The sequence below is a fragment of the Bacteroides mediterraneensis genome, assembly GCF_016900355.1.
Lineage (GTDB): Bacteria > Bacteroidota > Bacteroidia > Bacteroidales > Bacteroidaceae > Phocaeicola.
In genome coordinates, this window is the sequence record NZ_JACJKA010000019.1 from 1 (window position 1) to 55,543 (window position 55,543).

A 55,543-nucleotide genomic window follows, 5' to 3' on the forward strand; every position below is an offset into this window, starting at 1 on the left:
CAAAACCCACTTGCGTGACCTGTTCGACAAGACTAATTTCAATGATGTCAAAGATCTAAATGATCCCCTGATTCCGGGGCTTTTTGATTAATTGTTTAACTCGTCCCATTTTAACGGGACACTAATGATCTATTTTATATGCTGACATTTGAGGAACTAAATCGTATATTTCTGTTTTGAAATCAGCAGTATAGAGCGGACAATGTTTTTTGTAAAATTCTTGTGGAATCATGTGATGTATGATTAGAAAGTGAATATATTTGTTGCATACTGCAAAGATAAAGGACTTTTTAGATTCATTCCATATAAAACTGAATATCTTCAAAAAAGGTACTCTATGTTTCACGTCTAATTTTCAATTACCCTACAACTCTTTTACCAAAGTTTTAGTCCTTCCATTTCTTTTATAGCTTGAAGAATATCCTCTTTAGTCATATCAGTAGTTTCTTCCTCTATGCTGATAGAGCGAAATTCATAGCTTTCTACAATCTCTTTCTTTTCATCTACGTTACTATATATCCAACTGCTGAATACTCTATCAGGCATATCAAGGAATGTGATTCTAATAAGCGCACCACCTAACAAGTATGGGTTAATATCATAAACAACAAACTGACCTTTTATCTGTTCTTTATAAGGGTCTAATGCAGGGTTACTGACTAAGCCATTATTGTAATTATCTAAGTATTTGCGCAAAGTACGGATATATTCATTATCCAACCATTCGCTTCTTTCCCAACCATCAAAACGGATTTCATTAAGTGTTTTCCGTGTGCCAATAGTATCTGCTACTTGCATGGCGGTATCAATAATGGAATCCTGTTTTGTCTTGCCTTGTTCCATACTGTAAGCTAATAAAGCTATTATTATGGCAGGAATTAGAAGTATAGCTTTCATTCGTTGCGTATTAATTATTTTATTATAATTCCATTAGTAGAATATTTTTTGTATTCTTCTATACAACAGAGCCTCTTATAAGAAAGTATTATCCGTATGTGTTTCTTAATTATTCATTGTATAGGTTCGGTTATATTAAAATATTAATATTCTTCTATTCTTGATAATTGAAAAAGGAGAATAATATCTATTCCTCATCTTCCCATTCAAAATAGCCATCATATATATTCCTCATACATGTTCTGTTAGTGCCTTTTACATATTTGTAAGCAAATTTGCGACCTCTTGCAAGTTGGAACATATCTAACACCATCATATCGGTGTATTCAATACCGTGAATATTTATATTTCTTCTCTCAAAACATTGCATCCAGTTGTCAATGAAATCAATTGCATAATCACCAATTATTAGATATATCCATTTATCTAAGGTTATGTCTTGTATTATATTTGTCAGTGATTTTTTTTCACCACCATTTTTCCCAAAATCAAAATTTACTCTTATATCCCATTGAGAGCCTCTATTAGGAACTTCTATTTCCATATAGCTTGTAAAATTATCGCAAACATTTTCTGATAAAATTTCTGTAAATCCTTTGTTTAACAGGTTACCATTGTTATGGTTCTTATATATATGAATAGATTCTCTATTTCTAAAACTTATCTGCTTTTCACGATATATATAAGTTTTCCACAAGGTGTCTCTAAGTCCTTTAGCAAAAGAACTCCATAAGTCTATTTTTGTAGGTAAAGAAGTTCTATATTCTACACATTCCGATAAAAAATCAGCACAAGATTTCCATGAATATAATGTATTAGCCTTTTGGCATCCTATTTTTTCCTCTTTTCCTGTATCATAATGTACAATGACACGTCCCTCTCCCCATAGAGTTTTCTCAAAAAAGTTTTTTGACAGCTCGAATGTTATATTTAATGGATGTCTTCCTAATAGTTGTGATTGACCAAGATATTCCATATAGGCATTATTTTGAAAAAACATTTTGTGCTACCAATACCCAGAAGAAGCAATTTACATTAGTCTTTAATTTACATACAAAAAAAGGTGTGGGTACTTTAACTTATTATCTTGTTGAGGCTCTCTTATTGCTAAGAGTTCTGGACTGCCCGTCATGTATAATAAGCAAAGCCCACACCAAGATAGTATATAGTTTACCCTATGAGGGGTAAGTATATAGCTATGGTGTGGGCGTTCCTGCCTATTATCCACATGACGAGAATTGTCCAGATTCCAACAAGGGATAATTTAGCTAAACGCCCTTTTCGTTTATATGTCCTTTCAGTTTCTTAACGCATTAAGTCACTGAAATTGACACAAAATTACATAAAAGTGTTTAGCGTTGCAAGAACTTTACTTATTATCAGCAAATCAGTTAGGTAGAAAATTCATTTATGCCTATATAAAAGCAATATTTCTGAATTTCCTACCTACTGAAAGCTTAAAAGCTAAGACAGTCGTATGTATTCAAAAGTTCTTCCTGCCTTAATCCAAGATACCTTTTTGTAATGGCAACACTTGAATGGTTGAATAACTCCATTAGCTTGACTAAAGCCAATTCAGAGTTTTCACTATTCATATTATAAACCTGTCTGCCAAAAGTTTTTCTAAGGGAATGACAGCTAAAGTTAACTATACGCAGCCTGTATTTCTTTTTCAGTTCTTTCAGTATTACGTTTATCCTTTGTACTAAATAGACTGTACCTTTCTGACTGATTAATATAGGTGCATTGCGTCCTATTGGATTAATAGACTTGTAACAGTCTGAAATGTGTCTTTGCAGTTGTGGGTTAATACGGATAGTCCTTTTCTTTCCTGTTTTCCTTTCTATTATGGTAAACTCATTTACATTTAGAATCTGATTCCAATGCAAAGAAAGAATATCGCTTATTCGTAAACCAAAGAAACATCCCAAAGCTATAAGCAGACTCATATTATAGTCACCATCCTTGAACAATTTTCTAATTAGATTCATTGCTTCATCCCATTGTAGGAAATCAGCCGTTGTATTACTGTATTTCAAACTCATAATGTTTACTTTTAAGGGTAAAAGAACAAAAGTGAATGTCCTGTAGGTATTCAAGTCTGCTAAATGATTGAATATGAACGGAACATTCACTTTCTTTATTAGTGAATCAATAAACGCATGAAATCAGAATGACCACTAACATAAATACTGCAACCGTTATTACAGGGTTAATGCAACAAAGCAGAATAAACAATATTGCAAATATGACAAATCCGCATCCGGCCTTTGTCATTGTGTCTTGATTCTCTTTTTTGTCCATAACTTAGAATTTTAGGTGTTCATAAAAAATGAGAGATACCCATTTCTGAATATCTCTCAATGTGTAAAATCAGTCAATAAACCATTTGTAGTGTTCGTCACCATGCAAAGCCGCATTAATGCCTTGTGCTATCTCTGTTGCATTGTAGGCTCTATCCAAGAAAGAATCTATATAGCTTGACTTGTTTGCGCCTGTCAGTAGATTATAAAATTTCCACATAGACAGGTCACTGCCAAAACCACCAAAATCCATATCTTGAATATAAGCCTTTGCCACGCTGTTTATTTGCGTATCTGTTATAAGCAAACGTGGAATACTCTTTTGATAACCTTGTGGCAGACATTGGTAAAGACGCATTTTTCCAAGAATTTGTGCAAATTGATGTTCAGTCAGATAGCTATTCCCAAGCATTTGCATCAAGTGAATGTGTTTTGCAGGGTTATAGGCATGAAACATTTCCAATACAGAGCGATATAAATCACAGGTATTTGAAACTTCCAAATTGCTTAAATATCCGTCTGTTGAAACACATAAATTGCAGCAAACCATGTTCTTGAATCCAACAAAAACCTTGAATTTTTCAACAGTTTTCTTAGAATACAGATTCATGTGATTATAAGCACGTACACCACCAACTGAAAGAGTGAGTGTGTTTCCCTCTATCGTTTCATAAATAGTTGGAATCTCAAAGCAAAACATCATACGTTCAAAGTATTGTGTTTTGTCACTTTCTAAAAGTTGGTTTGCAGGCTTATGAATCGCTTCAGGGATTCTGCCTTTGACAATGTGAGAAACACGAATGTCCGGTTTATCAATCGTTTCACCTGTAAAGAATGAGTTTGCAGCATCCCAAACCGTTTCAATAAAGGCATTGTGCGAAATTGTCAGTTCGTTATCCTTACTGAATACAGGAACGATACAGTCATTCTTTAAATGCTGTAAATCAATCTCCATAGTGTTAGCTTCTATAAAGTGATTTACTTTTTTCACTTTTGTAGTTTCTTCTGAAATTACTGTTGCATCCTCTGCATACTGATTGAAGTTACTACTTCTTTTCTGTGCCATAGCAGGCAATAAAACCAAATTTTCCATACTTGAATTTTTTGAATGGTGAATGATTAAGTTTATTCTTTGTTTTTATTCAAATATGGGTGGGGGGACTACAAGATGTAGTCTGCTCGCTTGTATATGGCACTCTTAAATTTTTGAAGTGGGATAATAAAGTAAGCGGAGGGGGATATTTGGAATGTATAGGCATGTAACTGTTGATATGGCTATTTATGGCTTGCCCTGTTTGGCAGAAATAAAGGATAACGTCTTTTCTCCTTATAATTGGCTAAGTTTAGAATGAAATTGTGTGTTGCTATATTTATCAGTATTTTGGTAGCTATTTATTAATAGGGTAAAAAACATTGAATCTAACTCCTATCTAATGAACTGTCCCGGTAGTGTAAAAAGCGAGTAAGTGATATAAACTTCAAAAATCCGCAATCGTGAGTAACTGCGGATTTAAGGAATAGGGTAAAAGTAAATATAAGTAAGTATTTCTTGTTGAGAGTACCTTTTTTTGATTCTCCTTATAAAATAGACAGTCAATGAAAAAAGTCCTTGTCTTTTATATAAGAGATTCTATTAGCCGTAATGCCTTTTGTCCTTTGTGCTTGCAATTCTCTACTTGGAAAAACTCACGAATAGTTTGTGCTGTAATTGTATCTTTGGGCGATATATCAAGCATCTTATAAAGTCTGACTAATTCAGCCTTTATATATTTTAATGTATAGCATTTGCCTGTTTGAAAGGAGTTCTTTAACAATTGAGCAAACTCTACACCTGTCGTTTTTTCCCGATAGCGTTTCAGTATCATGGCTTCTTTGATTTTCTTCGGCGAGTAATTGTTTATCTCTATCACTTCCTTTCCTATCGTTTCATAGGCTTCTACTATAAAAGGGTCAAGTCTGCGGAGTTCTCTTATATGCGTCTGAATAATAGGAGAATCCATGTCGTTTTTCAAAGATTCAAGAATCTCCACCAACTTTTTGCGGCTTTCCTTTATTGATGTATTCTTGTTCTCTAATGTAAGCCGTTCCCTGTCGCCGAATGGATAAAATAGAGAATCGGATATTTCCGTTTTGAAATGGCTTGTTTTTCCATAAAGTGCCATAAGCAAATCAATGTTATTATATGAGGACCTAACCAATGCTTCATCCACATAGTTATCAATGGCGAAATAATCAATCCTGCCGTCTTTTAGCATTCGGTTGAACGGTAGTACATCCAAAGCTGCCTTGAAAGCGTTTCTTGATTCCAAAGAGGTTGCACAGTCATATAGCCGTTTGACCGTTATATATGCGTCCCTGCTTGCCTTGAGATATTCCACTATGCCGGATTTTGTTCTTATAGGATAGCTTTCGTTGGTATTCACAATATGGTGTATTGTGGAAACTCCACTTCTAAACCGTCCGATTTGAAGTTTGGCACATTTTTCATAATAACTACGAATCAACGCTTCTACATCTTGTTTAATAGGGGAAGACGGCTTGATTTTAAACTCTTTGGTCAAGTCCTTAGAATAGACAAATAGACTTGTTGATAAGCGTTTTACTTTACGGTCAAGGGTGAATCTCAATTTAACATTGTAAGTTCCATCCAACTTCTGTTCTTGTCTTTTGATTTCTGATTTGATAGTCAGCATTTTACGTTCTAATTTAATTAGTCAACAATTAGTCAACAAATGCTGTGCTTGGATTATATAAACTACTTGCAAGAGCAATAGCAGAAGTCATAAAAAGCCAAAAAGAAAAGCGTTAACTGCTTGATTTTATGCAATTAACGCTTCTTTTATTCGTGGACCAGCCAGGGCTTGAACCTGGGACCTCCAGATTATGAGTCTGTTGCTCTAACCAACTGAGCTACAAGTCCAAAATCCAAACAGAAGTTTGGAAATGCAGTACAAAAGTAATGGTTTGACGCGAAACCTGCAACATTTGGATAGAAAAAAATGATAAAAAAAACTAATGTAAAAGATGCTTTCAATATATATTGTATTTTTGCAAGTATTAATCTTTAATTTTTAGACGTATGTCACAAAATATGCATGACTCTCATTTCAAGGGACTAACCGATCAGGAGGTCCTTCAAAATCGTCAAAAATATGGTGCTAACTTACTGACACCTCCTAAACGTCCCTCTATTTGGAAACTTTACTTGGAAAAGTTCCAAGATCCGGTGATTAAAATCTTGCTGGTAGCCGCTGTTTTTTCGTTGGTGATTTCTATCATCGAAAATGAATATGCCGAGACAATTGGTATCTTTTTCGCCATTTTCCTGGCTACGGGAATCGGTTTCTACTTTGAATATGACGCTAACAAGAAGTTCGATTTATTGAATGCCGTAGGTGAAGAGACTCCGGTGATGGTGATTCGTAACGGAAAGGTACATGAAATTCCTAAAAAGGATATTGTAGTTGGGGATATTGTGATACTGAATACCGGCGATGAGATTCCGGCGGATGGAACGTTGCTGGAAGCCGTATCACTCCAAGTGAATGAGTCCAGTCTGACCGGTGAACTGATGGTTAACAAGACGACGGATGAAGCGCATTTTGATGAAGAAGCTACTTATCCGTCGAATACGGTGATGCGTGGGACAACGGTAACCGACGGACATGGAGTGATGCAGGTGGAGAAAGTCGGTGACGCGACGGAAATCGGTAAGGTGGCCCGGCAGGCTACTGAGCAGAGTCAGGAACAGACTCCTTTGAACTTGCAGCTCACGAAACTGGCTAATCTGATTGGAAAGGCGGGATTTACCATTGCGATATTGACGTTTGTCATCTTTACGGCGAAAGATTTGTATGCGTATCTGAGTGTCACGGAAGTGACCGACTGGCACCAGTGGCTGGTCATCGCACAGATTGTATTGAAATACTTTATGATGGCCGTAACTTTGATTGTGGTAGCCGTGCCCGAGGGCTTGCCGATGAGTGTGACGTTGAGTCTGGCCTTGAACATGCGGCGTATGTTGAAGACCAATAACCTGGTGCGTAAGATGCATGCCTGTGAAACCATGGGAGCTATTACGGTAATCTGTACAGATAAGACTGGGACGCTGACGCAGAACTTGATGCAGGTGTATGATGCGCAGTTGGATGAAACTCAGAAGGATGTAGTGGCTGAAGGTATTGCCACCAATTCGACGGCTTTCCTGGAAGAAAAAGAAGACGGAAAACCGTCGGGAGTGGGAAATCCTACGGAAGTGGCTTTGTTGCTCTGGCTGAACGGACAGGGAAAGAACTACATTACCCTGAGAGAGCAAGCGAAGGTGGTCAGCCAGCTGACTTTCTCTACGGAAAGAAAATACATGGCTACGCTGGTGGATTCTGCCGTGCGGAAAGAACGAATTCTGTATGTGAAGGGCGCTCCTGAAATCGTGATGGGAAAATGCACGTTGGGTGAGGAGCAGATAACACATTATAACGAACAGCTTCTGGCTTACCAGAACCAGGCAATGCGTACCTTAGGTGTGGCTTATAAAGTGATACCCGAAGGCGCTGCCACAGATTGTGCGGAACTGGTGAAAGAAGGTGGAATGACCTTCCTGGGTATCTTTGCCATCAGTGACCCGATACGTCCGGATGTACCGGAAGCGGTGAAGAAATGTCAGTCGGCAGGTATTCGTGTAAAGATTGTGACAGGCGATACCCCGGGAACAGCTACGGAAATTGCCCGTCAGATTGGGCTTTGGACTCCGGAAGATACAGAACGCAATCGCATCACAGGAGTAGAATTTGCAGCTTTGAGCGATGAAGAGGCTTTGGACAGAGTGGTCGACCTGAAGGTCATGAGCCGCGCACGTCCGATGGACAAACAGCGTCTGGTACAATTGCTCCAGCAGAAAGGTGAAGTGGTAGCCGTGACCGGAGATGGAACGAATGATGCACCGGCATTGAATCATGCACAGGTCGGCCTTTCTATGGGTACAGGTACCTCTGTCGCAAAAGAAGCCAGTGATATTACCTTGTTGGACGACTCGTTCCACAGCATTGCTACTGCGGTGATGTGGGGACGTTCGCTGTATAAGAATATCCAGCGTTTCATCGTGTTCCAGCTGACCATTAACGTGGTGGCGTTGCTCAGCGTGTTGCTGGGGGCATTCTTGGGAACTGCGCTTCCTTTGACGGTAACCCAGATGTTGTGGGTGAACCTGATTATGGATACGTTTGCGGCCATGGCATTGGCTTCCATTGCTCCGAGCATGGATGTCATGAACGAAAAGCCCCGTAAGCGTACTGATTTCATCATCACACCGGCCATGCGGAAAAATATTTTTGGAGTGGGCGTGGCTTTCCTGATTATTCTGATGGGAATGCTGTCTGTCTTCAACAATATGCCGGGTGGAATGGACGTGCATCATCTGACTATCTTCTTTACAATTTTCGTGATGCTGCAGTTCTGGAACCTGTTCAATGCCAGTGTGTTTGGAACTAATCATTCCATTTTTAAGGATGCCGGCCATGCAATGGGTATGCTGGGAGTGGCATTGATTATTCTGGTAGGACAGTTGATTATTGTGACTTTTGGTGGAAAGGTATTTCGTACAGAACCGTTGTCTGTGATGGAATGGATTTATATTATTGCGGGTACTTCTTTGGTATTGTGGATTGGTGAAATCTGGAGAGGTATCAAGCGGGTAGCGCAAAAGAATAAATAAATGAGTCAACTTAAAAATATCATATTTGATTTAGGAGGTGTGCTGTTGAATTTGGATGTGGCCCGGTGCATGGATGGACTGGAACGAATCGGGCTGCATGAAGTTCGTAAGTGGATCACTGGGGCCAATGAAGCCGGATTCTTCAAGGAGTATGAGTGTGGGTTGCTGACTACGGCTCAGTTCCGGGATGAAATCCGTAAATGGACTTCCTGTTCGCTTACAGATGGTGAGATTGACGGAATATGGAATAGCATGTTGAAAGATATCCCGCCGTATAAACTCGAATTGCTGTGTGATTTGAGGAAAAAGTACAATTTGTTTTTGTTGAGTAATACCAATGAGTTGCATTGGCAGGTGTGCACTGGCAAGTTTGCTTGTAAAGGCATGCAGGTGCAGGATTATTTTACCCGTATATTCCTTTCTTTCCAAATGCATCTGGCAAAACCTGATGTGGAAATTTTCCGTACGGTATGCGACACTGCCGGAATAGAGGCGGAAGAAAGTCTGTTCGTCGACGATTCAATGGAAAATTGTCGGGCAGCGGCTTCCCTCGGAATTCATACGCTGCATTACACGCCGGGAGACGACCTGAAGATGCAACTCCAAAAAATCATAGAATAAGTAAATGGAAATAGTAACTGAGGCTACGGCAGTCAGTCTTCCTGCATGTGTAGCAACGATCGGTTGTTTTGATGGCGTACATAAAGGACATCAGTTTTTGATAGAACAGGTCTATACGATTGCGAAGGCAGAAGGGCTTGCTTCCTGTTTGATTACTTTCTCGCGTCATCCGCGTCAAGTGCTGGATACAGATTATCGTCCTCGTCTGCTCACTTGTCTGTCACAAAAAATAGAGCGTTTTGAACATACCCCCATCGACTATTGTGTGTTGTTGCCTTTTACCAAGGAATTGTCCATGCTCTCAGCCCGGGAATTTATGGAGATTCTTCATCGGGTGTATCATGTACAGACGCTGTTTGTGGGATATGACCATCATTTCGGGCATGGTCAGGATGAAGGTTTCCAGCAGTATTGTGAGTATGGAAAGGAACTGGGAATGCGGGTCATGCACTCAAAAGCGTTGATTGAGGATGGCGCGTCTGTCAGTTCTACCTTGATCCGGTCGTGCCTGTTGGAAGGAGACATTCATCGGGCGAATGCTTATCTGGGTTATAATTATTATTTGAACGGACGGGTGGTGGACGGTCGTAAGTTAGGGCGTACCATCGGATTCCCGACTGCCAACATTCAGCCCTTGTGTGAAGAAAAATTGTTGCCCGCGGCAGGAGTGTATGCTGTTTATGTGTATATAGGAAAAGAATGTTACAGCGGCATGCTGAACATTGGAAGTTGTCCTACCGTAAATACGGACGAAAGGCCGGCAAGCATTGAAGTGCATATCTTGAACTTTACAGGCGATTTGTATCAGAAGCTGGTAAAGGTAGAGTTCTTAGACTATATTCGTCCGGAGGTGAAATTTGACAGTGTGGAAGCCTTGACAGAGCAATTGCAACGGGATAAGGTAACGGTGAAAAAACTTTTGAACCAAAGAGGGTAAAGTGTTGGGCTGCATTTGAATTGTCCGTATCTTTGCAGCAAATTAGATAGTTGAATTGAATGAAGACATTTGAAGAACTTGGCGTTTCGCCCGAAATACGTAAAGCCATCGAGGAAATGGGATATGAAAATCCCATGCCGGTGCAAGAAGAAGTAATCCCGTATTTGCTGGGAAACGGCAATGATGTAGTGGCTCTGGCACAAACCGGAACCGGGAAAACAGCCGCATTTGGTCTGCCGCTGATCCAGAAGATTGAAGTAGAAAATCGTGTTCCGCAAGCATTGGTGCTTTGTCCTACACGCGAACTTTGCCTGCAGATTGCGGGTGACTTGACTGATTATTCAAAGTATATTACCGATTTGAAGATTCTGCCTGTATACGGAGGCTCTTCGATTGACAGTCAGATTCGTAGCCTGAAGAGAGGAGTGCATATCATTGTAGCTACTCCGGGGCGTTTGATTGATTTGATGGAGCGCAAGGTGGCCCAGTTGGACACTGTCCGTGATGTCGTAATGGATGAAGCGGACGAGATGTTGAACATGGGTTTTACAGACAGTATCAATACCATTCTTGAAAATATACCGAAAGACCGGAACACCTTGATGTTCTCGGCTACGATGAGTCCGGAAATAAGCCGCATTGCGAAGACTTACCTTCATGATGCCAAAGAAATCACGATAGGCACAAAAAATGAAGGTAGCAAAAATGTGAATCATGTGGCGTATATCGTCCATGCAAAGGACAAGTATCTGGCGCTGAAACGGGTGGTGGACTTTTATCCTCAGATTTATGGAATCATTTTCTGCCGGACAAGAAAGGAAACTCAGGAAATTGCGGATAAGCTGATTCAAGATGGCTACAATGCAGATTCTCTGCATGGTGAGCTGAGTCAGGCCCAGCGTGACCTGGTGATGCAGAAATTCCGCCAGCGTCATCTGCAGTTGCTGGTAGCCACCGATGTGGCTGCGCGTGGACTGGATGTGAACGACCTGACCCATGTAATTAATTACGGCTTGCCGGATGATACGGAAAGTTATACACACCGGAGCGGACGTACGGGACGTGCCGGGAAGACGGGTATTTCAATCGCCATTATCAATCTGCGTGAAAAGGGGCGTATGCGGGAGATTGAACACATCATCAAAAAGAAATTTGAGGTGAGTGTATTGCCTTCGGGTAAGGAAATCTGCGAGCAACAGCTGATTAAAGTGATTGATGACATCGAAAAGGTGAAAGTGGATGAGGAGGAAATTGCTACTTTCCTGCCGAACATCTATCGGAAGCTGGACTGGTTGGATAAGGAAGACCTGATCAAGCGTGTGGTATCTTTGGAATTCAACCGCTTCTTGGACTATTACAAGAATGCGCCTGAAATCGAACAGCCGAAAGCAAGTGAGAAGAAGTCGGAAACGAAAGAATCTCGTAGAGGGGATAAAGAAAAAGTAGGCCGCAAGGCTGAAAAAGGATATACACGTTTGTTCCTGAATCTGGGGAAGACAGATGGCTTTTACACAAATCAGATTATCGATCTGGTAAACCGTAACCTGAGAAAGGAACGCATTCAAATTGGCCGTATCGACCTGATGCAGAACTTTTCGTTCTTTGAGGTCCTTCAGGAACAGGCTCCTCAGGTGATAAAGGCCTTGAACAAGGTGGTGTTGAATGGTGGACGTAAGGTTTGCGTGGAGGTTGCAGGTGAAAATACCGGAAAGAGCGACAAAGGTGGAAAGAAAAAGAAAGTAGCGGTTGAAAAGAAAGCCGATAAAGTGGAGAAGGCCGAAAGGCCGAAGAAGCCGAGTAGGGCAGAAAGAGGGTATGTCAATCCTCGTGGCCCGAAAAAGAAAGACGACTGGAAACAATTTTTTCAGCAGGACAATCAACCGCTTCGCGGAGAAGAACCCGATTTCTCGGAGGAGGGTTGGGCGAAACGCAGCAAACGGAAAAAATAACGGAAAAAATAATGGATAAGCTCCGGAGGAGAAAGCTTCCCCTCCGGAGTTTTTTTATTTATTAAAGACTCCCTCTGTGGTCATTTGTATACGTTTGATGCTTCCGTCTTTCTGATAGAAAAGAGGGTCGATGCAGATTGATCTTCTGAATCCGCATCCGTTTGGGTTGATAGCTCCATTGTGATAAATGAAGTATGATTTTCCTTTGAAATCGATGATGGCCTGGTGATTCGTATTGGAATTGCCGGCTATTTCGTTGAGGATGCCTTTGTAAATCCATGGCCCCTGAATGCTTTTGCTCATGGCGTAACAGATTTTCTCCGGGAATTCTGACGCAAAAGACAGGTAGTACCAGTCGCCATGTTTGTGAACCCAGGGTGCTTCAGTGTATCGGGGAAGGTTGATGGGCTGGATAGGGCCCTCAAGTTCTGTCATATTGTCTTTTAATTTGGCATAGTAACATTGTGTGTTTCCCCAAAAAAGATAGGCTTGTCCGTCGTCATCGATGAAAACGGTAGGGTCTATGTCGTCCCAGGAAATGGAGGTGTATTTAGTGGTCATGTCGTTGGTAATCAGCGCGCTGCCGCGTGCGTCCTTGAAAGGACCAAGAGGAGAATCGGCAACGGCCACTCCGATAGACTTCCCGGGGATAGTGGCATGTTCCACGGTGACATACCAGTAGAATTTTCCGTTTCGTTCGATGACCTGGCTGGCCCAGGCTTCGCCTTTGGCCCATTTGAAATCAGTGGCTTTCAGGGTATAGGCATGTTCTGTGAAAGTCTTCATGTCCTGTGTGGAGAGAATGCACCACTCGTTCATGAGATAGTATTGTTGGGGAGCTGGGCATTCGTCATGTCCGGCATAGATATATACGGTACCGTTATGCACCAAGGCTGCCGGGTCGCCCAAATATTTGTAGGAAACTACGGGATTCTGTGTGGCTACAAAAGTCGTGTCTTGTGTTGCGGCCTGTAGCATAGAAGAGTGTGTGGCCAAAGCGGTAAGCGCAAGGGCTCCCAGTTTGAAGAATGAGTTTTTCATGATTATATTAAAGATTGATTTGTATGCAAAGATAATCTCCTCGCGGGGGAAGGAGGGTGGACAAAAAGCTTTTTGAAGTGGATTGTGGGTCCTTTGGTTAGAAAAAAGTGTGATTTATTAGTTTACTCCGACTTTTTTTCTACATTTGCCATGTAAATTATTAAAACAGTTTAATCATTATGGAAAACGAAAACAAAAATCAGCTTCAGATAGAATTGAAAGAAGAAGTGGCACAAGGTACTTATGCAAATCTTGCAATCATTACTCATTCAAGTTCCGAATTCATTCTTGACTTTGTGCGTGTGATGCCGGGTTTGCCGAAAGCAGGTGTACAGTCTCGTATTGTGATGACTCCGGAACATGCAAAGCGTCTGATGTTTGCATTGCAGGATAATGTAACCAAATATGAACAGAACTTTGGTCAGATCCGGATGCCGGAACAGCAGGCACAAGGCGGCAAAACCTTCGTTCCACCATTGAGTGATTTCAAAGGAGAAGCTTAAAAAAATATAAATTATAGCATTAAAAGGCTCATTTCCCGTTTTTTTCGGGGAATGAGCCTTTTTCTTTTGAAAAACAGTTTGTCTATTAAAAAGTTATTTGTAATTTTGCAGCCCGAAATGTAGTATTTCGCCAAGGATTGTAGAAACAAAATAGAAATAAATATATAACAATTAAAAATCAAACAAAATGCCTACTATTCAACAGTTAGTAAGAAAAGGAAGAACGGTTTTGGTTGATAAGAGTAAATCACCGGCATTGGATTCATGTCCTCAGAGACGTGGCGTTTGTGTGCGTGTTTACACTACAACTCCGAAGAAACCGAACTCAGCAATGCGTAAAGTTGCTCGTGTACGTCTGACAAACTCTAAGGAAGTGAACTCTTACATTCCGGGAGAAGGACACAACTTGCAGGAACACTCAATCGTTTTGGTTCGTGGTGGTCGTGTAAAGGACCTTCCGGGTGTTCGTTATCACATCGTACGTGGTACACTGGATACAGCAGGTGTAGCAGGTCGTACACAGAGACGTTCTAAGTATGGTGCTAAGCGTCCGAAACCAGGACAGGCAGCTCCGGCAGGAAAAGGTAAGAAATAATCCTGGCTGAGTACAATCCTTAGTTTAAGAAAAACTTTTATTAATTCGTTTTGGTTTGTTGGAAAAGCTTTAAGGTTGAGTAAATGCTTCGGAGGAAGCGTTGAAGTAGACGAGGTGCAGCCCCAAACTAAACATTATTATCAAACAAAATGAGAAAAGCAAAACCAAAAAAACGTGTGATCCTTCCGGATCCAGTATTTAACGACCAGAAGGTTTCAAAATTCGTAAACCATCTGATGTATGATGGAAAGAAGAACACTTCTTACGAAATCTTCTACAATGCACTGAAAACAGTTGAAACCAAGCTGCCGGCTGAAGAAACTTCTGCTTTGGAAGTTTGGAAAAAGGCTCTTGATAATGTAACTCCGCAGCTGGAGGTTAAGTCTCGCCGTATCGGTGGTGCTACATTCCAGGTTCCTACAGAAATCCGTCCGGATCGTAAAGAATCAATTTCTATGAAGAATCTGATCGCTTTTGCTCGTAAGCGTGGAGGTAAATCAATGGCTGATAAATTGGCTGCTGAAATCCTTGATGCATACAACGAACAGGGTGGTGCTTTCAAACGTAAAGAGGATATGCACCGTATGGCTGAAGCTAACCGTGCATTCGCTCACTTCAGATTCTAATCTAGTAATTAATAATTAAGACGGAATTAAAATGGCTAAACATGATTTGCATTTGACCCGTAACATCGGGATTATGGCCCACATCGATGCTGGTAAAACTACAACTTCTGAGCGTATTCTGTATTATACAGGTTTGACTCACAAGATCGGTGAGGTTCACGATGGAGCTGCTACAATGGACTGGATGGTGCAAGAGCAGGAACGTGGTATCACTATCACTTCTGCGGCTACTACAGCTTATTGGAATTATGCGGGAAATAAATATAAAATTAACTTGATTGATACTCCGGGACACGTAGACTTCACGGCTGAGGTTGAACGTTCTCTGCGTGTGCTGGATGGCGCTGTGGCTACTTACTGTGCAGTAGGTGGTGTAGAACCGCAGTCTGAAACAGTATGGCGCCAGGCTGATAAATATAACGTACCTCGTATCGGATATGTCAACAAGATGGACCGTTCAGGTGCTGACTTCTTTGAAGTAGTTCGTCAGATGAAGGATATTCTGGGAGCTAATCCGTGTCCGGTTGTAATTCCTATCGGCGCAGAAGAAAGTTTCAAAGGTTTGGTCGACCTGATTAAGATGAAAGCTATCTACTGGCATGATGAAACACTGGGTGCTGACTTCGAAGTAGACGACATTCCGGCTAATCTGGTAGACGAAGCTCAGGAATGGAGAGACAAGATGTTGGAGAAAGTCGCTGAGTTCGACGAAGCTCTGATGGAGAAATACTTCGATGATCCTTCTACTATCACAGAAGAAGAAGTTCTTCGTGCATTGCGTGCCGGAACATTGAAGATGGAAATCGTTCCGATGTTGTGCGGTTCTTCATTCAAGAACAAAGGTGTACAGACATTGCTGGACTATGTATGTGCTTTCTTGCCTTCTCCGCTGGATACTCCGAACATCGTAGGTACAAACCCGACTACAGGTGCTGAAGAAGACCGTAGACCGGACGAAGATGAAAAGACTGCCGCTCTGGCATTTAAGATTGCTACTGACCCGTATGTAGGTCGTCTGACATTCTTCCGTGTTTACTCTGGTAAGATTGAAGCTGGTTCTTATATCTACAACTCTCGTTCAGGTAAGAAAGAACGTGTTTCTCGTCTGTTCCAGATGCACTCAAACAAGCAGAACCCGGTAGAAGTAATCAGCGCAGGTGATATCGGTGCTGGTGTAGGTTTTAAGGATATCCGTACGGGTGATACATTGTGTGACGAAACTGCTCCGATTGTATTGGAATCTATGGACTTCCCGGAACCGGTTATCGGTATCGCAGTAGAGCCGAAGACTCAGAAAGACTTGGACAAGCTGTCTAACGGTTTGGCTAAGCTGGCTGAAGAAGACCCGACATTTACTGTACGTACAGACGAACAGACTGGTCAGACAATTATCTCTGGTATGGGTGAGCTTCACTTGGATATCATCATCGACCGTCTGAAACGTGAGTTCAAGGTTGAATGTAACCAGGGTCGTCCGCAGGTTAACTACAAGGAAGCTATCACGAAGACTGTTGAATTGCGTGAAGTTTACAAGAAACAGTCAGGTGGTCGTGGTAAGTTTGCCGACATCATCGTATCAGTAGGTCCGGTTGATGAAGATTGGAAGCAGGGTGGTCTGCAGTTCATCGATGAGGTGAAAGGTGGTAACGTACCTAAGGAATTCATTCCTTCTGTACAGAAAGGTTTCCAGACTGCCATGAAGAACGGTGTATTGGCCGGCTTCCCGCTCGACTCTCTGAAGGTTGTCTTGAAGGATGGTTCATTCCACCCGGTTGACTCTGACCAGTTGTCATTTGAAATCTGCGCTATCCAGGCATACAAGAATGCTTGCGTGAAGGCAGGCCCGGTACTGATGGAGCCGATCATGAAACTGGAAGTTGTAACTCCGGAAGAAAACATGGGTGATGTAATCGGTGACTTGAACAAACGTCGTGGCCAGGTAGAAGGTATGGAAACAAGCCGTTCAGGTGCTCGTATCGTGAAGGCTATGGTTCCGCTGGCTGAAATGTTCGGTTATGTAACAGCTCTGCGTACAATCACTTCTGGTCGTGCAACTTCTTCAATGAGCTACGATCATCATGCACAGGTTTCCAGCTCAATCGCTAAGACTGTACTGGAAGAAGTGAAAGGTCGCGTTGATTTGGTATAATAAACAATAGGACGGAAGTCGATGAGGGCTAGCGAATGACTCTTAGCCCTCAAGCTTCCTCCAATATTCATTAATAATTTAATAAACAAACATGAGTCAGAAAATCAGAATTAAACTGAAATCTTACGATCACAACTTGGTAGACAAGTCAGCTGAAAAGATTGTAAGAACTGTGAAGGCTACAGGTGCCATTGTAAGTGGTCCGATTCCATTGCCTACACACAAGCGTATCTTTACTGTAAACCGTTCGACTTTCGTTAACAAGAAGTCACGTGAACAGTTCGAATTGTCTTCTTACAAGAGACTGATTGACATCTATAGCTCAACTGCAAAGACAGTAGATGCTTTGATGAAATTGGAATTACCGAGTGGGGTAGAAGTAGAAATTAAAGTTTAATCAATTAAAAATTAACTGAAATGCCAGGATTATTAGGAAAGAAAATCGGAATGACATCCGTTTTCAGTGCTGATGGTAAGAATGTACCATGCACTGTTATCGAAGCTGGTCCTTGTGTAGTTACTCAGATTAAGAGTGTAGAAAAAGATGGCTATGCAGCTGTTCAGGTAGGTTTCCAGGACAAGAAGGAAAAGCATACTACAAAACCGTTGATGGGTCACTTTAAGAAAGCTGGAGTAACTCCAAAGAGACACTTGGCCGAGTTCAAAGATTTCTCAGAAGAATTGAATTTAGGTGACACTATCACTGTAGAATTGTTCAATGACGCTGCATATGTAGACGTGATTGGTACTTCTAAAGGAAAAGGTTTCCAGGGTGTTGTAAAACGTCATGGATTTGGTGGTGTAGGTCAGACTACTCACGGTCAGCACAACCGTGCTCGTAAGCCGGGTTCTATCGGTGCTTGTTCTTACCCTGCAAAAGTATTCAAAGGAATGCGCATGGGCGGACAAATGGGTGGTGACAGAGTGACTACTCACAACTTACAGGTATTAAAAGTGATTCCTGAACATAACCTGCTGTTGATTAAGGGTTCTGTTCCGGGTTGCAAAGGTTCAATCGTAATAATTGAGAAATAATGGAAGTTAACGTTTTAAATATCAAGGGTGAAGACACCGGAAGAAAGGTGGCTTTGAACGAAGCTATCTTCGGAATCACTCCAAATGATCACGCTATCTATCTGGATGTAAAACAGTATATGGCTAATCAGCGCCAGGGTACTCACAAGTCTAAGGAAAGAAGCGAAATCAGTGGTTCTACTCGTAAATTAGGCCGTCAGAAAGGTGGTGGCGGTGCACGTCGTGGTGATATCAACTCTCCAGTATTGGTGGGTGGTGCTCGCGTGTTCGGTCCGAAACCTCGTGATTATTGGTTCAAGTTGAACAAAAAAGTGAAGGCTTTGGCTCGTAAGTCTGCTTTGTCATACAAGGCTCAAGCTAACAGCATTGTAGTCGTTGAAGACTTCTCATTTGAAGCTCCGAAGACTAAAGAATTCGTAAACCTTGTGAATAATCTTAAAGTGGCTGGTAAAAAGCTACTTATGGTTTTGCCGGAAGCAAATAAAAACGTATATTTGTCTGCTCGTAACTTAGAGCGTACAAATCTTGCAATTGCTTCTGCGCTGAATACATACTCTGTATTGAACGCAGAAACTCTTGTTGTGACAGAAAGTGCATTGAAAGCTATCGAGGAAACCTTAGTGAAATAATTAAATGAGGCTGAAGTAATATGGGAATGATTATTAAACCGTTGGTTACAGAAAAGATGACGGCAATATCTGAAAAGTTCAACCGCTTTGGATTTATTGTTCGTCCTGAAGCTAACAAATTAGAAATTAAGCGTGAAATCGAAGCTATGTATAACGTAACTGTAGTGGATGTAAATACTATCCGTTATGCAGGTAAGAACAAGAGCCGTTATACTAAGTCAGGTCTTATCAATGGTCGTACGAATGCATACAAGAAAGCAATCGTTACATTGAAAGAAGGTGATACTATTGATTTTTATAGCAATATTTAAATAAAAGATGGCAGTACGTAAATTTAAGCCCACAACACCGGGGCAGAGACACAAAATTATTGGTACTTTTGAGGAAATTACTGCATCGGTACCAGAAAAATCTCTTGTATATGGAAAGCGTTCTACGGGTGGTCGTAACCACGTAGGTAAAATGACAATGCGCTATATCGGTGGCGGTCATAAGAGAAAATTCCGTATTATCGATTTCAAGAGAAATAAAGACGGTGTTCCAGCAGTCGTTAAAACAATTGAATATGATCCGAACCGTTCGGCTCGTATCGCTTTGTTGTTTTATGCTGATGGTGAAAAAAGATATATCATTGCTCCTAATGGATTGCAAGTAGGTAGCACTTTGATGTCTGGAGCGGATGCGGCGCCTGAGATTGGTAACGCACTTCCTCTTGAAAACATCCCCGTTGGTACTGTAATTCACAACATTGAATTGCGTCCGGGTCAGGGTGCTGCTTTGGTAAGATCGGCTGGTAACTTTGCTCAGTTGACTTCTCGCGAAGGTAAATATTGTGTCATCAAATTGCCTTCAGGTGAAGTAAGACAGATCTTGAGTGCTTGTAAAGCTACAATCGGTAGTGTTGGTAATTCAGACCACGCTCTGGAAGCTTCTGGTAAAGCAGGTCGTTCTCGCTGGTTAGGCCGTCGTCCTCACAACCGTGGTGTTGTTATGAACCCTGTGGATCACCCGATGGGTGGTGGTGAAGGACGTCAGTCAGGAGGTCACCCGAGATCACGTACAGGCTTGTATGCTAAGGGCTTGAAGACAAGAGCACCTAAGAAACAGTCTTCTAAATATATTATTGAAAGAAGAAAGTAATAACAACTGATTAATTGAGTAATTTATGAGTCGTTCATTAAAAAAAGGTCCATATATTAATGTAAAACTGGAAAACAAGGTGCTCGCTATGAATGAAAGCGGCAAGAAGTCAGTTGTTAAGACATGGGCTAGAGCTTCAATGATTTCGCCTGATTTTGTTGGGCATACAATTGCAGTTCATAACGGTAACAAATTTATTCCTGTTTATGTTACTGAAAACATGGTTGGTCATAAGTTGGGAGAATTCGCTCCTACACGTACTTTCCGTGGTCATGCAGGTAACAAGAAAAAATAATAACAGGACGCATATTTGAAATAATAAAGTAATAAATAATGGGAGCAAGAAAAAAAATATCGGCTGATAAGAGAAAAGAAGCCCTTAAAACCATGTATTTTGCAAAATTGCAAAATGTGCCTACTTCTCCGCGTAAGATGCGTCTCGTGGCTGACATGATTCGCGGTATGGAGGTGAACAGAGCACTTGGTGTTTTGAAGTTTTCTTCTAAAGAAGCTTCTGCTAGAGTGGAAAAACTGTTACGCTCTGCTATTGCTAACTGGGAACAGAAAAACGAACGCAAAGCTGAAGACGGCGAATTGTTTGTAACTAAGATTTATGTTGACGGGGGAGCAACCTTGAAAAGAATGAGACCGGCTCCACAGGGTAGAGGTTACAGAATTCGTAAACGCTCAAATCATGTGACTTTGTTCGTTGATGCTAAGAATACTAATGATAAAAATTAAGAGTAGATGGGACAGAAAGTTAATCCGATAAGCAACCGTTTAGGAATTATCAGAGGATGGGATTCTAATTGGTACGGTGGCAAGAATTATGGTGACGCTTTGCTGGAAGACAGCAAAATTCGTAAATATCTGAATGCCAGACTTGCAAAAGCCAGCGTTTCAAGAATCGTTATTGAACGTACTCTGAAATTGGTGACAATCACTGTATGTACTGCTCGTCCGGGTATTATCATTGGTAAAGGTGGTCAGGAAGTTGACAAGTTGAAAGAGGAGTTGAAGAAGATCACCGACAAGGATATCCAGATTAATATCTTTGAAGTAAAAAGACCGGAACTTGACGCTGTCATTGTGGCAAACAACATCGCTCGCCAGGTTGAAGGTAAAATCGCTTACCGTCGCGCTATCAAGATGGCGATTGCCAATACCATGCGCATGGGAGCTGAAGGCATCAAGGTGCTGATCTCAGGTCGTTTGAACGGTGCTGAAATGGCTCGTTCAGAAATGTATAAAGAAGGTCGTACTCCATTGCATACTTTCCGTGCAGATATCGACTATTGCCATGCTGAAGCTTTGACAAAAGTTGGTTTGCTGGGTATCAAAGTATGGATTTGCCGTGGTGAAGTTTATGGAAAACGTGAGTTGGCTCCTAACTTCACTCAGAGCAAAGAAAATGGCCGTAGCAACGGAAACAATGGTGGAAAGAACTTCCGCAGAAAGAAAAACAACAATCGCTAACGATTTGAATTTTAGGAATTATGTTACAACCGAAAAAAACAAAATTCAGAAGACAGCAGAAAGGTAGCGCTAAAGGTAACGCCCAGAGAGGTCATCAGTTGGCTTTTGGTACTTTTGGTATCAAATCTCTTCAGACTAAGTGGATTACTGGTCGTCAGATTGAAGCAGCTCGTATTGCTGTAACAAGATATATGCAGCGTCAGGGTCAGATTTGGATCCGCATTTTCCCGGATAAACCTATTACTCGTAAGCCTGCTGATGTACGTATGGGTAAAGGTAAAGGTAATCCGGAAGGTTTCGTGGCTCCTGTAACTCCGGGTCGTATTTTGATCGAAGTTGAAGGTGTTTCTTTTGAAGTAGCTAAAGAAGCTTTGCGCCTCGCCGCACAGAAACTTCCTGTTACTACTAAGTTTATTGTTAGACGTGATTACGACGCAAGTCAAAATGCTTAATTGATATGAAGATTGCAGAAATTAGAGAAATAGCTACCAACGAATTGGCAGAAAGAATTCAGACTGAAGTTGCCAATTACAATCAAATGGTTTTGAATCATTCGATCTCTCCGCTGGAAAATCCTGCACAGATCAAGAAATTACGCAGAACAATCGCGCGTATGAAAGCAGAATTGCGTCAGAGAGAACTTAACAAATAATAATGGTCCTCATGGAAGCTAGAAATTTAAGAAAAGAAAGAACTGGTGTTGTAGTTAGCAATAAAATGGACAAGACCATTACTGTTGCTGCTAAGTTTAAGGAAAAACACCCTATTTATGGTAAGTTCGTGTCTAAAACGAAAAAATACCATGCTCATGACGAAAAGAATGAATGCCAGGTTGGCGATACTGTTCGCATCATGGAAACTCGTCCTTTGAGTAAAACTAAGAGATGGAGATTGATTGAAATTATTGAAAGAGCTAAGTAATTATGATACAAGCAGAATCCAGACTTACAGTATGTGACAACAGTGGCGCTAAAGAAGCTCTTTGTATCCGCGTATTAGGCGGTACAAAGAGACGTTATGCCTCTGTTGGGGATGTTATTGTAGTTTCAATAAAGAGTGTTATCCCCTCAAGTGATATTAAAAAAGGTGCAGTATCAAAGGCCTTGATTGTACGTACAAAGAAAGAAATCCGTCGTGCTGATGGTTCTTACATTCGTTTTGATGACAATGCTTGCGTGCTGTTGAACAACGCAGGTGAAATTAGAGGAAGTCGTATTTTTGGCCCGGTTGCGAGAGAGTTGCGTAATGCAAATATGAAAGTGGTTTCACTTGCACCTGAAGTACTTTAATTTTGTAAAAGATTTAAGTAATGAGTAAATTACATATTAAGAAAGGCGATACAGTTTACGTAAACTCTGGTGAAGACAAGGGTAAAACTGGCCGCGTGTTGAAGGTTCTTGTTAAAGAAGGACGTGCAGTGGTAGAAGGTATCAATATGGTATCTAAGAGTACCAAACCGAATGCAAAGAATCCTCAGGGTGGTATTGTGAAGCAGGAAGCTCCTATTCACATCTCTAACCTGAATCCGGTAGATCCGAAGACAGGAAAACCGACTCGTGTGGGTAGAAGAGAAAGTTCTGATGGAAGAACATTTGTTCGTTATGCTAAAAAATCAGGAGAGGAGATTAAATAATGAGTAATACTGCTAGCCTTAAGAAAGAATATGCAGAGCGCATTGCTCCTGCTTTGAAGAATCAATTCCAGTATTCTTCATCTATGCAAATCCCTGTACTTAAGAAGATTGTTATCAATCAAGGTTTGGGTATGGCGGTTGCTGATAAGAAAATCATTGATGTCGCAATCAATGAATTGACTGCTATTACAGGACAGAAAGCTGTAGCAACTGTTTCTCGTAAAGATATCGCAAACTTTAAATTGCGTAAGAAAATGCCGATCGGTGTAATGGTAACATTGCGTCGTGAAAGAATGTATGAGTTCCTTGAAAAATTGGTTCGTGTAGCTTTACCGCGTATCCGTGACTTCAAAGGTATCGAAAGCAAATTCGACGGAAGAGGAAACTACACACTAGGTATTCAGGAACAGATTATTTTCCCTGAAATCAACATTGATAGCATCACTAAGATTCTGGGTATGAACATTACTTTTGTAACTTCTGCTCAGACAGACGAAGAAGGTTTTGCTCTGTTGAAGGAATTCGGATTACCGTTTAAAAACGCTAAAAAAGATTGATAAGTTATGGCAAAAGAATCAATGAAAGCTCGTGAAGTAAGAAGAGCTAAACTTGTTGCTAAATATGCTGAGAAGCGTGCTGCGTTGAAGAAGATTGTAAACTCTGGTGATCCTGCTGAAGCTTTTGAGGCTGCTCAGAAGTTGCAGGCTCTGCCTAAGAACGCTAATCCTATTCGTTTACACAACCGTTGTAAACTGACTGGACGTCCAAAAGGTTATATCCGTCAGTTCGGTATTTCACGTATTCAGTTCCGTGAAATGGCTTCAAACGGTTTGATTCCTGGCGTTAAGAAAGCAAGCTGGTAAATAATTTTTTTATTAAATATTGTCAGGGTAGTCCTGATTAATTTAACAATTAGTTTTTATGACAGATCCTATCGCAGATTATCTCACTAGATTGAGAAATGCAATTAGTGCTAAGCACAGAGTGGTGGAAGTACCTGCTTCAAACTTGAAAAAGGAGATTACTAAGATCCTTTTCGACAAAGGGTACATCCTGAACTACAAGTTTGTTGAAGATGGTCCTCAGGGTACTATCAAGGTAGCCTTGAAGTATGATGCAGTTAACAAGGTTAACGCAATCAAGAAACTTGAAAGAGTATCTACTCCGGGTATGCGTAAGTATACCGGTTACAAAGACATGCCGAGAGTTATTAATGGATTAGGTATTGCTATTATATCTACTTCCAAAGGTGTTATGACAGACAAGGAAGCTGCTGAACTGAAGATTGGCGGTGAAGTTCTTTGCTATGTATATTAATGTTAGGAGGATAAGCAATGTCAAGAATTGGTAAATTACCCATTAGTATCCCTGCTGGAGTAACAGTTACTCTGAAGGATAATGTAGTAAACGTAAAAGGACCTAAAGGTGAGTTGAGTCAGTTTGTAAATCCTGCTATCAGCGTAGAAATTGCAGACGGACACGTGGTGTTGAAAGAAAACGAAGATGCGATGCTTGATAACCTGAAACAGCGTCACGCATTCCATGGCTTGTATCGTGCATTGATTCACAACATGGTTGTTGGTGTTTCTGAAGGTTATAAGAAAGAATTAGAGCTGGTCGGTGTTGGTTACCGTGCTTCTAACAACGGTAATATCATTGATTTCGCTTTAGGTTATACGCATAATATCTTTATGCAGTTGCCTCCTGAAATCAAGGTGGAAACTAAATCTGAAAGAAATAAGAACCCTCTTATCATATTGGAATCTTGTGACAAACAGCTGCTTGGTCAGGTTTGTTCAAAAATACGTTCTTTCCGTAAGCCTGAACCTTATAAAGGAAAAGGTATTAAGTTTGTTGGTGAAGAAATTCGTAGAAAGTCTGGTAAGTCAGCTGGCGCTAAATAATTCACATAAAATCGTACAATTATGACAACGAAAATAGAAAGACGCATTAAGATTAAATATAGAGTACGCAACAAGATTTCAGGTACCCCTGAACGTCCGCGTATGAGTGTGTTTAGAAGTAACAAGCAGATTTACGTTCAGGTTATCGACGATTTAAGTGGTAAGACATTGGTGGCTGCTTCTTCTCTGGGTATGGAAGCTATGCCGAAAAAAGAACAGGCTGCAAAAGTTGGTGAGCTGATTGCTAAAAAAGCTCAGGAAGCTGGTATTACGACTGTCGTATTCGACCGTAATGGTTACTTGTATCATGGGAGAGTAAAAGAAGTAGCTGATGCTGCTCGTAACGGTGGACTTAAATTTTAATGAATTATGGCAGTTAATAATAGAGTTAAGATCACTAACGATATAGAATTAAAAGATAGACTGGTTGCAATCAACCGTGTTACTAAAGTTACAAAAGGTGGTAGAACTTTCAGCTTTTCTGCTATCGTAGTAGTTGGTAACGAAGATGGTATCATTGGTTGGGGCCTTGGTAAAGCTGGTGAAGTAACAGCTGCAATCGCTAAAGGTGTTGAAGCTGCAAAGAAGAACCTGACTCGTGTTCCGGTATTGAAAGGTACTGTTCCTCACGAACAGTCTGCAAAGTTTGGTGGTGCTGAAGTATTCATCAAACCTGCTTCAACAGGTACTGGAGTAGTAGCTGGTGGTGCAATGCGTGCCGTATTGGAAAGTGTAGGTGTTACTGATGTCCTGGCTAAGTCTAAGGGTTCATCAAATCCTCACAACCTGGTAAAAGCTACTATCTTGGCTTTGGGTGAAATGAGAGATGCTCGCATGGTAGCTCAGAACAGAGGTGTAAGTTTGGATAAAGTATTTAGAGGATAAGGAGGATATTTATGGCAACTATTAAGATTAAACAAGTAAAGAGTAGAATTGGTGCTCCGGCTGATCAGAAAAGAACATTGGATGCACTTGGTCTCCATAAATTGAATCGTGTGGTTGAACACGAAGAGACTCCTTCAATTCTGGGTATGATTGAAAAGGTTAAACACCTGGTTGCAATCGTTAAGTAATATATTGTTAACAATAAAGGATCTTACAATATGAAGTTAAATAATTTACGTCCTGCAGAAGGTTCTGTCAAAACTAGAAAAAGAGTTGGTCGTGGTGCTGGTTCAGGTTTAGGCGGTACTTCTACAAGAGGACATAAAGGAGCAAAATCAAGATCTGGCTATTCAAAGAAGATTGGTTTTGAAGGTGGTCAGATGCCGCTTCAACGTCGTGTTCCGAAGTTTGGTTTTAAGAACATCAACCGTGTAGAATACAAAGCAATTAATCTTGATACTATTCAGAAACTGGCTGAAGCTAAGAATCTGTCTAAGGTCGGCATTAATGATTTGATTGAAGCAGGTTTCGTTTCTTCTAATCAATTAGTGAAAGTTCTTGGTAACGGTAGTTTAACTACTAAGCTTGATGTAGAAGCAAATGCTTTCTCTAAGAGCGCAGTAGCTGCAATCGAAGCCGTTGGTGGTAATGCAGTAAAACTCTGATTCAATGATAAAATCTATTGAAACATTAAAGAATATATGGAATATTGAGGATCTGAGAAAACGGATCCTCATTACTATATTGTTTGTTGCAATTTATCGATTCGGTTCTTATATCGTATTGCCAGGTATCAATCCTGACATGTTGTCGAAGTTGCATGAACAGACGAGTGAAGGTCTTCTTGCCTTGTTGAATATGTTTTCGGGTGGTGCCTTTTCAAATGCATCTATCTTTGCACTTGGAATCATGCCGTACATCTCTGCGTCCATCGTGATTCAGTTGTTGGCTATTGCGGTACCTTATTTCCAGAAACTGCAGCGTGAGGGGGAAAGCGGTCGTCGAAAGATTAATCAGTATACTCGTATTCTGACAATCATTATTTTGATTTTCCAAGCTCCATCTTATCTGATCAACTTGAAAATGCAGGCAGGGCCCGCCCTTAATGCTTCATTAGATTGGACTTTCTTTATTATTACTTCAACTATCATTTTGGCAGCAGGTAGTATGTTTATCTTGTGGCTTGGTGAAAGAATTACTGATAAAGGAATTGGTAATGGTATCTCATTGATTATTATGGTGGGTATTATTGCTCGTCTTCCTCAGTCTTTCTCTGGTGAATTCGTTTCACGACTCGCTTCTCCGGGTGCAGGTGGTATTATCATGTTCTTGATTGAACTGGTATGCTTGCTGGCTGTGATAGCTGCTGCTATCTTGTTGGTACAAGGTGTACGTAAGGTGCCTGTACAGTATGCAAAGCGTATTGTGGGTAACAAACAATACGGTGGTGCTCGTCAGTATATCCCTCTGAAAGTAAATGCGGCTAACGTGATGCCTATCATCTTTGCTCAGGCTATCATGTTTATTCCGATTACGATTGTCGGATATTCAAATATCGATAATGCAAGTGGCATAGCCCGCGCATTGATTGACCATACAGGTTTCTGGTATAACTTTGTTTTTGCCGTGTTGATTATTCTTTTCACTTACTTCTACACTGCGATTACAATCAATACCACTCAGATGGCAGAAGACATGAAGAGAAATAACGGTTTTATTCCGGGAATAAAGCCGGGTAAGAATACAGCAGAATATTTGGATGTGATTATGTCCCGTATTACTCTGCCGGGTTCTATATTCTTGGCTATTATTGCTATATTGCCCGCATTTGCTGGCCTGTTCGGCGTTCAGGCTGAATTTGCACAGTTCTTTGGTGGTACATCATTGCTGATTCTTGTAGGTGTGGTATTGGATACCCTGCAGCAAGTAGAAAGCCATTTGTTGATGCGCCATTACGACGGTCTGTTGAGTTCAGGTCGAATCAAGGGACGGTCTGGTAATGTGGCTGCTTATTAAAAAAATACTTGTCTCGAATGATATTTCTAAAGACAGATGATGAAATAGAGTTGCTTCGTCAGAGTAATCTCCTTGTCGGGAGAACTCTGGCCGAAGTAGCCAAAATGATAAAGCCTGGAGTTACGACGAAGCAACTGGATAAAGTAGCGGAGGAGTTTATCCGTGACCATGGGGCTATCCCTACTTTTAAGGGGTTCCCTAATCCTTATGGCTCTCCTTTTCCTGGTACGCTTTGCACTTCGGTGAACGAGCAGGTAGTACATGGAATTCCTAATGATATCCCTTTAAAAGATGGTGATATCGTTTCGGTTGACTGCGGTACTTTCATGAATGGTTTTTGTGGAGATTCAGCCTATACGTTTTGTGTCGGTGAAGTGGATTCTGAAATAGTGAAATTATTGAAGGTGACAAAGGAATCTCTTTACAAGGGTATCGAAAATGCAGTTCATGGAAAGAGATTGGGAGATATCGGTTATGCAATTCAGCAACATTGTGAATCCCATTCTTACGGTGTAGTTCGAGAATTTGTCGGTCATGGTATTGGAAAGGAAATGCATGAAGATCCTCCAGTTCCCAATTACGGACGCCGTGGTACAGGCACATTGCTGAAAAAAGGAATGTGTATCGCAATTGAACCGATGATCACGATGGGTAACCGACAGATTGTCATGGAAGATGACCGATGGACAATCCGTACGAGAGACCGGAAATGTGCAGCTCACTTTGAACATACGGTGGCTGTCGGACTGGGAAAAGCTGATATATTATCATCATTTGAATTTATAGAACAAGTTTTAGGAGATAAAGCAATTTAATATGGCAAAGCAATCCGCAATAGAACAAGATGGAGTTATCGTTGAAGCATTGTCGAATGCAATGTTTCGTGTAGAGCTAGAAAACGGACATGAGATTACAGCTCATATTTCTGGCAAAATGAGAATGCATTACATTAAAATATTACCCGGAGATAAGGTAAGAGTCGAGATGTCTCCTTATGACTTATCTAAAGGAAGAATCGTTTTTAGATACAAATAAAAGAAAATATAAGATATGAAAGTAAGAGCATCATTAAAGAAACGTACGCCGGAATGCAAAATCGTTAGACGTAATGGCCGTTTGTATGTTATTAACAAGAAAAATCCTAAGTATAAACAACGTCAAGGATAATTTATTATTTTTGCAAAAAAAATAATTTAGTATATGGCTATAAGAATAGTTGGTGTAGATTTGCCTCAGAATAAAAGAGGTGAGATTGCGTTGACATACGTATATGGTATCGGACGCAGTAGTTCAGCAAAAATTTTGGATAAAGCAGGCGTAGATCGTGACCTGAAAGTGAAGGATTGGACTGATGATCAGGCTGCTAAGATCCGTGAAATCATTGGTGCTGAATACAAGGTTGAAGGTGATCTTCGTTCTGAAATCCAGTTGAACATTAAGCGATTAATGGATATTGGTTGCTACCGTGGTGTTCGTCACCGCTTGGGTCTGCCCGTGAGAGGTCAGAGCACAAAAAACAATGCTCGTACACGTAAGGGAAGAAAGAAAACAGTTGCAAATAAGAAAAAAGCTACTAAATAATTGTTAATATGGCAAAAAAAACAGTCGCAGCTAAAAAAAGAAATGTCAAGGTTGATGCTAATGGACAGTTGCACGTTCATTCTTCATTCAATAACATTATCGTTTCTTTGGCAAACAGCGAAGGCCAGATTATTGCATGGTCTTCTGCAGGTAAGATGGGATTTAGAGGTTCTAAGAAGAACACTCCTTATGCAGCTCAGATGGCTGCCCAAGATTGCGCTAAAGTGGCATACGATCTTGGCCTGAGAAAGGTAAAAGCTTATGTGAAGGGTCCTGGAAACGGACGTGAGTCTGCTATCAGAACAGTGCACGGAGCTGGAATTGAAGTTACTGAAATCATCGATGTAACTCCATTGCCTCATAACGGTTGTCGTCCTCCGAAAAGAAGAAGAGTATAATAGAGATAACCAATTTAGATGTAACTTGATTTTGTTAAATAATGGATTGCAATTCCTTTCTGTAATCGCGGCTGCAACAAATTGAGTTCATGAATAACAATTAAATTAAGAAAGAAAATGGCTAGATATACTGGACCAAAAACTAGAATTGCACGTAAATTCGGTGAAGCAATCTTTGGAGCAGATAAAGTTTTGTCTAAGAAAAACTATCCTCCTGGACAACATGGTAACAATCGTCGCAGAAAAACTTCTGAATACGGTGTCATGTTGGCTGAAAAGCAGAAAGCTAAGTATACTTACGGTGTGTTGGAGAAACAATTCCGTAATATGTTTGAGAAAGCAGCAAGTATGAACGGTATTACCGGTGAAATTTTGCTGCAGAGCCTTGAATGTCGTCTGGATAACGTAGTGTTCCGTTTGGGTATCGCACCGACTCGTGCTGCCGCTCGTCAGCTTGTAGGTCACAAGCACATCACTGTAGATGGTAAGGTAGTTAATATCCCTTCTTTCTCAGTTAAACCGGGTCAGCTGGTAGGTGTTCGTGAAAAATCTAAGTCTTTGGAAGTGATTGCTAACTCATTGGCCGGATTTAATCACAGCAAATATCCTTGGTTGGAATGGGATGAAAACTCTAAGACTGGTAAATTGTTGCACGTACCAGAAAGAGCTGACATTCCTGAAAGCATTAAAGAACACTTGATCGTTGAATTGTACTCTAAATAATAATTAATTTCATGGCGATATTAGCATTTCAAAAACCTGATAAAGTATTAATGTTGGAAGCGGATTCCAAATTCGGGAAATTCGAATTCCGTCCGCTTGAACCCGGTTTCGGTATTACCGTAGGTAATGCTTTACGCCGTATTCTTCTTTCTTCATTGGAAGGTTATGCAATCAACACAATCCGTATCGAGGGTGTGGAACATGAATTTGCTACCATTCCGGGTGTAAAAGAAGATGTCACTAACATTATCTTGAATCTGAAGCAAGTTCGATTCAAGCGAGTAGTTGAGGAATTCGAAAATGAGAAGGTAAGCATTACCGTTGAGAATTCTACTGAATTTAAGGCAGGTGATATTGGTAAGTATTTGACCGGATTTGAAGTGTTAAATCCTGAATTGGTTATTTGCCATTTAGATTCAAAAGCAACTATGCAGATAGACATTACAATCAACAAAGGTCGTGGATATGTGCCGGCTGATGAAAACCGCGAATTCTGCACCGATGTGAATGTAATTCCTATCGATTCTATTTACACTCCGATTCGTAATGTGAAATATGCGGTAGAAAACTACCGTGTAGAACAGAAAACTGACTATGAAAAGTTGGTGCTGGAAATTACGACGGATGGTTCCATTCACCCGAAGGAAGCGCTGAAGGAAGCTGCAAAGATTTTGATTCATCACTTCATGCTGTTCTCTGATGAAAAGATTACGCTTGAAACATCAGATGCAGAAGGTAACGAAGAATTCGATGAAGAAGTATTGCACATGCGTCAGTTGCTGAAGACCAAATTGGTGGATATGGACTTGTCAGTTCGTGCTTTGAACTGCTTGAAAGCTGCCGATGTTGAAACATTGGGCGACTTGGTTCAGTTCAACAAGACCGACCTGCTGAAGTTCCGTAACTTCGGTAAGAAATCGCTCACTGAGCTTGATGATTTGCTCGAGAGTCTGAATCTTTCGTTTGGAACAGATATTTCTAAGTATAAATTAGACAAAGAATAAACAATGAGACATAATAAAAAATTCAACCATTTAGGTCGTACTGCTTCTCACAGAAATGCAATGCTGTCAAACATGGCATGTTCTTTGATCAAGCACAAAAGAATCACTACGACTGTTGCGAAGGCTAAAGCTTTGAAGAAGTTCGTTGAGCCGCTGATTACTAGATCTAAAGATGACACAACTAACTCACGTCGTGTTGTGTTCAGTAACCTGCAAGACAAATATGCTGTAACTGAACTGTTCAAAGAAATCTCTGTAAAGGTTGCAGATCGTCCGGGTGGTTACACTCGTATTATCAAGACTGGTCACCGTTTGGGTGATAACGCAGAAATGTGTTTCATCGAATTGGTAGACTACAACGAGAACATGGCTAAGACAGCTGCTAAGAAAACTACTCGTACACGTCGTTCTAAGAAATCAGCTGCAACTACTACTGAAGCACCGGCTGCTGAAGCTGCAACTGAAGCTCCTGCTACTACAGAGGAAGCCCCTAAAGCTGAATAATTCTGTATATGCTATATATTTGAAAGGCTATGCATTGCGCATAGCCTTTTTTTGTATCTGTCGTGTAGCAGCATCTTTAATTGGGGTAGATGGGTTTATACCGGTTTCTATTGCTTTGTTGGTAAACTCGTAATCGATTATTATGCCCTGTGACTCTGAGACTGTCTGCTGAATTGAGTGATTGGATCCTATCGTTTTTCAGGCCTTCTAACGAATGATAGGAATGAATACGACAAAGGCTTGTGAGGTGCGGTAATATTGCCTCACAAGCCTTTATTCGTAGTTTAGTAGCTATTTATGCTTGCTTTTCTTCTTCCATTTTGGCTTTAAATGCCAAAGCATACATGCGCATTTGTTTTACCATGGCCAGCAGACCGTTGCTGCGGGTGGGTGAAAGATGTTCCTTCAAACCGATCTTGTCGATGAAATAAAGGTCGGCATTCAGGATTTCATCGGGTGTGTGACCTGACACGACCTGAATTAGCAGAGAGATGATACCTTTTACTATCAGGGCGTCACTTTCAGCCTGGAATACTACTTTTCCGTCCACCAGGTCAGCCTGCAGCCATACCCGGCTCTGGCAACCGTCAATCAAGTTCTGCTCTGTTTTGTATTTCGGATCAAGCGGTTGCTGGTCGTTGCCCAGGTCAATCAGCAGTTGGTATTTGTCCATCCAATCGTCGAAGTCACTGAATTCTTCGATTACTTCGTCCTGGAGTTCATTGATTGTTTTCATTGTGATATGGTTTAATTATTTTTCATTATAAATCACGCCCATCACCGTTTGTCCTACGGCCTGAAGCGTGGCTTTGTCAATATTTTCAAGCGTGTCATCCAGCGTGTGCCAAGTTGGGTTGAAACCCGTGTCACTCTGCATATCGTAATGGATGATGTCTACACATGGAATCTGGCGATACTGGTTCACGTAGAGATGGTCATCCGTAATCTGGCCTCCGTCTTCCTTGATGAAATAGTTGCTGTAACCTAAGTGCTCGGCCATTTCCCAGATTTTCTTCATGGCATTGTTCGCCGTCTGCTTGGAGAAGGCTTCGTAGTAGAATGTGGCATTCTTTCCCCCTACCATATCCAGCAAGATACCAAAGCGTGCCTTGTAGTCAGGTACGTGAGGGATACGGCCCCAATATTGGGAACCCAGGCACCAGGTATCCGGTTTATAAGTCCCTTTGTAGAAGTCCGGCGTGCCGTAATCTTCCGCATCGAAGAATACGAGGTCGATGCCTACTTGCGGTGCCTGCTGTTGAATCTGTCGGGCGATTTCCAATAATACACCTATGCCGCTGGCCCCGTCGTTGGCTCCGTCAATTGCTTTCCGATGATTGGCCTCTTCATCCTGGTCGGCATACGGTCGGCAGTCCCAGTGCGCACAGAGCATCACCCGTTTCTTGTTTTCCGGTTGGTAAGCTCCGATGATGTTGCGTGCTTTCAGAATCGTACCGTCGTAAGCGATTAGGTCGGCCTGTTGGTTGTAGACGGTAGCCCCGAATTTCTTCAACTGGGCGGCAAGGTAATCCCCACATTTGCGATGCGCTTCCGTGTTGGGTACGCGCGGTCCGAAAGCCACTTGTGCCGATACATACGCGTATGCACTATCGGCATTGAAAGTCGGGGCCTGCACAATTGTGGCTTCCGTTTCTTCAGTTTGCTGACTGTTTTTCGAACTGCTTCCACAGGAGATGAAAGTTCCTCCCGTTATCAAAGCACTTACAATCAGCATATTTTTTATTGAAATCATAATACCTTCATTTAGTTTGCGCTGCAAAGGTAAGCTTATTTTTGTACACCCCTTGCAGCCGTAAATACGTTTTAAACTTTATTTGTAGGAGCCACTTTCCTGCACTTGCTGCATGACGCGCAGGAAGTTGCCTCCCCAGATCCGCTGGATGTCTTCCTCACTGTAACGTTCGTGGAGCAACTGGCGGGTGAGATTGATCATTTCCGAAGAATCGTTGCATCCAATGATGCCTCCGTCGCCGTCAAAATCACTGCCGATACCCACATGCTCGATACCCATCACGTTCACCATATGGTTCAGGTGTTCGATGGCATCCAGGATGTGTGCCGGACGTTCGGTGCGGAGGAATCCGCTGTAAAGGCAGACCTGCACTACGCCCCCTTTTCGGGCAATGGCCCGGAGCTGGTCGTCGGTCAGGTTGCGCGGGTGGTCACAGAGGGTCCGGCTGGAAGAATGTGAGCAGACCACCGGTTGGCTGCTGATGTCCAGTGTTTCGTAGAACGTACGTTCCCCACTGTGCGACAAGTCCACCATCATTCCCAATCGGTTCATTTCGCGGATTACTTGTTCACCGAAAGGTGTAACCCCTAAGTTCTCTTCGTTGTGGCGGGTCGAGCCGCAGATGTCGTTGTTCCCATTGTGACAGAGCGTCATGTACACCACCCCTCGTTTGCGGAAATGTTCCACCCGGCTCAGGTCTTTTCCGATGGCATAGCCGTTTTCAATGCCCAGCATAATGGCCTTCTTGCTTTCCCGTTTCAGACGATACAGATCGGCTGGTGTATAAGCGATATCTACTGCCGTACAGTTCTTGGCCACCATTTCTTCAATTTCGTTCAGCAGCTGGTCGGTTTTGGCCGTAGCAGCCAGCAGGGCTTCATCCGTCCGTTCTTTCTGCGCCAGATAAGCCACCATGATGGTGGCATCCTGCCGTCCTTCCGTCATTTTGTGCAGGTCGACTTTGATTTTCGGGTCACGTGTATCAAAGCGGATATGCTGGTTGAAGAACATCGGCGTATCGCAGTGCGTATCCAGAATCAGCAAGCGCTGGTGCAGTTCCTTCGCTTTCCGGAACGAACGGGCTTCGCGGATGAGCCATCCGAAGAGCGGCATCATGCACTTGTCCTGATTCAGGATGAAGCATTCCGGATGCCACTGTACGCCCAGCATGGATTTGTATTCCGTACTTTCGATGGCCTCTATCACTCCGTCGGGAGCCGTGGCCGATACTCGGAATCCCAGGGCCGGTTCTTTCACAGCCTGGTGATGGAACGAATTGACCGCTATTTCCTTCGCATTCATTATACGGGCCAGCAGACTGCCCTCCGCCAGTTCTACCCGGTGGGAGGGAAAGCTCCGTTCCAGATCCTGGCTGTGCTTGATAGACGGTGTATCTTTCTGCGCATAGATATCTTGATAAAGCGTACCTCCTAAGGCTGCATTGAGCACCTGTATGCCTCGGCAAATACCCAGTATCGGAATCTGTCGGTTGGCGGCCAGGCGTGTCAGCAACAGTTCCTGTCGGTCGCGGTAAGGATTGATGCTGTGTAGTTCACGGATAGGATCTTCGTGTAGGAACAGCGGATTCAGGTCGCCTCCGCCCGTGAGCAGCAGTCCGTCCAAATGTTCCAGTGTGTTGATCAGTAAGTTGACATCCTCATAAGGAGGAATCACTACCGGTACCCCTCCTGCCTGAATGATGGACTGGTAGTAGCCCGGTGCCAGGGTCAGGTTGCCGTCGCTGAAGTTCCCCGTCAGTCCGATAAGTGGAGCTTTTTTATGATTCGGAAAACGGTTGTGAATCTCCTTGTCGAGGGCTTGAATATCGAAAGAAAAATCTGTTTTCATGCGTGCATTCTTTTTTAGCAAGTGACGCAAATATAGAGAGAACTTGTGAATTAATGGCACAATTAGGGAGATAAAGTCGTTATTTTGTTACTCATTGCAGATTGCCCTTCCAGCATGTATAGCATTAATTAGCATCTCAGATAGAAGGTTATTCAAATTATTTTCTCATATTTGTTTAAAATCTAATGATATGGAATTGATTCGAAGCCTTTCTCAAATGGTGAACTGTCTGCGTTCGCGCGGCATACGTCGGAAAGTGGCGGTAGTCTGCCCGAACGATCCGCACACGGAATATGTGATTATTCGAAGCCTGAGGGAGGAAATTGCCGAATATCTCTTGGTGACAGATTCAGCCCACTTGAAAGAAGCGCTCGACTTGCGGGCGGCTTCTCCCGATTTTGTACACATTTACGAGGCAGGTACTCCCGACGAAGCGGCAGCCTTGGCCGTACAGCTGGTGCGGATGGGAGAAGCTGAAGTGTTGATGAAAGGGCTTATCAACACGGACAATCTGTTGCGGGCGGTGTTGAAGAAAGGAGAGGGCCTGTTGCCTGAAGGAGGCGTGCTGAGCCATGTCGCGGTGGCGCAGGTACCCTTGTATCACAAACTGTTGTTCTTTTCGGATGCGGCGGTGATTCCACGGCCCACACTGGCACAATTCCGGGCAATGATTTCCTGCGATTTGGATTTGTGTCGCAAGTTGGGGTGTGAGGAGCCCCGGGTGGCCCTTATTCACTGTTCGGAGAAAGTCAACGAGAAGTTTCCCCACACCCTGAGTTATGTGGAACTCAAGAAAGAGGCGCAGGAAGGACGTTTCGGACATGTCTTTATCGACGGACCGATGGATGCCAAGACTGCCTGCGACAAGCATAGCGGGGAGATAAAAGGCCTTTCTTCTCCCGTAGTCGGCAATGCGGATATTCTGATTTTCCCCAATATCGAATCGGGCAATACGTTTTACAAAACCTTGTCCCTGTTTGGCGATGCGAACATGGCAGGCATGCTCACCGGAACTCTTGCACCGGTGGTGGTGCCTTCACGGAGTGACTCCGGTAACTCCAAATACTACAGTCTGGTACTGGCTTGCCTGGCAGGGGCGCGAAAAGAATAAGACCTGACCTTATGAAAATACTTGTCATTAATCCGGGCTCCACTTCCACGAAGCTGGCAGTCTATGAGAATGAAAATCCCGTGTGGCGTGAAAGCATCGCACATCCGTCCAAGGAGCTGGCGGGCTTTCACCATATCAACGAGCAGTATGAATACCGCCGTGCACATGTGCACGATACGTTGGAGAAGGCCGGTATCCCATTGGTTTTTGATGCCGTGATTGCTCGTGGAGGCTTGTTGAAGCCCACTCCCGGAGGGGTGTATCAAATCAATGAACGTATCAAGCATGACTTGTGGCATGCCACTATGGAACATGCGTCGAACCTGGCGGCATGGATTGCCGACGAGATAGCGCATTGTGCGGGTTGCCCGTCATATCTGGCCGACCCGGTGGTAACGGACGAGTTGCGCGACTTGGCCCGTATTTCCGGTATTCCGGAGCTTCCCCGTATCTCCATTTTTCATGCCCTGAACAGTCGGGCGGTATCCCGGCGGTATGCGGCCCGTATCGGACGGAAGTATGAAGAACTGAACCTGATTGTAGCCCACTTGGGGGGAGGCATCTCGGTCAGTGCGCATCACTATGGGAAAGTGGTCGATGTGAACAATGCCTTGAATGGGGAAGGCCCTTTCAGTCCGGAACGGGCAGGAACATTGCCGGCCCGACAGTTGGTTGATTTGTGTTTCAGCGGGAAATATACCTATGCGGAAATCCGAAAGATGATTAACGGCCGGGGGGGACTGGTGGCACATCTGGGTACGACCGATGTGCAGAGTATTATCCGTTGGGCCCATGCCGGAGCCGAAAGGCACAAACTGGTGCTCGATGCCATGCTCTACACGGTGGCCAAGCAGGTAGGAGCCATGCATATTGCCCTGCACGGACAGACCGATGCTGTGATTTTGACAGGGGGTATCGCTTTCAATGACTATTGTATCCGCGGGTTGCGGGAGTGGCTGGAAGGGCTGGCTCCGATTGTGGTCATTCCCGGAGAAGATGAGATGGGAGCGTTGGCCATGAATGCCCTGGGTGTGCTGCGGGGAGAGTTGACTTTGCAGGAGTATGCACCGGAAGAAAACATAGAATAAAAAATCGGGACATCTTCGTCACGAAGATATCCCGACAAATCCTTATTTAAGGTTAAACGTCAGTGTGAATACTGACTCTTCAAGAGAGATTATTTAGAAAAGACTGTATCCCATCAACGGGATCAGTCTTTTGTGTTTAGTCTGCAATAAACTCATCATAGCCATAACCAAGAGCTCCAGCAGAAACTTGATAGGCTATAAGGATAAAGCAGTTGTGGTTGGCGTACATACCACTTTCATAACCATTGTCGGTTACAAATGCATCATTTCCTTGCCAGTAACCAATATCGCTGACTGAGATACTTCCGTAGCTTCCATAGGTGTACGAAGTCAGGGTGGAAGGTACACGGAAGAACTGGTATTCTCCTTGTGAATCCGTTGCAGTCTTATCAATCAGGTTAATCTTCATGCTGTATCCTTCTCCAAATACGTCTTTGAAGCGGTACAGAGTGGGATCCGTCGTACAAACTTGTAAGGTAGTTGATACAGAAGACTGCCCCAAGATGGTGGCTGCAGGAGTTCCGCTTGCACTGGTAGTCCCGAATACATAAGTACCTGTTGCTACATCTTCCCAGGCAAGTCCGGTAAACACTACTTCTTGTGAAGCCATGTTGCTTCCGTTTACGCCTACGATGGTGATGGTATATTCACCTTGCAGGTTGGTGAGAGTGATGTCTGCGTTAGATTCTCCAGAGATACCTTCTATTTTAGTTCCGTTTTCTACGACATAAGTCATATATCCGGTTTCTCCATTGGCTTCCACATGCGCTTTCTTGTCTGCGGTAGTTTCGGCCAGATAGTAAGCCTCACTCACCTGATTGTTGGCGGCAATACGGATTCTCACATCATTGTCAGGGTTGTATTCCGGTGCTTCGACTGTATATTCATATAGCGTAATGGCAGGTGCTCCGTCTGTACCTGGAGTAGTTCCTTCTTCTTCCTTACAGCTAGTCATTGCCACTATAGTAAGGAGCATCATTCCCAAAGCATTGATATATTTTTTCATGTTCCTATTCTTTATTTAATAAATCAACTTTTTTAATTAGCCCATATAAATTCGCTGGAGTCAGATGTAGGCATAATTGGGGTTGGGTTATTGGTGCACGCTGAATTGTAGTCTGTTTCTGTTCCTACGATACAGAAGTCCATCCAGTCAGGATGTACATTTCCTGAGTTTACATTGTAACCTCCATAGTTCCAGCGATAGCCTGTGGGATGATTTGTGTTGGCATAGCTACGGATAACCCCTTTATCAAAACGTTTGATGTCATAAGTTGCAAAACCTTCCCCCCAAAGCTCTACACGGCGTTGCCACCATACTTCATTTTGGAATCCAGTAGCGTGATTACTACCATAAGTATCATTGGTGTGTTTACCATATACATATTCCGGATCTCTGGTTTTTGCGAAGTTAGTTAACAAGGTGATACCGCGTGCTTCATTTTGCATACCTGCAGCTTCAGCTTCGATTAATATCATTTCTTCTACACGCATTAAAGGTACAGAGACTGTGAAAGCTGCATATTGATTTGCATGTTCTCCATTGGCTGGACGGAATTTCAATTCTAGTCCTCCTACCTTCTTGGAAGTAGTAGCTTCAGCTGTGGTTAGTAAGCCTTCTGGTACATCTGAATAAGCACTTAGTGCATTCAGGGCGTCAGCTTGTGCCATGTTGTCAATGGCAAAGTCTACATAGCATTTCTTGCGGAAGTCTGTGGCAGGAATGGTCTGGTAGAGATGATAATCGATGCGTTTAGGGCTACCATAGTTAGATGCATATCCACAATTTGATGCGCTGACTTCAATAATCATTTGTGACCCCCAGCTGCTGTCTCCATCATTTTGTAGGATACAGGGATCATCGTCTTTGAAACGAACAGCAAACATCCATGAATTGTTTCCATCTGGAGTGTTGAAACCGGTTGTACGTGAAGTGTATTGGCTTTCTGTTAATGCCGTATAGCCTTGTTGGGCAAGTTTTGCATATTTTTCAGCATTTGGCCAGTCTTCCATAACTAGATAGGCACGTGCTTTTAGTCCATATACAACTGAGAGGTTGGGTGTATAAATATCAGAGCGGTTGTAGTCTGCCAGATAAGTCTCAGCTTTGTCCAAATCTGAAAGGATTTGCGCCCACATTGCTTCATTGGTTGCACGAGGATTGGTTGCCAGCTCATTGACGGCAGTTGTTTCCAGTACCAAAGGAACTGTTTCAGCCTTTTTATCGAACGCATAGGATTTTTGAGCAAACATCTGTGCCAAATCCATATAGAACATGGCTCTCATGGCATAAGCAATACCTGCACCTGAAGCATGCTCTGGTGATGGTTCTGCTCCTGCTAAAGTCAATACATCATTACAGCTTTTAATCCATCCATAAAAATAGGTCCAGGGATATTGGCATACAGCATAGAGTGGACCTAGACCGGTTCCACAAGTATACCATGTTGTATACCACTCATTACCTGTATCTTCTAATGCGATATCTTGTCCCATGACGTCACGCATCAGGAAGAATGAGGTATAACCGTAATCGTATGGCGACATATCGGATGCTTTGTAGACAAATTTTCCAGCCATTGTGTTGGTAATGGCGTCTACAAAGTTTTGGAAGGCTCCGGTGGCGTTAGCTGCTTGATCCACTGTTACATAGTTGCTTTGTGGCTCAATTTCTTTGATACAGCCTGTAAGCGATGTCATACCCAAGGCTGCCAGAGAAGCAAATAAAAATATTTTTTTCATCTTGTAGTTTCTTTTCATTGGTTAAAAATGGATTAGAATGTCAACTGGATTCCGCCTGTAACAGTACGTACGGGTGAATAGACATTGACTTGAGTGTTTTCGTTGAATGAATAACGAGGATCAAGTCCTTGACGTGCAGACCAGAAGCACAGGTTTTCTCCGCTGGCATAGATACGCAGCTTGTCGATGCCCAGGTTGCTCAGCCATTTCTTGGGTAAGGTATAACCTACAGTGAATGACTGGAAGTTCAGATAGCTTGCATCTGTCATGAAGCGGTTTGAACGGGCAGCTGTGTACTGGTCCATATATTGCATACGCGGAATATCGCTCGATGTGTTGTTCGGAGTCCAAGCCTTGAGGGCATCTACGTGGAGGGCAGAACCTGTGGCTGAACCAGTCAGGTTGGTCATCAATGACATGTAACGTGCATCGTACACTTGACCGCCAATCTGATAATCGAAAGTCATGGACAAGTCGAAGCCGTAGGCACTAAGAGTGGTTCCGAAACCACCATAAGCTTTCGGCAAGCTACTGCCTTGTTCGTAACGGGAAGCAGAGTTCGGGTCAGTGGTTGTGTAAGAATGATTGGTGGCCGGACGGTTTGTGGCGCTGGCACCAGTAGATGGGTCTACCATGTCGGCATCTACCCAATAGAGGGCCTGTCCTTGTTCGTCCATACCTGCATATTCAGGCAACATGTAGTTGTAGATGGAACCACCTACCTTATACCATTTCCAGTCGGCGCTGTAACCACCCAGCAAACCTACTTTTGAGGCCGGCAATGAAAGGATTTCGTCTTTGTTGTGGGCGATGTTGAACTGTACACTCCAATCTATATTGCGTGTACGGATGATGCTACCTTGCAAGGTCACTTCCACACCTCGGTTGCGGATATCACCGATGTTGTCGTAGTAACCACGTGTACCGGCTGATTCCGGAATGTTCAACCAGAACAGCAGGTCGGTTGTTTTCTTGTTATAGAAATCGATGCTACCGGAAAGTCTCCGATTGAACAAGCTGAATTCTACACCGACGTTCAAGTTGTTGGTGGTTTCCCAGCTGATTTCCGGATTACCCATCATACGGAAAGCGGCAGACATGCTGGAAGGAGTAGAGGCAGACAGTGAATAAGTGTTTACGTATGCGAAATCACCTACGTTATCGTTACCTTGCTGTCCGATAGATAATTTCAGTTTCAATTCATCTACCCATGATGCGTTGAAGAACTCTTCTTTGTTGATCAACCATGCGGCACCGGCTGACCAGAAGTTACCCCAACGGTTTTCCTTGGCAAAACGTGAAGAAGCATCACGACGGTAAGAACCAGAGAGGAAGTATTTGTCATCGTAGTTGTACTGGAGACTACCGAAATAACCTTCCACATTGTATTCGCTGGTGTAAGAGTTTGAACTTACCTTGCTGGCTGAGGCGTTGATTTCCGGAATGTACTGGGAGAACAATCCCTGACCGTAAGCATAAAGGTAAGTGGTCTTGGTGTCATAATATTCATGACCCAACATGACATTGATGTTGTGTTTGTCGAACTGGTCGAAGTAAGTCAATGTCTGTACATGGTTCTGACGCAAGTTGTCTGTTTGTGATTTGTCAATCTGACCTCCGGCAGAAACTTTCGGTCCGTACAGTGCAGTCTGCATCAGAGAATAGTTGGTGTGTCCCCAGATCAGAGAGCTGGTGGCATTGAATTTCAAGAAATCAGTGAAATTGATGTCCAATGAGAAGTTACCGTTGAACTGCTGTCCCTTGCTCTCATCCGTGTTGTAACGGTTGGTACCCAGCGGGTTGTTGGTGCCGGAGAACGGACGGGTCAGTCCCGGATAGTTGCTGGCGGCTACACCATAATCGTATTGCGGGTTTCCGAATTCATCACGACGGATGGTCGGGTTGCCGTTGGCATCCAATACGCGTACGTAAATCGGATAAATCGGTGCAATAGAAGAGGTATAATACATCAGGTTGGATGAATTAAGAGTAGTGTTCATGTTGGCATTGGATTCTGTAGTAGAATTCACATAGCCTACATTGGCACCCAGTTTCAACCATTTGGTAGGTTGATAATCTGCTTTTACACGTGCTGTAAAACGTTTGAAGCCAGAGTATTCAATGATACCGTTATCATCCAGGTAACCCATGCTGGCATAGAATGAACCTTTATCGTTGGCTCCGTTGATGTTGATGGTATATTCCTGGCGAAGTGAATTGCTGTATGCTGCATCCGTCCAGTTATCCGGATACAAGTAGTAAGTTTCCCCGTTTGCTTCATAAGCCCGTCCCAGAGTGGCATTCGGATTTAATTTTCCATTCAGACCGATAAGCTGTTCTCCATTCGGTACGGTGTATACGTTATACGCCAACTGGTTCAACATGGTCGTGTTGGCATTGACATTGGCAGTGGCTGCGTTCTGTCCTTGGCCGTAGAAATAGTAGTTATAGTACTGGCTGTACATGGCTTCATAGTACTGTCCCGGGTCATTGATGGTTTCATAATCCTGTATGGCACGGCTGTTGGCACCCCATTTCATATCCACGTTGATCTGCGGCTTTTTGTTCTTTCCGGTTTTGGTGGTAATCAAGATGACACCTGATGCACCACGTGCACCATACAGAGCGGCAGAAGCGGCATCCTTCAATACGGTAACTGATTCGATATCACTCTGTGGAATGTTGCTCAAAGAAGCCGAATAAGGAGCTCCATCTACGATAACCAAAGGTTCTGTACTTAATGAAAGAGAAGAAATACCACGAATGTTGATGCTTCCGCTGCTAGCACCTGGAGCACCTGATCCGCCACGCATCTGTAAACCTGGAGTTGTTCCAACCAGTGCATTGGCCACATTGGTAGTAATGTGTTTTGCTAGATCTTCACTATCTAGAACTGCCGCAGAACCTGTAAAAGAACTTTTTTTCTGTGTACCGAATGCTACCACCATAACCTCGTCTAGCATTTCTGTGTCGGATTGTAGGGTTACCCGGATTAATCCTGATTGTATACGGACTTCAGCAGGGCGCATACCTACATAGGAAATCTTTAGACGTTTGGCGGATGCCGGGACATTTGAAATGGTAAATTTACCGTTAAGGTCGGTCATTGTACCAGTTTGTGTTCCAACTACCAGTACTGACGCTCCGATTACGGGTTCGCCATCTTCTTCGGAAATTACAATTCCCGATACGGTGGAATGCTGTGCCCACATCATTCCAATGCTCAAGAATAAGCATGTAAGAAAGAAGAGTGTTCGTTTTTTCATAAATTCTCTCTTTTAAAATTAATGTAACAATATGATACTGTTTTTAACAACAACAATTCAATCGCAAATATAAGTAATAAATTTATTTATTTGGTATAAATCTGTTTTTTTTTGAAAATAAATACGCATGTCTGTGAAAATATGGTGAATTTTATTCTTTCTGTTATCCTGTTTTAACTAAGTGATGGTATGTTTTACGAATTACTATTTATTTGCTTACTATATGCTATTATACGTCTCCTGATGTGGTGTAGTGACAGAATGTGAAATATAAAATGAAAGAGAAAACAGGAAATTTTATTCTGTTAGAATTGAAGTGTAGATAAAATGAAATTATTATTATTTCTCACCGATTGTTGGTGATATGTTTTTGGGGGTGCGTTGAAAACTTTAAACTGCAAGTAAAGGATAGATAGGCTTGTTTTCGGAGAAAAGTAAAATTGTTTTTAACGGTTATGTTTTAAGTTAAGGTGTATTCCGTAAAGAAAATGGAGAAGGAAAATGCGGAATGAGAGCGGTAAATTTGTTAAAAGTTGTATTATAATGAGGAGGGGTGCAGAACTTATTTTAGAAAACTACGGGTGCTTTTTCGGAAATCTTGACTTCTTTTCTACGTTTCCCTGCCCAAAAACGTACGTTTCTCGTGGCGGAAACGTATGTTTCTCTATAGGAAAACGTACGTTTCGCATGAGGGAAACGTAAAAAACGTACGGCGTTTGAAGAAACTTTATCCTTGCGTTTGCACTTTGTGACTTGGATTTGCAATAAAATGGATGTTGCGATTTTGAGACGATAAAATAAAAAAGGGACCCTCGTTTGAGGTATCCCTTTTCCCTATTCAAGTATGTATGATTTTATTGTTCGTATTCCTTTTTCCGTTTCGGATTCATTGGAAACCAGCCTTTCAGCACGCGTTCGCGCTGTTCAAAGATTTCCTTGATGGTCCAGAAGGAGGAGAACGAAAAGACTCCCAACAGGGAAGACACGAAAATCTGGCTCACCAGAATAGAACCGATGAGGCCCGCGATACCCAGCACCAGAAAAAACCACCAGCATCGTGTTCCCCAGTAATATTCCGCTTTGACCACTACCGGATGAAACAGTCCGATAATCAAAAACGTGCAGACTCCGATGAGTATGCCTTCCCAGTGAAGACCGTCCAGTCCCTCCATCAATCTTCAATTTCTTTACGGATAGGAATTTCTTTCTTGATGCTCTGTTCCAGTGAAATCAGTGTCTCCGTAGCGGTGACTCCCGGAATTTCCTGAATCTTGGAGTTCAGCAAATCCATCAAGTGCTCATTATCTGTAGAATACAGTTTGGTCAGCATGGTATAAGGACCGGTAGTGAAATGGCATTCCACTATTTCGGGAATTTTTTTCAGTTCTGCCACTACGCTTTTATACATGGAACCTTTTTCCAGCTTGATTCCCACATAGGTACAAGTGCTGTAACCCAGGCTCTTCGGATTTACATGGTAGCCTGACCCAATGATTACGCCAAGGTCAATCAGGCGCTGCACACGCTGATGAATGGCTGCACGTGACACACCGCATTCTGCAGCTACATCTTTAAACGGGATTCTGGCATTCTGCGAAATGATTTCCAGAATCTGTTTGTCAAGTTTATCAATTTTTTCCATACTCTAAATGGTTCTTGTTTTATCATATTGTAAGCAAATGTAGAAAAACTTTTTTATCTATACGCTATTTTGAACGAAAAAACGTGATTATTTTAGGGGAAATAACAAATTCTCGGTGAATAATGTAAGCAATATGCCCTATTTGCTTATCTTTGTGAAGCTTATTATTTATTAAATTGAAAAACTATGCATCCATTGGAATTGTTTAAGTTTTGTCCGGTGTGCGGTTCTCCTCATTTTGAGGTGCACAATGAAAAGTCCAAGAAATGTGCGGACTGTGGCTTTGTGTATTATTTTAATTCGAGTGCGGCTACGGTGGCCTTTATTCTGAACGGAAAAGGTGAACTGCTGGTTTGCCGTCGTGGAAAAGAACCGGCCAAGGGTACGCTGGATTTGTCGGGTGGCTTTATCGATATGTATGAAACCGGCGAAGAAGGAGTAGCCCGTGAGGTGAAGGAAGAAACGGGACTGGTGGTGACAGAAGCGAAATATCTGTTTTCTTTACCGAATACGTACCTGTACTCAGGCTTCCTGGTACATACGCTCGACCAGTTCTTCTTGTGTAAGGTGGCCGACGACCATCTGGTCAAGGCAATGGATGATGTGGCCGATGCGTGGTGGATGCCGTTGGAGGAAATTCACCCGGAGGACTTCGGATTGGAGTCGGTGCGTAAAGGAGTGGCACGCTTTCTGGAAGCACATCGGAACATAAAATAAGGAATTATGGGTAAGTATAAGAAATATATCTGGACGGCAGGCCTTTGTTGCGCCTTGCCGCTGGCTGTGTCGGGACAGCAGGTAGAACCGCTGACCGGGGCCGACCGTTTGTTCAACGAGGGAAGGGAGCTGTTTCTCCGTCAGGATTACGCCGCTGCCCGACAGACCCTTGTCCGTTATACCCGTCAGGCGGGGGAAAAGGCCTGGGCCGATGAGGTGGATTACATGCTGGCTTGTACGGCGTATGAACTGCGTCTGCCGGGGTGCCGGGAGGTCTTGTTTGATTATTTGGAAGCGCATCCGGAATCGCGTTACCGCAACCGGGTGCAGGCGCTGATTGCTGCCAGTTATTTTTCGGAAGACAAGTACCTGGAAACCATCGCCACGCTGAAGGGATGCGATATTTCCCTCTTGTCGGATGAAGAACGCGATGCCAGTGCCCTGCGCATGGGTACGTCGTATCTGAAGATGGACAAGTGGCAGGATGCCGCCTTCTGGTTTTCGGTGCTGAAGGATTCAAGCAAGGAGTATCGCAACGATGCGGTGTACAACCTGGCGTACATTGATTATGTACAGCAAAAGTACGATTCGGCCTTGCAGGGATTCCGTGAGGTACAGGACGACCGGAAGTTCCAGAAACTGGCACCTTATTATATTGCGGATATTTACTTGATTCAGAATAATTATGCCCAGGCTCGCAAGGTGGCAGATGCCTATTTGGCCTTGTATCCGAATGAACTGAATGCAGGACAGATGAACCGTATTTCCGGAGAGGCTGCGTACGGGCAGAAAGAATATGCGGCAGCCATTCAGTCGCTGGAGCGTTATCGTGCGGCCGAAGAGTTGCCGTCGCGGCTGGCCATGTACAAGCTGGGTATGAGCTATTTCAATACGGGAGTCTATTCCAAGGCGTTGTCTCGCTTGGGAGAGGCTACGGGGGCTCCGGATGCCTTGGCGCAGAATGCCTACCTGCACATGGGGTTGGCTGCTTTGCAGTTGAAGGAGCGTAACCAGGCGCGTATGGCCTTTGAACAGGCGTCGCGTATGGACTTTGACCGCAGCATTCAGGAACAGGCGTTGTTCAACTATGCACTGTGCATTCACGAAACGTCGTATTCTCCGTTTGCCGAATCAGTGACGGTCTTTGAACGTTTCCTGAACGAATACCCGTCGTCGGTCTATGCCGAAAAGGTAAACGACTACCTGGTAGAGGTGTACATGAATACCCGCAGCTATGAGGTGGCTTTGCAGTCCATCGACAAGATTACCCATCCGAGTGCCCGTATCCTGGAGGCCAAGCAGAAACTGTTGTTCCGCATGGGTACGCAGCTGTTTGCACAGGCGGATTATACGGGAGCGCTGGATTATTTTACCCGTTCCTTGCAGCTGGGACAGTACAACCAGAAGACCAAGGCGGATGCGTACTATTGGCGCGGTGAATCGAAGTACCGGCTGGCACGTTATCCGGAGGCTGCCAACGACCTGCGGCTTTACTTGGAGTTTGCCACCGACAAGAGTTCACAGGAATACGGACTGGCACTTTACTGTTTAGGATACAGTTTGTTCAAGCAGAAACAATATAACTCTGCACGCGACTGGTTTGTCCGTTGCGTACAGAACGGACGGGCACAGGAACCTTCGGTGACGGGCGATGCCTACAACCGTATCGGCGACTGCTATTTCTACGAACGCCGCTTTGAAGAGGCTCGTCAGCAATATGCACAGGCAGTGGCTATCGCTCCTTCGCTGGGCGACTATTCCTTGTTCCAGGAAGGTATCGTGAAGGGGTTGCAGCGGGATTACGCCGGAAAGATTCAGGTGCTCAACAAACTGATTACGGATTATCCTTCGTCGGCATATCTGGACGATGCCTTGTATGAACAGGGACGTGCGTTCGTGCAGATGGAGGACAGCGAGAATGCCATCAAGCGGTATTCATTGCTGGTGCAGCGCTATCCGGAAAGTGAACTGTCCCGTCGGGCCGCCAACGAAATCGGTCTGCTGTATTATCAGAACGACCGCTACGAAGAGGCGATTGCCGCCTACAAGAAGGTGATTACGAATTACCCGGGCAGTTCAGAAGCGCGGTTGGCACAGCGCGACTTGAAATCGATTTATGTAGACTTGAACAAGGTGGACGATTACATGGCGTTTGCTTCTACCATCCCCGGTGGGGCCAAGTTCGATGTGAGCGAACGGGATTCGCTGACCTATACGGCGGCTGAACGGGCCTATATGCGCGGTGATATTGCCGGAGCCAAGACCAGCCTGACACGTTACTTGCAGTCGTTCCCACAGGGAGCTTTCAGTGTGGATGCCGCGTATTATCTGGGCTTGATTGACTACAATCAGAAAGATTATGCGTCGGCTGCTTCTCGCTTGGAAGAGGTACTCCGCTATTCGGGCAGCAAGTACGAAGGAGAGGCACTGGCACTTTGTGCCGAGATGGCTTACAACCAGAAAGAATATGCCAAGGCGCTGAACCTGTACAAGCGTCTGGCCGATCGTTCTTCGGTACAGGAAGATCGCTTGCAGGCAGAACTGGGGGCTTTGCGAAGTGCCCATGCGCTGGGTGACCGGGCTGAGATTGTGACCACGGCTTCGGCCTTGCTCAAGCAGACCAAGCTGACGCCGGAGGTGCGGAACGAAGCGTTGTATTTCCGGGCTAAGGCTTTGCAGGCAGAAGGACAGAAACAGCAAGCGCTGGCCGATTTCATGGAACTGGCCAAGGATACCCGTACCGTGTATGGGGCAGAGGCCAAGTATCTGGTGGCACAGATTTATTTCGACGAGGGAGAAACGGCCAAGGCCGAGAAGGAAGTGCTCGACTACATCGAGGTCAGTACCCCGCACGCCTACTGGCTGGCGAGAAGTTTTGTCCTCCTGTCGGATGTGTACGTGAAACTGGGCCGCAAGATGGAGGCCAAGCAGTATCTGCTGTCCTTGCAACAGAATTATCAGGCGGACGATGACATTGCCGGAATGATTGAAAGCCGTTTGGCCAAACTTAAAAGTGTAAAGTAAGATGAAATACATAAGTACGATATTGATTTGCGCCGGTTTGTGGCCTGTATCCACAATCTGCGCGCAGAAGGGAGCGGAAAAAGATTCCACCTTGAATCGGACGGTGGTGGTGGAGAATCAGTACAATCCTGAAGTGATGGATGCGTTCAAGGTGAACGTCATGCCCGAAGTGGAGGAGCCTGCTGCTCCGAAACAGGCCATCCAGTATGCCACAGACCGGCATCCGTTAGGAGCCTGGAAGGTAACGCCGATGGAGGCTATGTCGAGAGAATGGGCACAGAAGGGAGCCGACCGCGGTTATGTCCGTCTGGCGTATGGTAACCTGAATAATGTGGATTTGAAGGGAAGCTATCTGTGGGATATATCTTCCAAGGACCAATTGGGAGTGATGGCTTCTTTGTATGGACGGAACGGAGAGATTCCGCATTTCCTGAGCCCAGATGACTGGAAATCCCGTTTCTACCGGACGGATGTGTCATTGGATTACCGGCACGACTTCCGGAGTGTGGCCTTGAAGTTAGGAGGTGCTTTTGCTTCGCAGGTATTTAACTACATGCCTTCTTTGCAGGAAGACGAACGGATAGAGTATTTCCCTACTACGCAGCGTTATACGCTCGGAGAAGGTTATGTGGGAGTAGTATCCCGCGACAAGGACCTGCCCATTCAGTTTGGTTTGCAGACGGGCTTGCGGAGTTTCAGTACCCGTTACGATACCTATTACATGCGGCACGGTTCGGAAAACATCGTGCATACCGAGGGATTCATGGCTGGCAACATCAACGACGAGCAACAAGTAGGTGTGGGATTGGAGATGGACAACCTGATTCATGACGTATCGCAGCAGGACTATACCTTGGTGCAGTTGAATCCGTATTATACCCTTCAGAATGAAGTCTTTAGGTTACGTCTGGGCGCGCATGTGGATGTGCAGACGGCTAATGGTGGAGGAGTGAAAGCGGCTCCCGATGTAAAGCTGGAGTATACCTTCGCCGATTCGTATGTGGTGTATGTGAACCTGCTGGGAGGCAGTCGCCTGAATGACTTCCGTCGGTTGAATGATTTTTCACCTTACTGGGTGGTGGCACAGCAGATGAAAACTTCCTATACACCGTTAGATGCCAAACTGGGGCTGAAAGCTTCTCCGGTGACAGGCTTGGGATTCGAACTTTATGGAGGCTATCGCATCACCAAGAATGAACTGTTTGCTGTGCCGGGTGGATTTGCAACGGACAAGCAGAATGTGTTCTATACCGGTATCTGGCAGGATAAAGGAAAAGTGGGTTACGGCGGTGCTTCCGTAAGCTATGCCTACCGTGACTGGGTGGATTTCTCATTGAGTGGCGCTTATTACAACTGGACTGTGACAGAAGGCAATGAAGGCTTGTTACAGCTCAAACCTCAGGCGAAGGTAGATTTCGGTATCCGCGCGAAAGTAGTCAAGGACTGTCATGCCCTGCTGAGTTATAATTATGAACGCCGTCAGAAGATGGGTGAACTGGGGCGTGCCAACGATGTGAATAACTTGTCGGTAGGAGCGGAATATGAATTGTTGAATCGTTTCAACGTGTTTGCCCGCCTGAACAACCTGCTTAACAAGACGTATGCCACAGAAGCAGGTTATCCGGTGGAAGGCTTGCATTTCATGGCGGGTATCAGCTGCCGTTTCTAAGTTTATTCTGCGTGGCGGCAGTGCTGTACCAGTGCGCCGTCACGGAAGAAGAAACGGTTTTCCGAGCTGTAGGGAAGGGTAGGAGCCGGGATTCCGTCGTGCAAGGATACTTGCGCATGTTCGATGAAGGCTTCATCCCATAGTCCTTGTTCCAGGAAGGACTGAAGCGTCTGGCTTCCTCCTTCTACTAATAATGTCTGAATTTTCCGTTCATAGAGTACCTGCATGATTTGCGGGAGGATATTCTGGCCGAAATCCAGTGTCACGTACGTGAGGTTCTGGGTATCGGCCTTTTCTTTTTCTGTAAAGACGAGGGTAGGAGTGCTGCCGTCGAACAGGTGCAGATGAGGCGGCAAGGTCAGCTGTCGGTCGATAACCAGTCGGAGCGGGTTTTGTCCGTACCATTCGCGTACCGTCAGCGACGGATTGTCGAGCAGGGCGGTACGTCGTCCCACCAGGATGGCCTTCTGTTCCGCCCGCATCTTGTGCACGGCCAAGATAGACAACGGGGTAGAAAGGCGTACGGGAGCTCCTTCGTCGCGTCGGATGTCGATGAAGCCGTCGGCCGACTGGGCCCATTTCAAAGTGATGTAAGGACGTTTCTTCACGTTGAATGTGATAAAGGCGCGAATCAGTTCCCGGCACTCTTTTTCCAATACGCCCACCGTGACTTCGATGCCGGCATCCCGCAGCTTCTGGATACCTCTTCCGGCCACCAAAGAGAACGGGTCGACACAACCCACTACCACCCTGGGGATGCCTTTCCGGATAATGAGGTCGGCGCAGGGAGGAGTCTTCCCATAGTGGGAACACGGTTCCAGACTGACATAAATGGTAGCCTCTTTGAGCAGGCTTTCATCCTTCACCGAAGCAATGGCATTCACTTCGGCATGTCCGTGGCCGCAGCACACATGGTAACCTTCACCGATGATTTTTCCGTCACGTACAATCACCGCTCCCACCATCGGGTTGGGGGCTGTGTGGCAAATGCCGTTTCTGGCCAGCTGTATGCAGCGCCGCATATATTTTTCATCTATCGTCATAATCTTCGTTTTTTATCGTTACTTTTGCAATCATGCATCCGGTTTATCTACATATCAAAAAAGAATTGAGTCCCTTTTACGGAGAAGGGGAGGCATCGGCCATGGCGAAATGGATTTCGTCGGACATCCTGCATCTTTCCACAATGGAACTTTATACAGGCAAAGATATGAATTTTTCCACGAAAGCGTGGAAGGAGGTGGAGGATATTCTTGGCCGCCTGAAACAACGGGAACCTCTGCAGTATATTCTACAGGAAGCACCTTTCTGCGGATTGTCTTTTCACGTGGAAAAAGGCGTGCTCATTCCGCGTCCTGAGACCGAGGAACTGGTGGAATGGATGGTGTCTGATTATCAGAAAGCCGGAAAGGTACGTATCCTCGACATCGGAACGGGAAGTGGCTGCATTCCGGTGACACTGGCAGAAAGGCTGCCGGAGGCGGAGGTGGCTTCGTGTGACGTGTCGGCTGAGGCCCTGAAGGTGGCAACCGTCAATGTAAAGCGGTACGGCGACAAAGTGACCTTGTTTCAGGCCGACATCCTGCAAGATGAATTGCCCGATTGCCAAGTAGACGTGTTGGTGAGCAATCCGCCTTATATTACCGACAGCGAGCGGAAGGACATGGAGGCGAATGTGCTCGACTGGGAACCGGTGTTGGCCTTGTTTGTTCCGGATACAGACCCGTTGCGCTTTTACCGGCGGATTGCCCGGAAAGGACTCGACTGGCTGACGGAAGGCGGGGCCTTGTATTTTGAAATCAACCGGGCTTACGGGGCGGAAACCGTGCGGATGCTGGAAGCGTGTGGGTATCGCGACATTGTGTTGCGGAAAGATTTGTCGGGAAACGACCGGATGATAAAAGCGGTGAGACCATGAGAGAATTAAGTGAAGCAGAGATAAAAAGCAAGGCTGAGGCCTATTGTTCGGCAGTGGAACGCTGCCCGTCGGAAGTGGAAGAAAAAATCCGTAAATGGGGGGCTTCGGAGGAAGTTACGGCCCAGATAATGGCCCATCTGCATCGGGAACGTTACCTGGATGCGGCTCGTTTCTGCCGTTTCTATGTGCGCGACAAGTATCGTTTCAATCAGTGGGGGCGTATGAAGATTGCCCAAATGCTCCGCATGAAAGGGTTGTCGGACGGAGACATACAGGCCGGACTGGAAGAGATTGATACCGAAGAGTACAACGGCATTCTGAAAAAGCTCTTGAAGCAGAAGATGAAAAGCATCAAGGCTGCCAACGACTATGAGCGGAGCATGAAGTTGATTCGTTTTGCCATGGGGCGGGGCTTTACGCTGGAAGAGATACGCCGTTACGTCAACCAACTGGACCCGGATGAGGATTTTGACTGACATACGCGATTTCTTCTTTCCCAGGTTGTGCATGGCCTGTGGAAAAAAGTTGCTGGTTTCGGAGCAAGTGCTTTGTTGTGACTGCTTGTCGCAGCTGCCTTTCACCCATTTGGGGAATACACCCGGCAATGAAATGGAAAAGATTTTTTGGGGACGTTTTCCCATTGTGCGGGCTTCTTCCTTGTTGTGGTACTCTCGTGGGGGAAAAGTGGCACATATTCTGGCAGGCATGAAATACTACGGTCGTCGGCAGGTGTGCCGACACATGGGAGAGGTACTGGCTCTCGAACTACAGTCTTCCGGATTCTTTGCAGGCGTGGATTATCTGTTACCGGTACCTTTGCATCCGGACCGCCTGCGTACCCGAGGGTACAACCAAAGTCTGTTGCTGGCGGAGGGCATTTCCCGGGTAACCGGCATTCCGGTGTGTGACGGCGTCCTTCGGCGCGTACGTAACAACCAGACACAGACTCATAAATCGGCCTGGGAACGTCAGGAAAACGCCTCCCATCTGTTTCAACTGGCAGGAGATACACGTGTATTGGAAAGGAAACACGTAATGCTGGTGGATGACGTATTGACAACTGGTGCCACACTTACTTCTTGTGCGGAGGTTTTGTCAGAAATAAAAGAAATTCATCTCAGTATTGTTACACTGGCATGGACGAAATAGCACATTCTGACACCTTTTAAAAATTTTAATACCCTTAAATTTTCTATTCCCGATGTATTTCCATAATTTTGCAAAAACATTTATCAGAGAATTAAAAAGTTATGAAAGCTTTGGAAAGATTATTTGCAGAAAAGTTGCTGAAGGTGAAGGCTGTGAAGATTCAGCCGGCTAACCCGTTTACTTGGGCTTCAGGTTGGAAATCACCGATTTATTGTGACAATCGTAAGACCTTGTCATATCCTGCACTTCGTAACTTCGTTAAGTTGGAGATTTGTCGTGTTATTCTGGAAAAGTTCGGTGAAGTAGACGCTATTGCCGGGGTCGCTACGGGTGCTATCGCACAGGGTGCCTTGGTGGCAGAGGAGTTGAACTTGCCGTTTGTATATGTTCGTTCAAGCCCGAAAGATCATGGCTTGGAAAATTTGATTGAAGGTGAGTTGCGTCCGGGTATGAAAGTGGTTGTAGTAGAAGACCTGATTTCAACCGGTGGTAGCAGCTTGAAGGCAGTCGATGCCATCCGTCGTGACGGTTGTGAAGTGATCGGTATGGTAGCTTCCTTCACTTACGGTTTCGATGTATCGGTAGAAGCATTCAAGAAAGCAAAAGTAGAACTGGTTACTTTGACCAACTACAATGCCGTGCTGGATGCTGCCTTGAAGACTGATTACATCAATGAAGAAGACATCCCCGTGCTGCAGGCATGGAGAGAAGATCCTTCTCACTGGACTGGAAAATAAAAGATTCTGTAATTAGGAAAGCAGTCTCGGATTGTAAATAGGAGATGTCATCCTGAGCGAGTCCACTCTGCTCAAGATGACATTTTTTTTTGCGATGCCGCGAACGGTTTTCCTCGAAGATTAAAAAAATAACATGGCTGTACAATTTGAAAGTAATGTGAAGCATGTTCCTTATAGTCAGGAACGAGTGTATAACAAACTGTCCGACCTGAACAACCTGGAAGGGGTTCGGGAGCGTCTGAATGAGGTGAAGGACAAGCTGGACGGAAAGCTGGAAGACATGTCGTTCGACCGTGATTCCATCACCCTGAAGGTGCAGGGCATCAACCTCACATTGCGCATCATTGAGCGTGAACCCCTGAAGTGCATCAAGTTTGAAGGTGACAAATCGCCTATACCTTTGAACCTGTGGATTCAGATTCTTCCTGTAAGCGAGGGAGAGGCCAAAATGAAAGTCACCATCCGTGCCGAAGTGAACATGTTTATGAAGGCCATGGTGTCAAAACCGTTGCAGGAAGGGGTGGAGAAACTGGCAGATATGCTGGCCATGCTTCCTTATTAAATGAAACGACCGGAAAATCTCCGGTGAATAAAAATTGTGATTATGGCTCAAAAACTTT

The 55,543-nt window shown here is 43.9% G+C and carries 64 protein-coding genes and 1 tRNA gene (1 of these 65 cut by a window edge); 49 read left to right on the forward strand and 16 right to left on the reverse strand.

Annotation, left to right across the window (positions count from 1 at the left end):
* Positions 1-375 precede the first annotated feature (375 nt).
* The 6 genes from H6A28_RS10575 to H6A28_RS10600 form a co-directional block, all read right to left on the reverse strand.
* Positions 376-897 carry a hypothetical protein gene (locus H6A28_RS10575; protein ID WP_204480222.1) on the reverse strand — a complete coding sequence of 174 codons (522 nt, stop codon included), beginning with the start codon at positions 895-897 and terminating at the stop codon, positions 376-378.
* A gap of 187 nt (positions 898-1,084) precedes the next feature.
* Positions 1,085-1,873, reverse strand: a complete 789-nt coding sequence (locus H6A28_RS10580; protein WP_204480223.1) for a hypothetical protein — start codon at positions 1,871-1,873, stop codon at positions 1,085-1,087.
* A gap of 481 nt (positions 1,874-2,354) precedes the next feature.
* Positions 2,355-2,942 (reverse strand): tyrosine-type recombinase/integrase, encoded by a 588-nt coding sequence (locus tag H6A28_RS10585; RefSeq protein ID WP_204480225.1) that lies wholly within the window; start codon positions 2,940-2,942, stop codon positions 2,355-2,357.
* 328 nt (positions 2,943-3,270) lie between these two features.
* Complete coding sequence (locus H6A28_RS10590; protein WP_204480227.1) at positions 3,271-4,293, reverse strand: DUF3871 family protein; 1,023 nt, start codon at positions 4,291-4,293, stop codon at positions 3,271-3,273.
* Positions 4,294-4,816: 523 nt separating this feature from the next.
* Entirely contained in the window at positions 4,817-5,893 is a 1,077-nt protein-coding gene (locus H6A28_RS10595) for a hypothetical protein (protein ID WP_204480229.1), read from the reverse strand.
* 153 nt (positions 5,894-6,046) lie between these two features.
* A tRNA-Ile gene (locus H6A28_RS10600) sits at positions 6,047-6,120 on the reverse strand.
* 159 nt (positions 6,121-6,279) lie between these two features.
* Between H6A28_RS10600 and H6A28_RS10605 the strand changes: the two genes are divergently transcribed.
* Genes H6A28_RS10605 through H6A28_RS10620 form a run of 4 tightly spaced genes read left to right on the forward strand, consistent with a single transcriptional unit; the run spans position 6,280 to position 12,417 of the window.
* A complete protein-coding gene (locus tag H6A28_RS10605; protein ID WP_204480236.1) occupies positions 6,280-8,910 on the forward strand; it encodes a calcium-translocating P-type ATPase, PMCA-type in 2,631 nt (876 codons plus the stop codon).
* Complete coding sequence (locus tag H6A28_RS10610; RefSeq protein ID WP_204476588.1) at positions 8,911-9,531, forward strand: HAD family hydrolase; 621 nt, start codon at positions 8,911-8,913, stop codon at positions 9,529-9,531. It begins immediately after the preceding gene.
* A 4-nt stretch (positions 9,532-9,535) separates the two neighbouring features.
* Positions 9,536-10,468, forward strand: a complete 933-nt coding sequence (locus H6A28_RS10615; RefSeq protein ID WP_204480238.1) for a bifunctional riboflavin kinase/FAD synthetase — start codon at positions 9,536-9,538, stop codon at positions 10,466-10,468.
* 59 nt (positions 10,469-10,527) lie between these two features.
* A complete protein-coding gene (locus tag H6A28_RS10620; protein WP_204476592.1) occupies positions 10,528-12,417 on the forward strand; it encodes a DEAD/DEAH box helicase in 1,890 nt (629 codons plus the stop codon).
* A 54-nt stretch (positions 12,418-12,471) separates the two neighbouring features.
* On the opposite strand, the gene H6A28_RS10625 is transcribed toward H6A28_RS10620, so the two are convergent.
* Positions 12,472-13,458, reverse strand: a complete 987-nt coding sequence (locus tag H6A28_RS10625) for a glycoside hydrolase family 43 protein (protein ID WP_204480239.1) — start codon at positions 13,456-13,458, stop codon at positions 12,472-12,474.
* A 179-nt stretch (positions 13,459-13,637) separates the two neighbouring features.
* On the opposite strand from H6A28_RS10625, the gene H6A28_RS10630 reads away from it, so the two are divergent.
* The 34 genes from H6A28_RS10630 to rplQ all read left to right on the forward strand — a co-directional run bounded on the left by H6A28_RS10630 (position 13,638) and on the right by rplQ (position 32,259).
* Positions 13,638-13,961, forward strand: coding sequence for a DUF3467 domain-containing protein (locus H6A28_RS10630; protein WP_007559395.1), 324 nt, complete (start codon positions 13,638-13,640; stop codon positions 13,959-13,961).
* Positions 13,962-14,148: 187 nt separating this feature from the next.
* The gene (rpsL, locus tag H6A28_RS10635; RefSeq protein ID WP_007559394.1) at positions 14,149-14,556 is read left to right on the forward strand and encodes a 30S ribosomal protein S12; all 408 of its coding nucleotides are present in this window, start codon (positions 14,149-14,151) and stop codon (positions 14,554-14,556) included.
* A gap of 149 nt (positions 14,557-14,705) precedes the next feature.
* The gene (gene rpsG, locus H6A28_RS10640; RefSeq protein ID WP_072543761.1) at positions 14,706-15,182 is read left to right on the forward strand and encodes a 30S ribosomal protein S7; all 477 of its coding nucleotides are present in this window, start codon (positions 14,706-14,708) and stop codon (positions 15,180-15,182) included.
* A gap of 31 nt (positions 15,183-15,213) precedes the next feature.
* A complete protein-coding gene (gene fusA / locus H6A28_RS10645) occupies positions 15,214-17,331 on the forward strand; it encodes an elongation factor G (RefSeq protein WP_204476595.1) in 2,118 nt (705 codons plus the stop codon).
* A gap of 91 nt (positions 17,332-17,422) precedes the next feature.
* Entirely contained in the window at positions 17,423-17,728 is a 306-nt protein-coding gene (gene rpsJ / locus H6A28_RS10650; protein WP_002558075.1) for a 30S ribosomal protein S10, read from the forward strand.
* Positions 17,729-17,748: 20 nt separating this feature from the next.
* Positions 17,749-18,366 (forward strand): 50S ribosomal protein L3, encoded by a 618-nt coding sequence (rplC, locus tag H6A28_RS10655; RefSeq protein WP_025892834.1) that lies wholly within the window; start codon positions 17,749-17,751, stop codon positions 18,364-18,366.
* On the forward strand, positions 18,366-18,995 hold the full coding sequence (rplD, locus tag H6A28_RS10660; protein WP_204476597.1) for a 50S ribosomal protein L4: 630 nt from the start codon (positions 18,366-18,368) through the stop codon (positions 18,993-18,995). The genes rplC and rplD overlap by 1 nt, the downstream gene beginning before the upstream one ends.
* Before the next feature lie 20 nt (positions 18,996-19,015).
* Positions 19,016-19,306 (forward strand): 50S ribosomal protein L23, encoded by a 291-nt coding sequence (gene rplW, locus H6A28_RS10665; protein ID WP_007559388.1) that lies wholly within the window; start codon positions 19,016-19,018, stop codon positions 19,304-19,306.
* A 7-nt stretch (positions 19,307-19,313) separates the two neighbouring features.
* Positions 19,314-20,135, forward strand: coding sequence for a 50S ribosomal protein L2 (gene rplB, locus H6A28_RS10670; protein ID WP_072543764.1), 822 nt, complete (start codon positions 19,314-19,316; stop codon positions 20,133-20,135).
* Positions 20,136-20,160: 25 nt separating this feature from the next.
* Positions 20,161-20,430, forward strand: coding sequence for a 30S ribosomal protein S19 (gene rpsS, locus H6A28_RS10675; RefSeq protein WP_007559385.1), 270 nt, complete (start codon positions 20,161-20,163; stop codon positions 20,428-20,430).
* A gap of 38 nt (positions 20,431-20,468) precedes the next feature.
* Positions 20,469-20,876, forward strand: coding sequence for a 50S ribosomal protein L22 (gene rplV, locus H6A28_RS10680; RefSeq protein ID WP_072543765.1), 408 nt, complete (start codon positions 20,469-20,471; stop codon positions 20,874-20,876).
* 6 nt (positions 20,877-20,882) lie between these two features.
* Positions 20,883-21,611 carry a 30S ribosomal protein S3 gene (rpsC, locus tag H6A28_RS10685; RefSeq protein WP_204476599.1) on the forward strand — a complete coding sequence of 243 codons (729 nt, stop codon included), beginning with the start codon at positions 20,883-20,885 and terminating at the stop codon, positions 21,609-21,611.
* A gap of 20 nt (positions 21,612-21,631) precedes the next feature.
* Complete coding sequence (gene rplP / locus H6A28_RS10690; RefSeq protein WP_013617999.1) at positions 21,632-22,063, forward strand: 50S ribosomal protein L16; 432 nt, start codon at positions 21,632-21,634, stop codon at positions 22,061-22,063.
* Positions 22,064-22,068: 5 nt separating this feature from the next.
* Positions 22,069-22,263, forward strand: coding sequence for a 50S ribosomal protein L29 (rpmC, locus tag H6A28_RS10695; protein ID WP_007559379.1), 195 nt, complete (start codon positions 22,069-22,071; stop codon positions 22,261-22,263).
* A gap of 11 nt (positions 22,264-22,274) precedes the next feature.
* Positions 22,275-22,532, forward strand: coding sequence for a 30S ribosomal protein S17 (gene rpsQ, locus H6A28_RS10700; protein ID WP_072544105.1), 258 nt, complete (start codon positions 22,275-22,277; stop codon positions 22,530-22,532).
* 2 nt (positions 22,533-22,534) lie between these two features.
* Positions 22,535-22,900: a 50S ribosomal protein L14 gene (gene rplN, locus H6A28_RS10705; protein WP_007559377.1), complete on the forward strand. Its 366-nt coding sequence runs from the start codon at positions 22,535-22,537 to the stop codon at positions 22,898-22,900.
* A gap of 20 nt (positions 22,901-22,920) precedes the next feature.
* Complete coding sequence (rplX, locus tag H6A28_RS10710; RefSeq protein WP_072543767.1) at positions 22,921-23,244, forward strand: 50S ribosomal protein L24; 324 nt, start codon at positions 22,921-22,923, stop codon at positions 23,242-23,244.
* Positions 23,244-23,801, forward strand: a complete 558-nt coding sequence (rplE, locus tag H6A28_RS10715; protein ID WP_204480241.1) for a 50S ribosomal protein L5 — start codon at positions 23,244-23,246, stop codon at positions 23,799-23,801. The genes rplX and rplE overlap by 1 nt, the downstream gene beginning before the upstream one ends.
* 6 nt (positions 23,802-23,807) lie before the next feature.
* Positions 23,808-24,107 carry a 30S ribosomal protein S14 gene (gene rpsN, locus H6A28_RS10720; protein WP_148330619.1) on the forward strand — a complete coding sequence of 100 codons (300 nt, stop codon included), beginning with the start codon at positions 23,808-23,810 and terminating at the stop codon, positions 24,105-24,107.
* Between the two features lie 58 nt (positions 24,108-24,165).
* A complete protein-coding gene (gene rpsH / locus H6A28_RS10725) occupies positions 24,166-24,561 on the forward strand; it encodes a 30S ribosomal protein S8 (protein WP_007559373.1) in 396 nt (131 codons plus the stop codon).
* Positions 24,562-24,578: 17 nt separating this feature from the next.
* Entirely contained in the window at positions 24,579-25,148 is a 570-nt protein-coding gene (gene rplF / locus H6A28_RS10730) for a 50S ribosomal protein L6 (protein ID WP_148330617.1), read from the forward strand.
* A gap of 21 nt (positions 25,149-25,169) precedes the next feature.
* Complete coding sequence (gene rplR / locus H6A28_RS10735; RefSeq protein WP_204476601.1) at positions 25,170-25,511, forward strand: 50S ribosomal protein L18; 342 nt, start codon at positions 25,170-25,172, stop codon at positions 25,509-25,511.
* Between the two features lie 6 nt (positions 25,512-25,517).
* The gene (gene rpsE / locus H6A28_RS10740; protein WP_072543770.1) at positions 25,518-26,033 is read left to right on the forward strand and encodes a 30S ribosomal protein S5; all 516 of its coding nucleotides are present in this window, start codon (positions 25,518-25,520) and stop codon (positions 26,031-26,033) included.
* 11 nt (positions 26,034-26,044) lie between these two features.
* Complete coding sequence (gene rpmD, locus H6A28_RS10745) at positions 26,045-26,221, forward strand: 50S ribosomal protein L30 (RefSeq protein WP_072543771.1); 177 nt, start codon at positions 26,045-26,047, stop codon at positions 26,219-26,221.
* A 30-nt stretch (positions 26,222-26,251) separates the two neighbouring features.
* Positions 26,252-26,698, forward strand: coding sequence for a 50S ribosomal protein L15 (gene rplO, locus H6A28_RS10750; RefSeq protein WP_072543772.1), 447 nt, complete (start codon positions 26,252-26,254; stop codon positions 26,696-26,698).
* A gap of 4 nt (positions 26,699-26,702) precedes the next feature.
* Complete coding sequence (gene secY, locus H6A28_RS10755; protein ID WP_204476603.1) at positions 26,703-28,049, forward strand: preprotein translocase subunit SecY; 1,347 nt, start codon at positions 26,703-26,705, stop codon at positions 28,047-28,049.
* 17 nt (positions 28,050-28,066) lie between these two features.
* Positions 28,067-28,864, forward strand: a complete 798-nt coding sequence (map, locus tag H6A28_RS10760; RefSeq protein ID WP_204480243.1) for a type I methionyl aminopeptidase — start codon at positions 28,067-28,069, stop codon at positions 28,862-28,864.
* A gap of 1 nt (position 28,865) precedes the next feature.
* The gene (gene infA, locus H6A28_RS10765) at positions 28,866-29,084 is read left to right on the forward strand and encodes a translation initiation factor IF-1 (protein ID WP_002558052.1); all 219 of its coding nucleotides are present in this window, start codon (positions 28,866-28,868) and stop codon (positions 29,082-29,084) included.
* 15 nt (positions 29,085-29,099) lie between these two features.
* Positions 29,100-29,216, forward strand: a complete 117-nt coding sequence (gene ykgO / locus H6A28_RS10770; RefSeq protein ID WP_002558051.1) for a type B 50S ribosomal protein L36 — start codon at positions 29,100-29,102, stop codon at positions 29,214-29,216.
* Between the two features lie 33 nt (positions 29,217-29,249).
* Positions 29,250-29,630: a 30S ribosomal protein S13 gene (rpsM, locus tag H6A28_RS10775; RefSeq protein ID WP_007559362.1), complete on the forward strand. Its 381-nt coding sequence runs from the start codon at positions 29,250-29,252 to the stop codon at positions 29,628-29,630.
* Between the two features lie 8 nt (positions 29,631-29,638).
* On the forward strand, positions 29,639-30,028 hold the full coding sequence (gene rpsK, locus H6A28_RS10780) for a 30S ribosomal protein S11 (protein ID WP_007559359.1): 390 nt from the start codon (positions 29,639-29,641) through the stop codon (positions 30,026-30,028).
* A gap of 117 nt (positions 30,029-30,145) precedes the next feature.
* The gene (gene rpsD, locus H6A28_RS10785; protein WP_204476607.1) at positions 30,146-30,751 is read left to right on the forward strand and encodes a 30S ribosomal protein S4; all 606 of its coding nucleotides are present in this window, start codon (positions 30,146-30,148) and stop codon (positions 30,749-30,751) included.
* A gap of 11 nt (positions 30,752-30,762) precedes the next feature.
* Positions 30,763-31,755: a DNA-directed RNA polymerase subunit alpha gene (locus tag H6A28_RS10790; protein ID WP_007559357.1), complete on the forward strand. Its 993-nt coding sequence runs from the start codon at positions 30,763-30,765 to the stop codon at positions 31,753-31,755.
* A 3-nt stretch (positions 31,756-31,758) separates the two neighbouring features.
* Positions 31,759-32,259, forward strand: a complete 501-nt coding sequence (gene rplQ, locus H6A28_RS10795) for a 50S ribosomal protein L17 (RefSeq protein WP_204476609.1) — start codon at positions 31,759-31,761, stop codon at positions 32,257-32,259.
* Positions 32,260-32,554: 295 nt separating this feature from the next.
* Here rplQ and H6A28_RS10800 read toward each other — a convergent pair whose 3' ends face one another.
* The 3 genes from H6A28_RS10800 to H6A28_RS10810 all read right to left on the reverse strand — a co-directional run bounded on the left by H6A28_RS10800 (position 32,555) and on the right by H6A28_RS10810 (position 35,860).
* On the reverse strand, positions 32,555-32,995 hold the full coding sequence (locus H6A28_RS10800; RefSeq protein WP_204476189.1) for a SufE family protein: 441 nt from the start codon (positions 32,993-32,995) through the stop codon (positions 32,555-32,557).
* 15 nt (positions 32,996-33,010) lie between these two features.
* Positions 33,011-34,009, reverse strand: coding sequence for a M28 family peptidase (locus H6A28_RS10805; protein WP_204480291.1), 999 nt, complete (start codon positions 34,007-34,009; stop codon positions 33,011-33,013).
* Positions 34,010-34,090: 81 nt separating this feature from the next.
* Positions 34,091-35,860 (reverse strand): gamma-glutamyl-gamma-aminobutyrate hydrolase family protein, encoded by a 1,770-nt coding sequence (locus H6A28_RS10810; protein ID WP_204480245.1) that lies wholly within the window; start codon positions 35,858-35,860, stop codon positions 34,091-34,093.
* Positions 35,861-36,050: 190 nt separating this feature from the next.
* Between H6A28_RS10810 and H6A28_RS10815 the strand changes: the two genes are divergently transcribed.
* On the forward strand, positions 36,051-36,971 hold the full coding sequence (locus H6A28_RS10815) for a phosphate acyltransferase (RefSeq protein ID WP_204480247.1): 921 nt from the start codon (positions 36,051-36,053) through the stop codon (positions 36,969-36,971).
* A gap of 11 nt (positions 36,972-36,982) precedes the next feature.
* A complete protein-coding gene (buk, locus tag H6A28_RS10820) occupies positions 36,983-38,059 on the forward strand; it encodes a butyrate kinase (protein WP_204480248.1) in 1,077 nt (358 codons plus the stop codon).
* A 136-nt stretch (positions 38,060-38,195) separates the two neighbouring features.
* On the opposite strand, the gene H6A28_RS10825 is transcribed toward buk, so the two are convergent.
* The 5 genes from H6A28_RS10825 to H6A28_RS10845 all read right to left on the reverse strand — a co-directional run bounded on the left by H6A28_RS10825 (position 38,196) and on the right by H6A28_RS10845 (position 45,709).
* On the reverse strand, positions 38,196-39,065 hold the full coding sequence (locus tag H6A28_RS10825; RefSeq protein ID WP_204480250.1) for a hypothetical protein: 870 nt from the start codon (positions 39,063-39,065) through the stop codon (positions 38,196-38,198).
* A 32-nt stretch (positions 39,066-39,097) separates the two neighbouring features.
* Positions 39,098-40,801 carry a RagB/SusD family nutrient uptake outer membrane protein gene (locus H6A28_RS10830; RefSeq protein ID WP_204480258.1) on the reverse strand — a complete coding sequence of 568 codons (1,704 nt, stop codon included), beginning with the start codon at positions 40,799-40,801 and terminating at the stop codon, positions 39,098-39,100.
* A gap of 32 nt (positions 40,802-40,833) precedes the next feature.
* The gene (locus H6A28_RS10835) at positions 40,834-44,067 is read right to left on the reverse strand and encodes a SusC/RagA family TonB-linked outer membrane protein (protein ID WP_204480260.1); all 3,234 of its coding nucleotides are present in this window, start codon (positions 44,065-44,067) and stop codon (positions 40,834-40,836) included.
* Positions 44,068-44,921: 854 nt separating this feature from the next.
* A complete protein-coding gene (locus H6A28_RS10840) occupies positions 44,922-45,239 on the reverse strand; it encodes a DUF4491 family protein (protein WP_204432821.1) in 318 nt (105 codons plus the stop codon).
* The gene (locus H6A28_RS10845) at positions 45,239-45,709 is read right to left on the reverse strand and encodes an Lrp/AsnC family transcriptional regulator (protein ID WP_148330419.1); all 471 of its coding nucleotides are present in this window, start codon (positions 45,707-45,709) and stop codon (positions 45,239-45,241) included. Before H6A28_RS10845 ends, H6A28_RS10840 begins: the two co-directional genes overlap by 1 nt.
* A 186-nt stretch (positions 45,710-45,895) precedes the next feature.
* Between H6A28_RS10845 and H6A28_RS10850 the strand changes: the two genes are divergently transcribed.
* From H6A28_RS10850 to H6A28_RS10860, 3 genes are read left to right on the forward strand one after another with little or no spacing between them, the layout of a single operon-like run.
* Complete coding sequence (locus H6A28_RS10850) at positions 45,896-46,426, forward strand: NUDIX domain-containing protein (protein ID WP_204476185.1); 531 nt, start codon at positions 45,896-45,898, stop codon at positions 46,424-46,426.
* A gap of 6 nt (positions 46,427-46,432) precedes the next feature.
* Positions 46,433-49,450 carry a tetratricopeptide repeat protein gene (locus tag H6A28_RS10855; protein WP_204476184.1) on the forward strand — a complete coding sequence of 1,006 codons (3,018 nt, stop codon included), beginning with the start codon at positions 46,433-46,435 and terminating at the stop codon, positions 49,448-49,450.
* Between the two features lies 1 nt (position 49,451).
* Positions 49,452-51,119, forward strand: coding sequence for a TonB-dependent receptor (locus H6A28_RS10860; RefSeq protein ID WP_204480261.1), 1,668 nt, complete (start codon positions 49,452-49,454; stop codon positions 51,117-51,119).
* Between the two features lie 2 nt (positions 51,120-51,121).
* On the opposite strand, the gene ribD is transcribed toward H6A28_RS10860, so the two are convergent.
* Complete coding sequence (ribD, locus tag H6A28_RS10865; protein WP_204480263.1) at positions 51,122-52,162, reverse strand: bifunctional diaminohydroxyphosphoribosylaminopyrimidine deaminase/5-amino-6-(5-phosphoribosylamino)uracil reductase RibD; 1,041 nt, start codon at positions 52,160-52,162, stop codon at positions 51,122-51,124.
* A 32-nt stretch (positions 52,163-52,194) separates the two neighbouring features.
* Between ribD and prmC the strand changes: the two genes are divergently transcribed.
* The 6 genes from prmC to argH form a co-directional block, all read left to right on the forward strand.
* Complete coding sequence (gene prmC, locus H6A28_RS10870; protein ID WP_204480269.1) at positions 52,195-53,037, forward strand: peptide chain release factor N(5)-glutamine methyltransferase; 843 nt, start codon at positions 52,195-52,197, stop codon at positions 53,035-53,037.
* Complete coding sequence (locus H6A28_RS10875; RefSeq protein ID WP_204480271.1) at positions 53,034-53,513, forward strand: regulatory protein RecX; 480 nt, start codon at positions 53,034-53,036, stop codon at positions 53,511-53,513. Before prmC ends, H6A28_RS10875 begins: the two co-directional genes overlap by 4 nt.
* Before the next feature lie 133 nt (positions 53,514-53,646).
* Positions 53,647-54,186 (forward strand): ComF family protein, encoded by a 540-nt coding sequence (locus H6A28_RS10880; RefSeq protein ID WP_239465333.1) that lies wholly within the window; start codon positions 53,647-53,649, stop codon positions 54,184-54,186.
* A 101-nt stretch (positions 54,187-54,287) separates the two neighbouring features.
* Positions 54,288-54,923, forward strand: coding sequence for an orotate phosphoribosyltransferase (gene pyrE / locus H6A28_RS10885; RefSeq protein ID WP_022355171.1), 636 nt, complete (start codon positions 54,288-54,290; stop codon positions 54,921-54,923).
* Between the two features lie 133 nt (positions 54,924-55,056).
* Positions 55,057-55,485, forward strand: coding sequence for an SRPBCC family protein (locus H6A28_RS10890; protein WP_177867328.1), 429 nt, complete (start codon positions 55,057-55,059; stop codon positions 55,483-55,485).
* A gap of 42 nt (positions 55,486-55,527) precedes the next feature.
* A protein-coding gene (gene argH / locus H6A28_RS10895) for an argininosuccinate lyase (protein WP_204476178.1) crosses the window boundary here: on the forward strand, positions 55,528-55,543 show its 5' portion. It continues 1,325 nt past the right edge of the window; the window shows 16 of its 1,341 coding nt (coding positions 1-16); the start codon lies at positions 55,528-55,530; its stop codon lies beyond the right edge, outside the window.

Excerpts from the sequence above, each read along its gene's own strand:
- H6A28_RS10840 (WP_204432821.1), bottom strand. The coding sequence starts at position 45,239 with ATGGAGGGACTGGACGGTCTTCACTGGGAAGGCATACTCATCGGAGTC.
- H6A28_RS10605 (WP_204480236.1), top strand. The coding sequence starts at position 6,280 with ATGTCACAAAATATGCATGACTCTCATTTCAAGGGACTAACCGATCAG.
- H6A28_RS10585 (WP_204480225.1), bottom strand. The coding sequence starts at position 2,942 with ATGAGTTTGAAATACAGTAATACAACGGCTGATTTCCTACAATGGGAT.
- H6A28_RS10855 (WP_204476184.1), top strand. The coding sequence starts at position 46,433 with ATGGGTAAGTATAAGAAATATATCTGGACGGCAGGCCTTTGTTGCGCC.
- rpsH (WP_007559373.1), top strand. The coding sequence starts at position 24,166 with ATGACAGATCCTATCGCAGATTATCTCACTAGATTGAGAAATGCAATT.
- H6A28_RS10615 (WP_204480238.1), top strand. The coding sequence starts at position 9,536 with ATGGAAATAGTAACTGAGGCTACGGCAGTCAGTCTTCCTGCATGTGTA.
- H6A28_RS10815 (WP_204480247.1), top strand. The coding sequence starts at position 36,051 with ATGGAATTGATTCGAAGCCTTTCTCAAATGGTGAACTGTCTGCGTTCG.
- rpsG (WP_072543761.1), top strand. The coding sequence starts at position 14,706 with ATGAGAAAAGCAAAACCAAAAAAACGTGTGATCCTTCCGGATCCAGTA.
- H6A28_RS10620 (WP_204476592.1), top strand. The coding sequence starts at position 10,528 with ATGAAGACATTTGAAGAACTTGGCGTTTCGCCCGAAATACGTAAAGCC.
- rpsL (WP_007559394.1), top strand. The coding sequence starts at position 14,149 with ATGCCTACTATTCAACAGTTAGTAAGAAAAGGAAGAACGGTTTTGGTT.
- rplQ (WP_204476609.1), top strand. The coding sequence starts at position 31,759 with ATGAGACATAATAAAAAATTCAACCATTTAGGTCGTACTGCTTCTCAC.
- H6A28_RS10875 (WP_204480271.1), top strand. The coding sequence starts at position 53,034 with ATGAGAGAATTAAGTGAAGCAGAGATAAAAAGCAAGGCTGAGGCCTAT.
- rpsS (WP_007559385.1), top strand. The coding sequence starts at position 20,161 with ATGAGTCGTTCATTAAAAAAAGGTCCATATATTAATGTAAAACTGGAA.
- H6A28_RS10575 (WP_204480222.1), bottom strand. The coding sequence starts at position 897 with ATGAAAGCTATACTTCTAATTCCTGCCATAATAATAGCTTTATTAGCT.
- H6A28_RS10890 (WP_177867328.1), top strand. The coding sequence starts at position 55,057 with ATGGCTGTACAATTTGAAAGTAATGTGAAGCATGTTCCTTATAGTCAG.
- rplD (WP_204476597.1), top strand. The coding sequence starts at position 18,366 with ATGGAAGTTAACGTTTTAAATATCAAGGGTGAAGACACCGGAAGAAAG.
- prmC (WP_204480269.1), top strand. The coding sequence starts at position 52,195 with ATGCATCCGGTTTATCTACATATCAAAAAAGAATTGAGTCCCTTTTAC.
- rpmD (WP_072543771.1), top strand. The coding sequence starts at position 26,045 with ATGGCAACTATTAAGATTAAACAAGTAAAGAGTAGAATTGGTGCTCCG.
- rplB (WP_072543764.1), top strand. The coding sequence starts at position 19,314 with ATGGCAGTACGTAAATTTAAGCCCACAACACCGGGGCAGAGACACAAA.
- H6A28_RS10610 (WP_204476588.1), top strand. The coding sequence starts at position 8,911 with ATGAGTCAACTTAAAAATATCATATTTGATTTAGGAGGTGTGCTGTTG.
- rpsK (WP_007559359.1), top strand. The coding sequence starts at position 29,639 with ATGGCAAAAAAAACAGTCGCAGCTAAAAAAAGAAATGTCAAGGTTGAT.
- H6A28_RS10825 (WP_204480250.1), bottom strand. The coding sequence starts at position 39,065 with ATGAAAAAATATATCAATGCTTTGGGAATGATGCTCCTTACTATAGTG.
- rpsD (WP_204476607.1), top strand. The coding sequence starts at position 30,146 with ATGGCTAGATATACTGGACCAAAAACTAGAATTGCACGTAAATTCGGT.
- rpsC (WP_204476599.1), top strand. The coding sequence starts at position 20,883 with ATGGGACAGAAAGTTAATCCGATAAGCAACCGTTTAGGAATTATCAGA.
- H6A28_RS10845 (WP_148330419.1), bottom strand. The coding sequence starts at position 45,709 with ATGGAAAAAATTGATAAACTTGACAAACAGATTCTGGAAATCATTTCG.
- rpsJ (WP_002558075.1), top strand. The coding sequence starts at position 17,423 with ATGAGTCAGAAAATCAGAATTAAACTGAAATCTTACGATCACAACTTG.
- rplF (WP_148330617.1), top strand. The coding sequence starts at position 24,579 with ATGTCAAGAATTGGTAAATTACCCATTAGTATCCCTGCTGGAGTAACA.
- H6A28_RS10595 (WP_204480229.1), bottom strand. The coding sequence starts at position 5,893 with ATGCTGACTATCAAATCAGAAATCAAAAGACAAGAACAGAAGTTGGAT.
- rpsE (WP_072543770.1), top strand. The coding sequence starts at position 25,518 with ATGGCAGTTAATAATAGAGTTAAGATCACTAACGATATAGAATTAAAA.
- map (WP_204480243.1), top strand. The coding sequence starts at position 28,067 with ATGATATTTCTAAAGACAGATGATGAAATAGAGTTGCTTCGTCAGAGT.
- rplP (WP_013617999.1), top strand. The coding sequence starts at position 21,632 with ATGTTACAACCGAAAAAAACAAAATTCAGAAGACAGCAGAAAGGTAGC.
- H6A28_RS10800 (WP_204476189.1), bottom strand. The coding sequence starts at position 32,995 with ATGAAAACAATCAATGAACTCCAGGACGAAGTAATCGAAGAATTCAGT.
- H6A28_RS10830 (WP_204480258.1), bottom strand. The coding sequence starts at position 40,801 with ATGAAAAAAATATTTTTATTTGCTTCTCTGGCAGCCTTGGGTATGACA.
- rpmC (WP_007559379.1), top strand. The coding sequence starts at position 22,069 with ATGAAGATTGCAGAAATTAGAGAAATAGCTACCAACGAATTGGCAGAA.
- rpsQ (WP_072544105.1), top strand. The coding sequence starts at position 22,275 with ATGGAAGCTAGAAATTTAAGAAAAGAAAGAACTGGTGTTGTAGTTAGC.
- fusA (WP_204476595.1), top strand. The coding sequence starts at position 15,214 with ATGGCTAAACATGATTTGCATTTGACCCGTAACATCGGGATTATGGCC.
- rplC (WP_025892834.1), top strand. The coding sequence starts at position 17,749 with ATGCCAGGATTATTAGGAAAGAAAATCGGAATGACATCCGTTTTCAGT.
- rpsM (WP_007559362.1), top strand. The coding sequence starts at position 29,250 with ATGGCTATAAGAATAGTTGGTGTAGATTTGCCTCAGAATAAAAGAGGT.
- H6A28_RS10625 (WP_204480239.1), bottom strand. The coding sequence starts at position 13,458 with ATGAAAAACTCATTCTTCAAACTGGGAGCCCTTGCGCTTACCGCTTTG.
- rplW (WP_007559388.1), top strand. The coding sequence starts at position 19,016 with ATGGGAATGATTATTAAACCGTTGGTTACAGAAAAGATGACGGCAATA.
- rplO (WP_072543772.1), top strand. The coding sequence starts at position 26,252 with ATGAAGTTAAATAATTTACGTCCTGCAGAAGGTTCTGTCAAAACTAGA.
- rplE (WP_204480241.1), top strand. The coding sequence starts at position 23,244 with ATGAGTAATACTGCTAGCCTTAAGAAAGAATATGCAGAGCGCATTGCT.
- H6A28_RS10630 (WP_007559395.1), top strand. The coding sequence starts at position 13,638 with ATGGAAAACGAAAACAAAAATCAGCTTCAGATAGAATTGAAAGAAGAA.
- pyrE (WP_022355171.1), top strand. The coding sequence starts at position 54,288 with ATGAAAGCTTTGGAAAGATTATTTGCAGAAAAGTTGCTGAAGGTGAAG.
- buk (WP_204480248.1), top strand. The coding sequence starts at position 36,983 with ATGAAAATACTTGTCATTAATCCGGGCTCCACTTCCACGAAGCTGGCA.
- ribD (WP_204480263.1), bottom strand. The coding sequence starts at position 52,162 with ATGACGATAGATGAAAAATATATGCGGCGCTGCATACAGCTGGCCAGA.
- H6A28_RS10590 (WP_204480227.1), bottom strand. The coding sequence starts at position 4,293 with ATGGAAAATTTGGTTTTATTGCCTGCTATGGCACAGAAAAGAAGTAGT.
- rplX (WP_072543767.1), top strand. The coding sequence starts at position 22,921 with ATGAGTAAATTACATATTAAGAAAGGCGATACAGTTTACGTAAACTCT.
- rplN (WP_007559377.1), top strand. The coding sequence starts at position 22,535 with ATGATACAAGCAGAATCCAGACTTACAGTATGTGACAACAGTGGCGCT.
- rplV (WP_072543765.1), top strand. The coding sequence starts at position 20,469 with ATGGGAGCAAGAAAAAAAATATCGGCTGATAAGAGAAAAGAAGCCCTT.
- rplR (WP_204476601.1), top strand. The coding sequence starts at position 25,170 with ATGACAACGAAAATAGAAAGACGCATTAAGATTAAATATAGAGTACGC.
- infA (WP_002558052.1), top strand. The coding sequence starts at position 28,866 with ATGGCAAAGCAATCCGCAATAGAACAAGATGGAGTTATCGTTGAAGCA.
- H6A28_RS10835 (WP_204480260.1), bottom strand. The coding sequence starts at position 44,067 with ATGAAAAAACGAACACTCTTCTTTCTTACATGCTTATTCTTGAGCATT.
- H6A28_RS10580 (WP_204480223.1), bottom strand. The coding sequence starts at position 1,873 with ATGGAATATCTTGGTCAATCACAACTATTAGGAAGACATCCATTAAAT.
- H6A28_RS10860 (WP_204480261.1), top strand. The coding sequence starts at position 49,452 with ATGAAATACATAAGTACGATATTGATTTGCGCCGGTTTGTGGCCTGTA.
- H6A28_RS10880 (WP_239465333.1), top strand. The coding sequence starts at position 53,647 with ATGGAAAAGATTTTTTGGGGACGTTTTCCCATTGTGCGGGCTTCTTCC.
- H6A28_RS10850 (WP_204476185.1), top strand. The coding sequence starts at position 45,896 with ATGCATCCATTGGAATTGTTTAAGTTTTGTCCGGTGTGCGGTTCTCCT.
- rpsN (WP_148330619.1), top strand. The coding sequence starts at position 23,808 with ATGGCAAAAGAATCAATGAAAGCTCGTGAAGTAAGAAGAGCTAAACTT.
- ykgO (WP_002558051.1), top strand. The coding sequence starts at position 29,100 with ATGAAAGTAAGAGCATCATTAAAGAAACGTACGCCGGAATGCAAAATC.
- H6A28_RS10790 (WP_007559357.1), top strand. The coding sequence starts at position 30,763 with ATGGCGATATTAGCATTTCAAAAACCTGATAAAGTATTAATGTTGGAA.
- H6A28_RS10810 (WP_204480245.1), bottom strand. The coding sequence starts at position 35,860 with ATGAAAACAGATTTTTCTTTCGATATTCAAGCCCTCGACAAGGAGATT.
- secY (WP_204476603.1), top strand. The coding sequence starts at position 26,703 with ATGATAAAATCTATTGAAACATTAAAGAATATATGGAATATTGAGGAT.